Annotated in this window: 65 protein-coding genes (2 of these 65 only partly in view); 35 read left to right on the top strand and 30 right to left on the bottom strand. The window is 71.6% G+C overall.

What is annotated here, in order from left to right:
* Positions 1-364, top strand: the end of a protein-coding gene (locus ACFYE3_RS15190) for a pyridoxal phosphate-dependent aminotransferase (protein WP_387610482.1). 836 nt of this gene lie to the left of the window's left edge; the window shows 364 of its 1,200 coding nt (coding positions 837-1,200); its start codon lies off the left edge, out of view; it ends in the stop codon at positions 362-364.
* Positions 361-1,320, top strand: a complete 960-nt coding sequence (locus ACFYE3_RS15185) for a 2-hydroxyacid dehydrogenase (protein WP_387610480.1) — start codon at positions 361-363, stop codon at positions 1,318-1,320. The genes ACFYE3_RS15190 and ACFYE3_RS15185 overlap by 4 nt, the downstream gene beginning before the upstream one ends.
* Positions 1,321-1,413: 93 nt before the next feature.
* On the opposite strand, the gene ACFYE3_RS15180 is transcribed toward ACFYE3_RS15185, so the two are convergent.
* Entirely contained in the window at positions 1,414-2,196 is a 783-nt protein-coding gene (locus tag ACFYE3_RS15180) for an SDR family oxidoreductase (RefSeq protein WP_387610478.1), read from the bottom strand.
* A gap of 134 nt (positions 2,197-2,330) precedes the next feature.
* Here ACFYE3_RS15180 and ACFYE3_RS15175 point away from each other — a divergent pair, with 134 nt between their 5' ends.
* The 3 genes from ACFYE3_RS15175 to ACFYE3_RS15165 all read left to right on the top strand — a co-directional run bounded on the left by ACFYE3_RS15175 (position 2,331) and on the right by ACFYE3_RS15165 (position 4,190).
* The gene (locus tag ACFYE3_RS15175; protein ID WP_387610477.1) at positions 2,331-3,281 is read left to right on the top strand and encodes a helix-turn-helix domain-containing protein; all 951 of its coding nucleotides are present in this window, start codon (positions 2,331-2,333) and stop codon (positions 3,279-3,281) included.
* Between the two features lie 223 nt (positions 3,282-3,504).
* Positions 3,505-3,771, top strand: coding sequence for a hypothetical protein (locus ACFYE3_RS15170; protein WP_387610475.1), 267 nt, complete (start codon positions 3,505-3,507; stop codon positions 3,769-3,771).
* Positions 3,768-4,190 (top strand): YciI family protein, encoded by a 423-nt coding sequence (locus ACFYE3_RS15165; RefSeq protein WP_387610473.1) that lies wholly within the window; start codon positions 3,768-3,770, stop codon positions 4,188-4,190. Before ACFYE3_RS15170 ends, ACFYE3_RS15165 begins: the two co-directional genes overlap by 4 nt.
* Before the next feature lie 82 nt (positions 4,191-4,272).
* Here ACFYE3_RS15165 and ACFYE3_RS15160 read toward each other — a convergent pair whose 3' ends face one another.
* From ACFYE3_RS15160 to ACFYE3_RS15145, 4 genes are read right to left on the bottom strand one after another with little or no spacing between them, the layout of a single operon-like run.
* On the bottom strand, positions 4,273-5,604 hold the full coding sequence (locus tag ACFYE3_RS15160) for a short-chain fatty acid transporter (protein WP_387610471.1): 1,332 nt from the start codon (positions 5,602-5,604) through the stop codon (positions 4,273-4,275).
* 34 nt (positions 5,605-5,638) lie between these two features.
* Positions 5,639-6,589: a 3-hydroxyacyl-CoA dehydrogenase gene (locus tag ACFYE3_RS15155; RefSeq protein ID WP_387610469.1), complete on the bottom strand. Its 951-nt coding sequence runs from the start codon at positions 6,587-6,589 to the stop codon at positions 5,639-5,641.
* Between the two features lies 1 nt (position 6,590).
* Positions 6,591-7,301 carry an SDR family oxidoreductase gene (locus tag ACFYE3_RS15150; protein WP_387610467.1) on the bottom strand — a complete coding sequence of 237 codons (711 nt, stop codon included), beginning with the start codon at positions 7,299-7,301 and terminating at the stop codon, positions 6,591-6,593.
* Positions 7,301-8,368: a cyclase family protein gene (locus tag ACFYE3_RS15145; RefSeq protein WP_387610465.1), complete on the bottom strand. Its 1,068-nt coding sequence runs from the start codon at positions 8,366-8,368 to the stop codon at positions 7,301-7,303. Before ACFYE3_RS15145 ends, ACFYE3_RS15150 begins: the two co-directional genes overlap by 1 nt.
* A 101-nt stretch (positions 8,369-8,469) precedes the next feature.
* On the opposite strand from ACFYE3_RS15145, the gene ACFYE3_RS15140 reads away from it, so the two are divergent.
* Positions 8,470-9,180 carry a carbohydrate kinase family protein gene (locus tag ACFYE3_RS15140; protein ID WP_387610463.1) on the top strand — a complete coding sequence of 237 codons (711 nt, stop codon included), beginning with the start codon at positions 8,470-8,472 and terminating at the stop codon, positions 9,178-9,180.
* Positions 9,181-9,281: 101 nt separating this feature from the next.
* Positions 9,282-9,464, top strand: coding sequence for a hypothetical protein (locus ACFYE3_RS15135; protein WP_387610461.1), 183 nt, complete (start codon positions 9,282-9,284; stop codon positions 9,462-9,464).
* A 220-nt stretch (positions 9,465-9,684) separates the two neighbouring features.
* Here ACFYE3_RS15135 and ACFYE3_RS15130 read toward each other — a convergent pair whose 3' ends face one another.
* From ACFYE3_RS15130 to ACFYE3_RS15120, 3 genes are all read right to left on the bottom strand, one after another.
* On the bottom strand, positions 9,685-10,737 hold the full coding sequence (locus ACFYE3_RS15130; RefSeq protein ID WP_387610459.1) for a DUF2278 family protein: 1,053 nt from the start codon (positions 10,735-10,737) through the stop codon (positions 9,685-9,687).
* A 183-nt stretch (positions 10,738-10,920) separates the two neighbouring features.
* Complete coding sequence (locus ACFYE3_RS15125) at positions 10,921-11,190, bottom strand: hypothetical protein (RefSeq protein WP_368832262.1); 270 nt, start codon at positions 11,188-11,190, stop codon at positions 10,921-10,923.
* A 183-nt stretch (positions 11,191-11,373) separates the two neighbouring features.
* Entirely contained in the window at positions 11,374-12,138 is a 765-nt protein-coding gene (locus tag ACFYE3_RS15120; RefSeq protein ID WP_387610457.1) for a nuclease-related domain-containing protein, read from the bottom strand.
* A 384-nt stretch (positions 12,139-12,522) separates the two neighbouring features.
* Between ACFYE3_RS15120 and ACFYE3_RS15115 the strand changes: the two genes are divergently transcribed.
* Entirely contained in the window at positions 12,523-13,704 is a 1,182-nt protein-coding gene (locus ACFYE3_RS15115) for a thermonuclease family protein (protein WP_387610455.1), read from the top strand.
* A gap of 86 nt (positions 13,705-13,790) precedes the next feature.
* Here ACFYE3_RS15115 and ACFYE3_RS15110 read toward each other — a convergent pair whose 3' ends face one another.
* The gene (locus ACFYE3_RS15110; RefSeq protein WP_387610453.1) at positions 13,791-14,024 is read right to left on the bottom strand and encodes a hypothetical protein; all 234 of its coding nucleotides are present in this window, start codon (positions 14,022-14,024) and stop codon (positions 13,791-13,793) included.
* 284 nt (positions 14,025-14,308) lie between these two features.
* Between ACFYE3_RS15110 and ACFYE3_RS15105 the strand changes: the two genes are divergently transcribed.
* From ACFYE3_RS15105 to ACFYE3_RS15090, 4 genes are all read left to right on the top strand, one after another.
* Positions 14,309-15,583, top strand: coding sequence for a Fic family protein (locus ACFYE3_RS15105; RefSeq protein WP_387610451.1), 1,275 nt, complete (start codon positions 14,309-14,311; stop codon positions 15,581-15,583).
* A 168-nt stretch (positions 15,584-15,751) separates the two neighbouring features.
* Positions 15,752-16,180: a DUF1801 domain-containing protein gene (locus ACFYE3_RS15100; protein ID WP_387610449.1), complete on the top strand. Its 429-nt coding sequence runs from the start codon at positions 15,752-15,754 to the stop codon at positions 16,178-16,180.
* 141 nt (positions 16,181-16,321) lie between these two features.
* Positions 16,322-16,759 (top strand): YybH family protein, encoded by a 438-nt coding sequence (locus ACFYE3_RS15095; protein WP_387610448.1) that lies wholly within the window; start codon positions 16,322-16,324, stop codon positions 16,757-16,759.
* A gap of 69 nt (positions 16,760-16,828) precedes the next feature.
* The gene (locus tag ACFYE3_RS15090; protein ID WP_387610446.1) at positions 16,829-17,155 is read left to right on the top strand and encodes a GYD domain-containing protein; all 327 of its coding nucleotides are present in this window, start codon (positions 16,829-16,831) and stop codon (positions 17,153-17,155) included.
* Between the two features lie 50 nt (positions 17,156-17,205).
* Here the strand turns inward: ACFYE3_RS15090 and ACFYE3_RS15085 are convergent, their stop codons facing one another.
* Entirely contained in the window at positions 17,206-17,550 is a 345-nt protein-coding gene (locus ACFYE3_RS15085; protein WP_387610444.1) for a dioxygenase family protein, read from the bottom strand.
* A 136-nt stretch (positions 17,551-17,686) separates the two neighbouring features.
* Between ACFYE3_RS15085 and ACFYE3_RS15080 the strand changes: the two genes are divergently transcribed.
* Together ACFYE3_RS15080 and ACFYE3_RS15075 are read left to right on the top strand one after the other, a co-directional pair.
* Complete coding sequence (locus tag ACFYE3_RS15080) at positions 17,687-18,190, top strand: SRPBCC family protein (RefSeq protein WP_387610443.1); 504 nt, start codon at positions 17,687-17,689, stop codon at positions 18,188-18,190.
* Between the two features lie 285 nt (positions 18,191-18,475).
* Positions 18,476-19,573, top strand: a complete 1,098-nt coding sequence (locus tag ACFYE3_RS15075; protein WP_387610441.1) for a VIT1/CCC1 transporter family protein — start codon at positions 18,476-18,478, stop codon at positions 19,571-19,573.
* Positions 19,574-19,743: 170 nt separating this feature from the next.
* On the opposite strand, the gene ACFYE3_RS15070 is transcribed toward ACFYE3_RS15075, so the two are convergent.
* The gene (locus ACFYE3_RS15070) at positions 19,744-20,190 is read right to left on the bottom strand and encodes a hypothetical protein (protein WP_387610439.1); all 447 of its coding nucleotides are present in this window, start codon (positions 20,188-20,190) and stop codon (positions 19,744-19,746) included.
* 331 nt (positions 20,191-20,521) lie between these two features.
* Between ACFYE3_RS15070 and ACFYE3_RS15065 the strand changes: the two genes are divergently transcribed.
* Entirely contained in the window at positions 20,522-21,166 is a 645-nt protein-coding gene (locus tag ACFYE3_RS15065; protein ID WP_387610438.1) for an NAD(P)-dependent oxidoreductase, read from the top strand.
* A gap of 12 nt (positions 21,167-21,178) precedes the next feature.
* On the opposite strand, the gene ACFYE3_RS15060 is transcribed toward ACFYE3_RS15065, so the two are convergent.
* Entirely contained in the window at positions 21,179-22,207 is a 1,029-nt protein-coding gene (locus ACFYE3_RS15060) for an FAD-dependent oxidoreductase (protein WP_387610436.1), read from the bottom strand.
* A 101-nt stretch (positions 22,208-22,308) separates the two neighbouring features.
* Positions 22,309-22,923 carry a hypothetical protein gene (locus ACFYE3_RS15055; protein WP_387610434.1) on the bottom strand — a complete coding sequence of 205 codons (615 nt, stop codon included), beginning with the start codon at positions 22,921-22,923 and terminating at the stop codon, positions 22,309-22,311.
* A gap of 240 nt (positions 22,924-23,163) precedes the next feature.
* Between ACFYE3_RS15055 and ACFYE3_RS15050 the strand changes: the two genes are divergently transcribed.
* From ACFYE3_RS15050 to ACFYE3_RS15040, 3 genes are all read left to right on the top strand, one after another.
* The gene (locus ACFYE3_RS15050) at positions 23,164-23,331 is read left to right on the top strand and encodes a hypothetical protein (RefSeq protein ID WP_387610578.1); all 168 of its coding nucleotides are present in this window, start codon (positions 23,164-23,166) and stop codon (positions 23,329-23,331) included.
* Positions 23,331-23,600, top strand: a complete 270-nt coding sequence (locus ACFYE3_RS15045; RefSeq protein WP_387610433.1) for a hypothetical protein — start codon at positions 23,331-23,333, stop codon at positions 23,598-23,600. Before ACFYE3_RS15050 ends, ACFYE3_RS15045 begins: the two co-directional genes overlap by 1 nt.
* A 183-nt stretch (positions 23,601-23,783) precedes the next feature.
* A complete protein-coding gene (locus ACFYE3_RS15040) occupies positions 23,784-24,002 on the top strand; it encodes a hypothetical protein (RefSeq protein ID WP_387610431.1) in 219 nt (72 codons plus the stop codon).
* An 82-nt stretch (positions 24,003-24,084) separates the two neighbouring features.
* Here ACFYE3_RS15040 and ACFYE3_RS15035 read toward each other — a convergent pair whose 3' ends face one another.
* The gene (locus ACFYE3_RS15035) at positions 24,085-24,186 is read right to left on the bottom strand and encodes a hypothetical protein (protein WP_387610573.1); all 102 of its coding nucleotides are present in this window, start codon (positions 24,184-24,186) and stop codon (positions 24,085-24,087) included.
* An 81-nt stretch (positions 24,187-24,267) separates the two neighbouring features.
* Entirely contained in the window at positions 24,268-25,458 is a 1,191-nt protein-coding gene (locus ACFYE3_RS15030; RefSeq protein WP_387610429.1) for a cytochrome P450, read from the bottom strand.
* Between the two features lie 223 nt (positions 25,459-25,681).
* On the opposite strand from ACFYE3_RS15030, the gene ACFYE3_RS15025 reads away from it, so the two are divergent.
* A complete protein-coding gene (locus tag ACFYE3_RS15025) occupies positions 25,682-25,876 on the top strand; it encodes a ferredoxin (RefSeq protein ID WP_387610428.1) in 195 nt (64 codons plus the stop codon).
* A 249-nt stretch (positions 25,877-26,125) separates the two neighbouring features.
* Here ACFYE3_RS15025 and ACFYE3_RS15020 read toward each other — a convergent pair whose 3' ends face one another.
* Both ACFYE3_RS15020 and ACFYE3_RS15015 read right to left on the bottom strand, forming a co-directional pair.
* Positions 26,126-26,755 carry an RES family NAD+ phosphorylase gene (locus tag ACFYE3_RS15020; RefSeq protein WP_387610426.1) on the bottom strand — a complete coding sequence of 210 codons (630 nt, stop codon included), beginning with the start codon at positions 26,753-26,755 and terminating at the stop codon, positions 26,126-26,128.
* Entirely contained in the window at positions 26,755-27,315 is a 561-nt protein-coding gene (locus ACFYE3_RS15015; protein WP_387610424.1) for a hypothetical protein, read from the bottom strand. Before ACFYE3_RS15015 ends, ACFYE3_RS15020 begins: the two co-directional genes overlap by 1 nt.
* Before the next feature lie 566 nt (positions 27,316-27,881).
* Here ACFYE3_RS15015 and ACFYE3_RS15010 point away from each other — a divergent pair.
* The 5 genes from ACFYE3_RS15010 (at position 27,882) to ACFYE3_RS14990 (ending at position 29,815) form a co-directional block, all read left to right on the top strand.
* Entirely contained in the window at positions 27,882-28,124 is a 243-nt protein-coding gene (locus ACFYE3_RS15010; RefSeq protein WP_387610422.1) for a hypothetical protein, read from the top strand.
* A gap of 272 nt (positions 28,125-28,396) precedes the next feature.
* Positions 28,397-28,705: a hypothetical protein gene (locus ACFYE3_RS15005; RefSeq protein ID WP_387610420.1), complete on the top strand. Its 309-nt coding sequence runs from the start codon at positions 28,397-28,399 to the stop codon at positions 28,703-28,705.
* Between the two features lie 52 nt (positions 28,706-28,757).
* On the top strand, positions 28,758-29,075 hold the full coding sequence (locus ACFYE3_RS15000; RefSeq protein ID WP_387610419.1) for a VOC family protein: 318 nt from the start codon (positions 28,758-28,760) through the stop codon (positions 29,073-29,075).
* On the top strand, positions 29,002-29,373 hold the full coding sequence (locus ACFYE3_RS14995) for a VOC family protein (protein ID WP_387610417.1): 372 nt from the start codon (positions 29,002-29,004) through the stop codon (positions 29,371-29,373). The genes ACFYE3_RS15000 and ACFYE3_RS14995 overlap by 74 nt, the downstream gene beginning before the upstream one ends.
* A 76-nt stretch (positions 29,374-29,449) precedes the next feature.
* Entirely contained in the window at positions 29,450-29,815 is a 366-nt protein-coding gene (locus ACFYE3_RS14990) for a hypothetical protein (protein WP_387610415.1), read from the top strand.
* 74 nt (positions 29,816-29,889) lie between these two features.
* Here ACFYE3_RS14990 and ACFYE3_RS14985 read toward each other — a convergent pair whose 3' ends face one another.
* Both ACFYE3_RS14985 and ACFYE3_RS14980 read right to left on the bottom strand, forming a co-directional pair.
* Positions 29,890-30,453 (bottom strand): dihydrofolate reductase family protein, encoded by a 564-nt coding sequence (locus ACFYE3_RS14985; RefSeq protein ID WP_387610414.1) that lies wholly within the window; start codon positions 30,451-30,453, stop codon positions 29,890-29,892.
* Between the two features lie 285 nt (positions 30,454-30,738).
* Positions 30,739-31,596: a class I SAM-dependent methyltransferase gene (locus tag ACFYE3_RS14980; protein ID WP_387610412.1), complete on the bottom strand. Its 858-nt coding sequence runs from the start codon at positions 31,594-31,596 to the stop codon at positions 30,739-30,741.
* Between the two features lie 169 nt (positions 31,597-31,765).
* On the opposite strand from ACFYE3_RS14980, the gene ACFYE3_RS14975 reads away from it, so the two are divergent.
* From ACFYE3_RS14975 to ACFYE3_RS14965, 3 genes are read left to right on the top strand one after another with little or no spacing between them, the layout of a single operon-like run.
* The gene (locus ACFYE3_RS14975) at positions 31,766-33,001 is read left to right on the top strand and encodes a sensor histidine kinase (protein WP_387610411.1); all 1,236 of its coding nucleotides are present in this window, start codon (positions 31,766-31,768) and stop codon (positions 32,999-33,001) included.
* Positions 32,998-33,657: a response regulator gene (locus tag ACFYE3_RS14970; protein ID WP_387610409.1), complete on the top strand. Its 660-nt coding sequence runs from the start codon at positions 32,998-33,000 to the stop codon at positions 33,655-33,657. Before ACFYE3_RS14975 ends, ACFYE3_RS14970 begins: the two co-directional genes overlap by 4 nt.
* 15 nt (positions 33,658-33,672) lie before the next feature.
* Complete coding sequence (locus tag ACFYE3_RS14965) at positions 33,673-34,533, top strand: phosphotransferase family protein (protein ID WP_387610407.1); 861 nt, start codon at positions 33,673-33,675, stop codon at positions 34,531-34,533.
* A gap of 18 nt (positions 34,534-34,551) precedes the next feature.
* Here the strand turns inward: ACFYE3_RS14965 and ACFYE3_RS14960 are convergent, their stop codons facing one another.
* Positions 34,552-35,424 carry an NAD(P)H-binding protein gene (locus ACFYE3_RS14960; protein ID WP_387610406.1) on the bottom strand — a complete coding sequence of 291 codons (873 nt, stop codon included), beginning with the start codon at positions 35,422-35,424 and terminating at the stop codon, positions 34,552-34,554.
* 163 nt (positions 35,425-35,587) lie between these two features.
* On the opposite strand from ACFYE3_RS14960, the gene ACFYE3_RS14955 reads away from it, so the two are divergent.
* A complete protein-coding gene (locus ACFYE3_RS14955) occupies positions 35,588-36,178 on the top strand; it encodes a GNAT family N-acetyltransferase (RefSeq protein ID WP_387610404.1) in 591 nt (196 codons plus the stop codon).
* 16 nt (positions 36,179-36,194) lie between these two features.
* Here the strand turns inward: ACFYE3_RS14955 and ACFYE3_RS14950 are convergent, their stop codons facing one another.
* Entirely contained in the window at positions 36,195-36,566 is a 372-nt protein-coding gene (locus ACFYE3_RS14950) for a VOC family protein (protein ID WP_387610403.1), read from the bottom strand.
* 186 nt (positions 36,567-36,752) lie between these two features.
* Here ACFYE3_RS14950 and ACFYE3_RS14945 point away from each other — a divergent pair, with 186 nt between their 5' ends.
* The 5 genes from ACFYE3_RS14945 (at position 36,753) to ACFYE3_RS14925 (ending at position 41,192) form a co-directional block, all read left to right on the top strand.
* Complete coding sequence (locus tag ACFYE3_RS14945; protein WP_387610402.1) at positions 36,753-37,373, top strand: TetR/AcrR family transcriptional regulator; 621 nt, start codon at positions 36,753-36,755, stop codon at positions 37,371-37,373.
* Positions 37,374-37,383: 10 nt separating this feature from the next.
* Entirely contained in the window at positions 37,384-38,190 is an 807-nt protein-coding gene (locus ACFYE3_RS14940) for a VC0807 family protein (protein WP_387610401.1), read from the top strand.
* 147 nt (positions 38,191-38,337) lie between these two features.
* Positions 38,338-39,168, top strand: coding sequence for a hypothetical protein (locus ACFYE3_RS14935; RefSeq protein ID WP_387610400.1), 831 nt, complete (start codon positions 38,338-38,340; stop codon positions 39,166-39,168).
* A gap of 296 nt (positions 39,169-39,464) precedes the next feature.
* A complete protein-coding gene (locus tag ACFYE3_RS14930) occupies positions 39,465-39,629 on the top strand; it encodes a hypothetical protein (RefSeq protein WP_017834952.1) in 165 nt (54 codons plus the stop codon).
* A gap of 225 nt (positions 39,630-39,854) precedes the next feature.
* Complete coding sequence (locus tag ACFYE3_RS14925) at positions 39,855-41,192, top strand: HAAAP family serine/threonine permease (RefSeq protein ID WP_387610399.1); 1,338 nt, start codon at positions 39,855-39,857, stop codon at positions 41,190-41,192.
* A 47-nt stretch (positions 41,193-41,239) separates the two neighbouring features.
* Here ACFYE3_RS14925 and ACFYE3_RS14920 read toward each other — a convergent pair whose 3' ends face one another.
* The 8 genes from ACFYE3_RS14920 to ACFYE3_RS14885 form a co-directional block, all read right to left on the bottom strand.
* On the bottom strand, positions 41,240-41,857 hold the full coding sequence (locus tag ACFYE3_RS14920; RefSeq protein WP_387610397.1) for a maleylpyruvate isomerase family mycothiol-dependent enzyme: 618 nt from the start codon (positions 41,855-41,857) through the stop codon (positions 41,240-41,242).
* Positions 41,854-42,207, bottom strand: a complete 354-nt coding sequence (locus tag ACFYE3_RS14915) for a VOC family protein (RefSeq protein ID WP_387610395.1) — start codon at positions 42,205-42,207, stop codon at positions 41,854-41,856. Before ACFYE3_RS14915 ends, ACFYE3_RS14920 begins: the two co-directional genes overlap by 4 nt.
* 46 nt (positions 42,208-42,253) lie before the next feature.
* Complete coding sequence (locus ACFYE3_RS14910; RefSeq protein WP_387610394.1) at positions 42,254-43,507, bottom strand: sensor histidine kinase; 1,254 nt, start codon at positions 43,505-43,507, stop codon at positions 42,254-42,256.
* Positions 43,500-44,213 (bottom strand): response regulator transcription factor, encoded by a 714-nt coding sequence (locus tag ACFYE3_RS14905; RefSeq protein ID WP_387610392.1) that lies wholly within the window; start codon positions 44,211-44,213, stop codon positions 43,500-43,502. The genes ACFYE3_RS14910 and ACFYE3_RS14905 overlap by 8 nt, the downstream gene beginning before the upstream one ends.
* 19 nt (positions 44,214-44,232) lie before the next feature.
* Positions 44,233-44,613: a hypothetical protein gene (locus ACFYE3_RS14900; RefSeq protein ID WP_387610390.1), complete on the bottom strand. Its 381-nt coding sequence runs from the start codon at positions 44,611-44,613 to the stop codon at positions 44,233-44,235.
* Complete coding sequence (locus ACFYE3_RS14895; RefSeq protein WP_387610388.1) at positions 44,613-46,430, bottom strand: Ig-like domain-containing protein; 1,818 nt, start codon at positions 46,428-46,430, stop codon at positions 44,613-44,615. Before ACFYE3_RS14895 ends, ACFYE3_RS14900 begins: the two co-directional genes overlap by 1 nt.
* Positions 46,431-46,591: 161 nt before the next feature.
* A complete protein-coding gene (locus ACFYE3_RS14890) occupies positions 46,592-47,224 on the bottom strand; it encodes a signal peptidase I (protein WP_387610386.1) in 633 nt (210 codons plus the stop codon).
* 88 nt (positions 47,225-47,312) lie between these two features.
* Complete coding sequence (locus ACFYE3_RS14885; RefSeq protein ID WP_387610384.1) at positions 47,313-47,870, bottom strand: TasA family protein; 558 nt, start codon at positions 47,868-47,870, stop codon at positions 47,313-47,315.
* Positions 47,871-48,405: 535 nt separating this feature from the next.
* Between ACFYE3_RS14885 and ACFYE3_RS14880 the strand changes: the two genes are divergently transcribed.
* Both ACFYE3_RS14880 and ACFYE3_RS14875 read left to right on the top strand, forming a co-directional pair.
* Positions 48,406-49,323, top strand: a complete 918-nt coding sequence (locus ACFYE3_RS14880; RefSeq protein WP_387610382.1) for a peptidase — start codon at positions 48,406-48,408, stop codon at positions 49,321-49,323.
* A 158-nt stretch (positions 49,324-49,481) separates the two neighbouring features.
* Positions 49,482-51,740 carry an esterase-like activity of phytase family protein gene (locus tag ACFYE3_RS14875; protein ID WP_387610381.1) on the top strand — a complete coding sequence of 753 codons (2,259 nt, stop codon included), beginning with the start codon at positions 49,482-49,484 and terminating at the stop codon, positions 51,738-51,740.
* Between the two features lie 75 nt (positions 51,741-51,815).
* Here ACFYE3_RS14875 and ACFYE3_RS14870 read toward each other — a convergent pair whose 3' ends face one another.
* A protein-coding gene (locus ACFYE3_RS14870) for a Pr6Pr family membrane protein (RefSeq protein ID WP_387610379.1) crosses the window boundary here: on the bottom strand, positions 51,816-52,170 show its final stretch. 368 nt of this gene lie beyond the right edge of the window; 355 of the gene's 723 nt are visible here — the last part of the coding sequence; its start codon lies off the right edge, out of view; it ends in the stop codon at positions 51,816-51,818.

Raw genomic sequence — 52,170 nt, 5'->3', positions numbered from 1 at the left:
CGAAGCACTCCGCGGTACGCAAGAACCCGTGCAGCAGATGCTCGACGTCCTGCGCGAGCGCCGGGACGCCGCCTGTGAGCTCGTGAACGCCACTCCTGGCATGCACGTCGCCGTACCGCAGTCGACCTTCTACCTGTTCCCCGACGTCACCTCCGCCATGGAGCGCATGGGCTACACGGCAGTCGGCGACTTCGCCACGGCGGCCCTGCACGAGACCGGCGTCTCCTTCTGCACGCGGGAGCACTTCGGCCGACGCCAACTTGGTGAGGAGCAGCAGTACATCCGACTCGCCTACTCGGGCATCGACGTCGCCGACATCCGCGACGGCCTCGGTCGCCTGTGCCAGTGGATCGAGTCGGCATGAGCCGGGTCGTCGTCACGGGACGGGTGCCCGACGCCGCGGTCGAGAAGCTCCGCGCCGAGCACGAGGTCGATGCCTGGCCGGGTCCGGAGTCGATCGGCCGCGAGGAGCTCCTGCGTCGAGTGGCCGGCGCCGATGCCGTCGTGAGCCTGCTCACCGAACGCATCGACGCCGAGCTGCTCGACGCCGCCGGACCGCAGCTCAAAGTGGTCGCGAACGTCGCGGTCGGCTACGACAACATCGACGTGCCGGCCTGCACCGAGCGGAGCGTCGTGGCCACCAACACACCTGGTGTGCTCACGGAGGCGACTGCCGACATCGCGCTCGGCCTTATCCTGATGGCGACCCGCCGGCTCGGCGAGGCGGAACGGCTTATCCGCTCCGGCCAGGCCTGGAAGTGGGGCATGTTCTTCCTGCTCGGCAGCAGCCTGCAGGGCAAGACCCTCGGCGTCGTCGGCATGGGAGGCATCGGTCAGGCGACCGCGCGCCGGGCCAAGGCCTTCGGCATGGAGGTCGTCTACCAGTCGCGCAGCGAGATCGACCCCGGGATCGCCGCCGAGCTGGGCGCCCGGCGCGTCGATCTCGAGGAGCTGCTGGCCGTCTCCGACGTCGTGTCGCTGCACTGTCCCTACGGGTCCGCCACACATCACTTGATCGGCGCTGAGCAGCTGGCGGCGATGAAGGACTCGGCGTACCTCGTCAACACCGCGCGCGGACCGATCGTCGACGAAGCGGCCCTCGCGTCCGCGCTGCGCGAGGGCCGGGTCGCGGGTGCCGGACTGGACGTTTTCGAGCACGAGCCCCAGGTGCATCCCGAGCTGCTGGAGCTCGACAACGTGGTTCTGGTGCCGCATCTGGGTTCCGCCACAGTCGAGACGCGCACCGCGATGGCAGTGCTCGCCGCCGACAACGTGCTCGCCGTGCTCAGCGGGGAACGACCGCCGACACCGATCGGTTAGCTGCAGGACCGCCGGCTCCACCTCGAGCGGCGTGGGATTCCGGTGCCACGTCCCCGGCAGGACGGCCGCGGCGGTGACGCGGGCGACCATGCCTCACGAGGTGCCGCGGAGCCAGTCCTCGAACCGGGTCGGGGCGGTCGTGACGTCCCCCCGGGGCAGGAGGCCGCCGTTGCCGAGGGCGCTGAAGGGCACCGGCACCCGGAGGACCTTCCGGCCGCCACCTCGACGCTCGGCGACCGCACGGGCCAGCTCCGCCATGTCGCGGACTTCGGGCCCGGCGATGACGGCGTCGTCGGATGCCGCGGTGCCGGCGGGCTCCAGAGCGCGGTCGGTGACGAACGCGGCGGCCTCCTCGGCGGCCAGCGGCTGGGAACGCATCCCGGGCACGACGCAGAGTGGGCCGATGCGCATCTGCGACAGCAGGGTCTCGGCCAGTTCGTACCACTGCGCCGAGGCCACGAACGTGACCGGGACGGGTCCGGCACGGTAGGTCTGCTCCTGAGCGGCCTTGCCCGCGTAGTAGCCCAGCCACCGGTGCACCTCGGGGTCCCGGGCGTTGAGGATCGTGACGCACACGATCCGGGCCACCCCGCTCCGCTGTGCCGCCGCCAGCACATTGCGTGCGGTGGTGGTGAAGAAGTCGACGGCGCGCTCGCGGGACGGTGTCGGCAGGTGGAGGCAGTCCACCACGGTGGAGACCCCGTCGAACGCGGCGTCCAGCCCCTCACCGGAGTAGACGTCGACGCCCTGCCCGCGTGAGACCTCGACGACGTCGACTCCTCGCTCGCGCAGATGTGCCACCACTTGTGCGCCCAGCTGCCCGGTCGCGCCCAGAACCGCCACCTTCTGGCGCTCACCCCCGCCTGTGCTCTCCATTGCCCACCCTCCTCTTCCCGCCGTCAGCGACCCAATCCTGGTGGCACCGATTCTCCTCGCCGGCCGGTCCCGCCGCGAGTGTCACCTTTCCTACTGTCATCGACTTCCTGCCACATGGCTGGGAGCATGGACCCATGATCAGCAACGTGGCCGTCATCGTGTTCGACGAAGTCTCCCCCTTCGAGCTCGGGGTGGCCTGCGAGGCCTGGGCGATCGACCGCTCCGCCGACGGCCTGCCGGTCATGGACTTCGCCGTGTGCAGCCCCGACGGGGGCCCGGTCCGTACGATCGCCGGCTTCGACGTGGCGGTCCACCACGGCCTCGACCGGGTGGCGGAGGCGGATCTCGTGGTCCTCCCGGCGATGTCCCGGGACATCCCGGTCCCGGCAGAGGTGATCCACGCGCTGCGCGCGGCCCACGACCGTGGCGCCCGGCTCCTGTCCATCTGCTCGGGCGCCTTCGTCCTGGGGGCTGCCGGTCTGCTCGACGGCCGCCGCTGCACCACCCACTGGATGCACACCGCGGAGCTGGCCGAACGGTTCCTCGCCGCCCAGGTGGTGCCCGAGGTCCTCTACGTCGAGGACGGCACCATCCTCACCAGCGCCGGCACCGCGGCAGGTCTCGACGCCTGCCTGCACCTGTGGCGCCAGGAGTTCGGCTCGGCGGCCGCCAACACCGTGGCACGGCGCATGGTCGTGCCACCACAGCGCCAGGGCGGGCAGGCCCAGTTCATCAAGGACCCGGTCCCCGAGCACCGGGCCGAGACACTGGACCCGCTGCTCACCTGGATCGTGGGACACCTCGACGAGCCGCTCGACGTCGACTCCCTGGCCCGGCGCGCCGCCATGTCCCCGCGCACCTTCGCCCGCCGGTTCCGCGACGAGACGGGCACCACGCCCCACGCCTGGATCACCGCGCGGCGCCTGCACCGGGCCGAGCAGCTCCTGGAGGAGACCGACCTGCCCGTCGAGCGCATCGCCACGGACGTGGGCTTCGGCAACGCGGCCACGCTGCGCCACCACTTCACCCGCATCCGCCGGCTCAGCCCGCAGCAGTACCGCCGCCGCTTCGCGACCACCTCCTGAGCACCGCCACGCCCGCGACGACGCGGCCGAAGCGGTGCCCTCGGTGGCAGTCAGGGCCGAAGAACTGCCCCATAGCCACTCCGAAGTGAGGCACTGACGGAAATGGCAGAAAGTGAGCGACAGTAGTCGTTTCTGCCACTCGTGTGGGGAGTGCCGGTCGACCAGGCTTGTCAGCGTGAGAGTGAGCCGGATCGGCCGGCCCACGACGAGCAAGGAGCTCATCATGATCTCGTTCCTGTTCCTGCTGGCCGCCACAGCCGCCGTGCTGTCGCTGTACACGGTGATCGGCCGGCTCGCGATACCCCTGGAAGAGCGGGTGCCGTGGCGCGAACTCGGAGGCGACGGCTGGTTGCACACGCTGCGGCGCAGCCTGACCTTCCTGGGTGACTCCGCACCATCGGACGGCGCCCACTTCCGGCGGGGCCGTCGGCCATTGACCCATGCGGACGAGCACGCTGCCGAGGCGCACACCAGTCCGGAGAACGTGTGACCGCTGCCCGGCGCCGGCCGGTCGTGCGCCTGACGGCGGGCGCTCCCTCGACCGCCCTGCACCAAGGGACGCCGAGCGAGTGGCACGATGACCTCGTCGAACGAACAGCAGAGGAGACCGCCGTGCCCTACATGATCGAGACCTTCGACCGGGACAACGCCTACGACCGGCGCCTGGAGCTGCGGGACGAGCACCTGCAGTACCTCGAGACGGTCGCCGACCAGCTGCTGGCCTGTGGGGCGAAGCTCTCCGACGACGGGGAGACGGCCGACGGGGGCCTCTACCTCGTCGACGTCGACACCCGTGCGGAGGCCGAGGCCCTGATCGAGGGGGACCCGTTCTCCCGGGGCGGTCTCTTCCGCGAGGTGAAGATCCAGCGCTGGCGCAAGGCCTACCTGGATGGGAAGAGCTACCTCTGACGGCAGCCGGGCGATCAACATCTCCGGCCCACCGGACGCACGCTGAGCGTCCGGTGGGCCGGAGCGCTGCGGTGACCGGTACTCAGCCCATGAAGCCCCACAGGAGCACACCGGCGCCGAAGACGATGCCGATGAAGACGAGGATGAGCACCAGGTACCCCATGACCTCGCCGAGCTTCAGCTTGGAGATGGCCAGCACCGGCAGGATCCAGAACGGCTGCACCATGTTGGTCCACTGGTCGCCGATCTGCACACCCAGCGCGGTCTTGGCGTAGTCGGCGTCGAGCTGGGTGGCCGCCTCGATCATGACCGGGCCCTGCACGGCCCACTGGCCGCCGCCCGAGGGCGCCAGCAGGTTGATCACGCCGCCGCTGAGGAAGGACAGGAACGGCAGCGTCTCCGCGGAGGAGACGTCGCCGATCCACGAGGCGAAGGAGACCACCAGGCCGGAACCCATCAGGATGCCCATGATGCCCGCGTAGAAGGGGTACTGCACGACGATCCCGGCAGCCAGGCGGATGCCGTCGTTGAGCGTGTCCAGGAAGTAGATCGGACGGGTGAGGAACAGGATGCCCAGGAACAGCAGGGCGAAGTTCACCGTGTTGAGATCGAGTCCTCCACCCCTGGCGAAGTGCTGCACCAGGTAGATCAGGGCGAGGGCGCCGATGCCGATGCTGAACACGGGGCTGGCGTTCAGTCGCTCACCCACGGTGAGCCCTGACTTGTCGGCCTGCAGCTTCTCGGGAGCGGGCGCCACCGTCGTCGGATCGATCTCCTTGACGTCGGCCGGATCCTTCGGGTGGAGCGCGGCGTTGAACAGCGGCAGCCCGATCAGCAGGACCACCACCATGCCGAGGATGACCGGATCGAAGATGGTGCGCCCGAGGTCGATCAGACCCATCTGTTCCTCGAGGAAGTGCCCCGGCGTGGCGATGAGCAGGGGCACGGATCCGGACAGTCCGATGCCGTACAGCGCGAAGCCGCTGTAGCCGGCGGCGATGGCCAGGGGGTAGTGCAGACCCTTGACGTTGAGAGCCAGCTTCTGGGCAATGAGCCCACCGAGCACCAGGCCGAACCCCCAGTTGAGCCAGCTGCCGATGCCGCCGACCAGGGTGGCGACGATGATGGCCGTCCGGGGCGAGGAGACCCGATGGGCTATGGCGGTGAGGCCCCGGTCCACGAGGGGAGTCTTGGCGAGGATGTAGCCGGCGACGAGTATCACCGTCATCTGCATGGAGAAGGCCAGCAGGTCCCAGAAACCGTCGCCCCACTGAGTGGTGACCTCCAGGAACGAGTTCCCGCGGATCACCATGGCCAGGAGCATCGTGAAGGCGGTCAGGCCGATGGCGATCACCAGCGGATCCGGCATGTACTTGTTCGTCAGGTTGGTGAACAGCTTGGCTGCGGTTTTCATGGGGTCCTTGTCTTGATCGGGCGGCGTGCAGGAATCACGCGCGGTGGGGTGGTCGGTGGAACAGCTGCGTGAGCCGCATCAACTGCTCGTCGCGCCACAGGACGCGCACTTCCCACTCCTCGAGGGGCAGGAGGTGCCGTCGCTGGGCGCTCACGGTCCCCACGACGTCGTCGGTCCAGGGGTCGTCCTGACCACGCTCCCGGCCCATGCGGTAGTAGGCGGGGCCCATCTTCTCGGCGTGCGAGACGATGCCGCCGCGGGTGTTGAGATCAACGGTCTCGAACGGGCCCATGAACGCCCAGCCGCGGCCGAGTCCCTCCCGGACGACCCGATCGACCGCTTCGACGGAGGCCACGCCGTCCCGGACCAGGCAGTAGGCCTCGCGCAGCAGAGCACCCTGGAGCCGGTTGAAGACGAAACCTTCGACCTCGCGCTCCACGAGCACCGGGCTGAGCCCAGCGTGCTCGTAGACGGACCGTGCGCGGTCCACGCTCGAGGACGCGGTGAACGGAGCGGGAACGAGCTCGATGACCGGCAACAGATACGGCGGGTTGCCGGGATGGGCCACCAGGCAACGGGCGCGGCCGCCGAGATCGGTCGCGAAGGACGAGGTAGTCAGGGCCGAGGACGACGACGCCAGCACTGTCCCCGCGCCGGCAAGCCGGTCGAGGGCGGCGAAGAGCTTCGCCTTCAGGTCGAGCCGCTCCGGGGCGCAATCCTGGACCAGGACGGCGCCTCGGACGGCCTCGGCGAGAACATCCACGGTCCGGATCCGTGCGAGGACGTCCTCGGCAGGCTCTTGGAGAAGGTCGTGCTCCCGGAGGCCTTCCAGCCGGGAGCGGATCTCCTCCGGAGCCTGCTCCAGCCGGTGCGGGTCCGGGTCCTGCAGGTGCACTGCGAATCCGGCGCGGGCGAAGACGAGGGCGAAGGCAACGCCGATGCTGCCGGCGCCGACGACGGCCAGAGGACTTTCCTGAGGCGCCATCTCAGATCGCCACCGATCCGACCGTCATCCCGCCGCACACGTACAGCGTCTGCCCGGTGACGAATCCTGAGCGTTCGTCGAGGAAGTAGGACGCGGCGTGCGCGACGTCCTCGGGCTTCCCCATGCGCTGGACGGGAATGGCCTCCACGATCGCCCGGGTACGGGGACTGTCCGCCGGATTTGCCTCCTCGAACAACGGAGTGGCGATCGGCCCCGGGCCGACGGCGTTCGCGGTCACCCCGTAGCGCCCGAGTTCGAGGGCCCAGACACGGGTCAGCCCGATCAGCCCCGCCTTGGTGGCGGCATAGGCGGAGCGCAGCTCCTTGCCGAGTGCGGCACGGGAGGAGATGGTGACGATCCTGCCGAATCCGGCGTCCTTCATGGACGGGATCAGCGCCTGCGTGCACTGCATGGCGCTGCGAAGGTTCAGCGACCACGCCGCTTCCAGCTCGTCGAGGGTCTGCTTCTCGGCGGATCCGGGGAAGACGGCGCCCACGTTGTTGACGACGCTGGTGATGGACCCGGCCGCGAGCGCCGCTTCGAGGGCGGCGGCAGTCGAGTCAGCGTCCGACAGGTCGGCACGGATCCCGTCGCCCGCACGGTCGATGACCACCACATCCAGGCCGTCGGCACGGCAACGGTCGGCGATGGCCGCGCCGATGCCGGAGGCGCCCCCGGTGACGAGGACGCGGCGGGGCGGGTGGTCATTCATCAGACGGTTCCGATCGGTGTTACGGGCGAGGCTGTGGCCCCGGGGAGGTTCAAGGGCGGGGCGGTGAGGAGGAAACGACTGCGCCCACGGGCCCGGAGATGCTCCGCCAGCGGCGTGAGCCGCCAGAGCTCCCCGAGGTGGACGCCGAGCTTGAACAGGCAGTGCTCGTGCAGGGGCAGGATGGCGCACGGCGGTTCGGCGGGGGTCGCGGGGAAGGCCTCCACGGCGTAGTTGTCCGCGGCCAGGGCAACCAGCCCGGAATCGGTGATCCACCGGAGCATGGCGGGATCGCGCCCGTCGAGGACGGCGCCCGAGCCGTGCAGCAGTTCCGGGTCGGGGTTCCCCTCCATGGCCAGGACCTTCTCGCTCCAGCCGGTGTGCAGGCACACGATGTCACCCTCCTCGACCACCACCCGGTCCGCGGCCATGACCGCCTCCAGCTGGTCGAAGTCCACCAGCACTCGGTCGTCCCCCAGGTGGGCGTGCAGGTCGACCATCACCGCACGGCCCTGGACACCGGTCCGCGCCATGCCGTCGATGCCGAGCGGACCGGCCGAGGAGGTGGTCGATCCGTGCCGGGACTCGAGGCCGGAGTCCTCCAGCGACGACGGTCCCACCACGTCGGTGCCGGCGCGGAAGCCGTTGTAGTACACCGGCTCGGGCACGCCGTCGCCGTCGGCGTCGAACATGGATCCCGCGTGCGCCAGCGAGTCCCACTGCGTGGAGTACTGCAGGTGGAGGACGGCGAGATCGTCGCTGAGCACGTCGGTGGCACCGGGGAAGAGCTCGTCCATCCGGCAGTTGTAGTTGACCCGGCCCTGTCGCCGGTTCGGCCGGACCACCGGGGGCAGCCGGTTGGGGTTCAGGGCCGTGCCTCCCGGGAGTGTCAGCGGCAGGCTCAGCGCGAAGGAGACCCCTTCCTCGACCTCGGCGACGCCCTGTCGGACCTTCTCGGGGGTCAGCAGATTGAGGCGCCCGAGCGCGTCGTCGGGACCGAAGTCGCCCCACGTGGAGCCTTCCGGACGCCGAACCCACCGAGGAGATCTCCCGAGCGATTTCTTCGACATGTTCGTCCTCCACCCGGACCGTTGACCGACTGTGGCTCAGCACACTTCTACGTGTGACAGCGACCACGGTTCAAGATGCCAGCAGAAGTTATTGGTGTCCAATGAACAATCCTTCGGTCGAAAGGGGCAGGCGGTGTCCGGTCGGAGCACCCGGGGACGCAGGGGTCAGGTGGCAGGCCGGAGGAGGAGGTCGTGCATGCCGCTGTCCATGCGCAGATGGTGCCGGTGGTCGAGCCGTTGGCGGGATCGGCCAGGAAGAGGATGGAGGCGGCGGCCTCCTCCGCCGAGACGAGCCGGTCGGCCGAGGGCGTGGACGCCCGCGTCACCATCGACCCCGCCGCGCCCACCGGTCTGATGATCAAGGAGAGCCGTACGCCATCGGTCCACGCGTCACCTACTACTTCTACCGGGACATCCTCGCCCAGGCCGACATCGTCTTTGCCGGTGACAATGAAGCTGCCATCGCCGTCGGGGCCGGCACCGATCCGGCAGATCTCGCCGAGGGGATCGCCGCCTACGGACCCCGGCAGGTCATCATCGAGCTGGTTGGCGAGGGCGCTGTGGCCCTGATCGACGGCGAACTGTTCCACCAGGCGGCCGTGCCGATCGACGCGCTGGACACGGTCGGCGCCGGCGACGCCTTCGTGGCCGGGTACCTCGCCGAACTGGTCCTGGGCCGCCTGCCCGGTGAGAGGCTCGAGACGGCCGGGAGGACGGGAGCATTCGCCTGTCTCGTCCCCGGCGGCTGGGAGGGATTTCCTCGCCGGCACGAATTGGGGATCCTCGACGCCCGGGAATCCGTCATCCGCTGACCCACGGACGCGGCCCGCACCATGAACCCGACCGCGTGCCGAGCACGCGGCAGCTCGACAGGCTGCCTGACGCACCACGCCGACCAGGAGAACACGACCCGATGAAGACCCTGATTCCCGACACCACCGACATCGGCCCGGTCGACCTCATCGACCACGAGGTGATCCGCTGCCCGGCCGAGGAACCCGTCCCGGTGGAGCATGTGGACGCGGAAGCCGTCGTCGTCCGGGGCACCCCTTTCGACGTCATGCAGGAGTCGGCTTCGGCGGAATCCCGCAGGTGATCGACGCAGTCGCTGGATGCGAGCAACGCTCGAGCAGGCGCTGCAGCACCCGGCTGTAGAGCACCGTGGGCAGCGGGGTGAATCCTCCGGGGAGCCACCAAGAGCCGGCCCTCCTCTTCCGCATTTCCGACGACGACGGACAGACCGCGGCGCCCCCGGACCCTCCCCCTTGGAGCTCGGGGTGGCCTGCGAGCCCTGGGAGATCGACCGTTCCGCCGCGTCAGAAGGCGATCGAGAACCCCGGGAGCGACGCTTCCACCTGCGTGTACGCGACGCCGTCGACGCGCAGTCCATCAGCGTTGAGAAGCGTGATCTGGCCTCCCTTGTTCGACAGGACGACGGGCGCTTCCAGGGTGATCCGGAGGGTGTCGCCCGCGGCGACCGAACCGGACAGCGCCATGGCGTTCTTGTCGCGATCCAGCAGCCGCCAACCGGCCAGGTCCACGGTCCCGTCCGTGACGTTGAGCAGGGTCACCGTCTCGATCTCGGGAGAGCCGACGGGGTTCGCCAAGGCTGCGACGATGCGCACGGCTCCGTCCGGCGCCTCCGGCGTCGGGAGACCGCCAAGCTCGAACGGTCGCAGTGCGATGCCCGCGTCCGAGGGCGGCCCGCTGACCTCCGGGCGGATCCGGTGCCCCGTCACGTCGTCCGTGTGCCACGACTGGGACTGGAACTTGAGGAACACCCCTACCCACTGGGCCTGCTCGGGGAAGTGCAGCAGCAGGGCACCGTCCTGATAGACGCCGTCGTCGTCGACGAACCGGCCGACGTTCCCCTGGTTCATGTGGATGTCGTGGACCCCGTTGCCCGGCAGGAACCCGAAGATCTTGTCCTTCTTGCCCTGCTCCGGTCCCCAGCGCTCGCCGAATGCGTACACGATCGCCGACTCGTCGGCCATCGCACGCTGGATGTAGTGGTCGATCCTCTCGTTCAGGTCGTTGTCGGGGCCGGGGATGTCGAACGGCAGCGGCACCATCTGGCGCGGGTCGAACAGATTGGACCGGATGTAGTCCAGGGCAGGACCGCCCGGTTTCGAGGCGAGGTCGTGCCAGCCCAGCTCCAGCGCTTCCAGGTGCGGAAGGACAGGATGCGTGAACCTCGGGTCGACGAGGTACTCGACCTCCGAGGGGCTCAGCGCTGACCGGACGTTGACCGCGATGCGGTAGTCGGTGTCGTCGTCGACGACATGGATCTGGTAGTGGGGATTGCGCCCACTGCCCAGTGCGCGATTGATGGCACTTCCTTTGAGGACTCCGTAGTTCTTCAAGGGCATGTCGGGTTCCACCTCTGTGCGGGCCTACGGCAGGTAGGAGCCATTCTGAAGGAGACGAAGGGCCATCTCAATCACCGCACCGGCAATCGGCGTCGATCAGCCCGGTGCGGGACTCCTCGAAGTGGTGCTGCCCCACGTCCTGCGGAACCCACGGCTCGAAAGCAGGTCGGGGGATGCCGGGTATCAGGGGGTCCAGCCGAGGACCGCCTCCCCGAGCGTCATGATGCCGAACCACGTCGCGACGGCCACGACGGGAACCAGCAGCACCAGGTAGGACCGGCGCTGCACCAGCCGCACCCCGACGTACGTGAGGAGCACCCACCACACGCCCAGGAGCACGATGGCCCACAGTGGAGCCATCAGACCGCTGGCCATGTAGAAGAACCCGGCCACCAGCTGGGCCAGGGCCGCGATCACCACGGCCACCACGAACAACGGCGTCGTCGTCCTCATGCACACACTGTGCGCTTCAGTGACAGGCACGGGCAAGGGGCTTCACATTCCCCGCGAAATCGCCGACACCTGATGTGGTGGGGCCCAGGTTGAGGGGACGAACCATGGCAGCACGCACGCAGGCTGAAGGGACGCTTCTTCGCCCGCGCCGTGCTGCGCTTCTGACCCCGGTACTTCCGTCGCTCAGGACAGCCCGATGTGGAGCAGTGCCGCCAGGAGGTCCGAGCCGTAGCTGACAATGGCTGCACCACCCCCGACAATCAACCCGAGCCCCCACACTCCGCGCCGGCGTTGCGCGCGCCCCACGGAGGACCGGAGCTCGGCGAAGCGCTCCTGCAGCGCGTCCGGGTCCTCGGACGGCGCGGGATTGTTGTGCCAGGTCTTCGGAACCACGGCTGCGGCAGCGATCCGCGCGATCCGCTCGGGAGCCGGGACCGGACGACGGCGCTTCAACCAGCGCAGCAGCTCACGATCGGTGACGACCTTGACGTCGGGGGGACGCTGTTTGATCGTCAACTGCTTCGGCTTGATCAGCACCAGCACCGGGGTGACCGGTACCGGCTCCCCCACGGCCGCACTCAACCGCTTGCCGGCACGCGCCGCCTCGTGCCGGGCGTGGGGCAGGTAGTGCTGCTTGTGCCCGCCCACCAGGATCGCGCGGCGACCGACCCATACCTCTCTGCCCGTGTGGTTCTTCGTGTTCAGCGTGAACACCCCTGCCGGGCCGATCAGCACGTGGTCGATGTCCGAGACCCCGGCGCCGACCGGAACGGCGTGGAGGACCGTCCACTCCGGGCCCAGGCGGCCGAGGATCTGCCCGACCGCGATCTCCCCCAGCGCCCCCTGGAACCAGGGCCGGCTGTCGGCGCTGAGCGGACTGGCTCCGACCAGACGCCTCCACCACGACCGGGGCGGATCTCCGTCATGGATCCGCAGCGTCTCGGCCATCACCGCCTGCCCGGCTCGTCGGTTCGCCAGACTGGATCCATGCCTCGGGGTTTCGGGGTCCGCCGGCGGCCCGAGGAGCCGGAAGGCGGCGAATCCCATGGTGCGGATGGGCGCAGGGGGTGGGAGCGCAGGGTCGGCGGAGGGCGTCATGGCGGTCATCTTTCGGGCAGAACGAGAATGTCTTCCAGAATCCCATGTGTTTGCATTAGTACACGCAAGCGGAAGCACCCTCGTTCCGTCGTATGACGCTGTCAGCGCACAAAGACCCGTCCTGGCCTCCGGTACGCGCAGCGGCACCCCGGAACTGGGGACAACAGCCTCCCCGGTGATTGCTTCCGCACCCCTAGGCTGAAGGTGAACTGATGACTTCCTGACAGGACTCCCGTGGCGCCTCCCCCCACCTCTCTTCGCCTGGGCGCCTCCGCGCTCGTCCTCCTGCTCCTGACCGGCTGTGGAGGGACGGCCGCTTCGAGCGACACGACGTCGTCGTCGAACGCCTCCTCGACCGAGGCGTCCGCCACCCCGGAGCTGCGCGGCGAGCGCGCCGTGGTGGAGCGCGTGATCGACGGCGACACCGTCGACGTCCAGCGGGGCGGCGAGGTGGTGCGCGTGCGGCTGCTCAACATCGACACCCCGGAGACCAAGGACCCGAACGAGGTCGTCGAGTGCCTCGGCCCGGAGGCGACCGCGCTGCTGGAGGAGCTCCTGCCGCCGGGCACCGTGGTGGGCCTGGAGTACGACCAGGAGCGCACCGACTCCTACGACCGCACCCTGGCCGGAGTCTTCCTGCAGGACGGCACCCTGGTCAACGCGGAGATCGCCCGTCAAGGCCTGGGCACGCCGCTCTACATCGCGCCCAACGGCCGCTTCCTGCCGCCGGTCGAGGAGGCCTTCGCCGAGGCCGAGGAGCAGCAGGCCGGCCTGCTCGACCCCGCCCACGGCTGCACCATCCCGGCGCAGGTCCAGCAGGCGACGAGCGCGCTCGCCGACGCCGCGCCGGCGGATCTCGCCGACGCGGCCGGAGAGGTCGCGGCCGCCGCCGCGTTCCTCGCGGCCCTCGACGCGATCGACGGCGACGCGCACCCGCACGTCCGCCATCTGGTCGGACTGCCGTCGCTGAAGAGCGGGATCTCGGGAGTCCGCCAGGGCGTCGCCGCCCTCCGGGAGAGCGCCGCGGAGCAACGCCGCGCGGCCGAGGCCGCACAGCGCGCGAAGGCCGAGAACCAGCGCCGCCAGGCGGAGGCCGACGCAGCACGTCAGGCGGAGGCCGACGCAGCACGTCAGGCGGAGTCCGCCCGGCAGGCCGAGCTGGCCCGCCAGGCGGAGGCGGCACGACAGGCGGCGGCCGATGCCGCCCGCCGAGCGGTCGTGCCCGCACCAAACCCGGCACCCGTTCCCGCTCCCGCCCCCAGACCCGCGCCGGCTCCTGCTCCGGCACCGAAGCCCGCCCCGAACCCGGGCGCCAACATCGTCAACCAGGCCCCTCCCGGCTACTCCGCGGACATCCCCGGCTACACCGGGCCGCGCTGCTACGCGCCCGGCGGGAAGTTCTTCAAGCCCTGCTGAGCACGAGGACGGAGGCAGGGTCCTTCATCGCCGGCGCCACCGACGTGCATCACCCTGCGATCGCTGCTCCGTGCGCACCCGATGCATCAGCAGCACCGGCACGTGTCGCCCCAGCGGTCATCGGCGGTGCGCGCCAAGTGCCACTGGACATTGCGGTCCCGGTCCCGGGCGACCAGCGCCGCGTAGGTGGTGGCGGCGACGGCGGCCAGTGCCCAACCAGCGGTCGACCGCCGGGACGCGGGCGGGGCCTTGATACCCAGCACCATGCCGAGCAGGACGGCCAGCACATGGAGGGGGCGGGCCTCGGGAATGATGTCCACGGGAGTTCTCCTGACGTGGGGAAATGGACGGTGGACTCAGCATCGTCCCACGTCAGAAGCTCATTCCTCTGCGGAACTTGCTCGTCAGAGCGTCCCCTCATGCATGGACAGGGACTCAGCTCGGGGCCCGGACGAGGACGACCTGGCCGTCGGGGTGGAACCCACGTCACCAACGGCGGCAGGGGACCCGATCGGGGCGAGGAGCCGATTCCCTGCACTCGTAGCCAGAGACTTTCGGGCCGCATGTATAACTTTATAATTATAGGGTTGTATAAGATAAGAGGGTGACCAACGTTCCCGCCGACCCCCGCTCCCCTACGGCCGATCGCGAGCCCGCCGGGTTCGCGGTGGGCTGGGAACAGCTCGAGCGGTCCGGCCATGCCGCTCTTGCCGGGGCGATGTCCCACCGGGCCCAGAAGAAGGCCGGAGGACCCTACCGCGCCGCGGTTCCGGCCCGCATCGCCGCAACACCCCTGAGCCTTCCGGCCGCCGTGACCGCGGCCGCCGAGGACGCCCTGATGGAGATCACCCGGTTCGACGCCGAGCTGACCACCGCCCTGCCCGCTGCGGACATGGACAAGGACGGGGAGACCGCAGGGGAGCTGGCCCCCCTGGCGGCGGTGCTGCTGCGCACGGAATCGGCCTCGTCCTCCCAGATCGAGAACGTCACGGCCGGGGCCAAGGCGCTGGCCCTCGCCACCGTGGGCGAGCGGACCGGGCCGAACGCCCAGATGGTCGCCGCCAATGTCACCGCCATGCAGGCCGCAGCCGCGATGGCCGAACAGCTGAGCCTCGACTCGATCCGGGTTGCCCACGCCGCGCTCATGGCCGGTCAGGACCGCCTGACCCCGGGCAGGTTCCGCACCTCCGCGGTCTGGATCGGCGCCGGGGCCCCGACCCCGCACACCGCCTCCTTCGTCCCTCCGCACGCGGAACGGGTGCCCGGCGCGATGGAGGACCTGCTCGCCTACTGCGCCCGGACCGATGTGCCCGTCCTGCCCCACGTAGCGATCGCCCACGCCCAGTTCGAGACCATCCACCCCTTCGCGGACGGCAACGGGCGCACCGGCCGGGTCCTGGTCCACGCCCTGCTGCGCGCCGCCGGGGCGACGCGGCGGATGACCGTGCCGGTCTCCGCCGGCCTGCTCACGGACACCGCCTCCTACTTCGAGGCGCTGACGGCCTACCGGCACGGGAACCCCGTGCCGATCGTGGACCGCTTCACCGACGCCGCCCTGACCGGGGTGGTTCACGGCCGGGCGCTGGCCTCGGAGCTGACCGGTGCCTACGCCCGGTGGCAGGACGCGGTCACGGCCCGGCGGGACGCGGCGGTCTGGCGGGTGCTGCCGATGCTGGTCCGGCAACCGGCGATCACCGTGCGCTGGGTCCAGGACCACGCCGGCGTGTCCCAACCAGCCGCGCAGCGCGCCGTCGACCAGCTCCTGGTGGCCGGCATCGTCACCCCGTCCAGCGCCAACCGGCGCCACCGCGTGTGGATCGCCCAGGACGTCATCACCGCCCTGGACGACTTCGCCGCACGCCTCGGACGCCATGCCTGAGCCGGCGGTGACCGGCCGGCGTCGTCGTCCCGGATCCGTGCGGACTCCGCACCACGGTGGCCCAGGGCGTGGACCGATACGCACACAGGCCTCGGACTGCCGTGTCGGACGGGCCGGGGACCCTGGTGCCTGAGACGATCGTCTCCCAGCGAGCCCGAGGAGCCCACCGTGGAGAAGACAGGTCAGCCGGTCGAGGAGTACCTTGCCGGCGTCACGCCGAAGAGGCGGCGGGAGGACGCCGAGCGGCTCGTTCCGTGGTTCGCACGGATCACCGGGCAGCCGGCTGAGATGTGGGGCACCATCGTGGGCTTCGGCCAGTACCACTACCAGTACGCGAGCGGGCACGAGGGCGACGCCCCCGCGGCCGGCTTCGCCGCCCGGAAGGCTGCGACGACGATCTACGTGTACGACGGCGTCGACGCCCACCAGGAGAACCTGGCGCGGCTGGGGCCCCACACCACCGGGGTGGGCTGCATCTACCTCAAGGACCTCGACGCGGTGGACCTGACCGTCCTCGAGCAGATCGTGACCGCGTCCTACGCCAAGCTCGGCGACGACCCGTGGACGGACCGCGCCCGCGACGGCGCCCCGGACTGAACGGACGCCGCCGCCTCCGACACGGAGGCGACATGAGTCACGGGCCGGCGACGATCCGTCCGATTCTCTTGGGCCGGCCCTTGCCGGGGCCTACGGTCAGCACCACCGTGATCGAGAATCCCGGGCACCCAGGAGGACACCATGATCCCCGCAGAGCTGACCCAGGCCATGGAGGCTGACCACCAGGCACTCAATGCCCTGGTGCGCGGCGATCCGGAACCGAAGCTCGAGTTGTTCTCCCGGGCCGAGGACGTCACCCTGGCCAATCCGCTGGGCCCACCGGTGCGCGGCTTCGACCAGGTCGTCGCGGCCACGCGACGGGCCGTGGCTCAGCTGCGGGAGGGCGAGCCCGTGCGCTTCGAGCGCATCTCCCAGGTCATCACCGCGGACCTCGCCTACGTCGTGGAGATCGAACGCTCCCGGGCCAAGCTCGGCGGAGCCGATGAGCTGATCCCCTTCGCGCTGCGGGCCACCACCGTCTTCCGCCGCGAGGAGGACGGCGTGTGGCGGATCTGCCACCGCCACGCCGACCCCATCACCACGCCCCGCCCCATCGAGTCCCTCGCCGAGCAGGACTGAACCGGGGCCGGACCGGACCTCGACGGGGCGCCCAGGAGGTCGCCCCTCAGGACATGAAAGGACGAGACGATGCCGCTCTACCTGTCGAAATTCAGCTACACGCCGGAGACCTGGGCCCGGCTGGTCTCCCATCCGGAGGACCGTCGCAAGGCCGCCCAGGACTACATCGAATCGGTCGGCGGGAAGCTGCACGGCTTCTGGTACGCCTTCGGCGAGCACGACGGCTACAACCTCTGGGAGGCACCCGACAACGTGTCCATGGCCGCGGTGGCCCTGGCGATCAGCGGAGGCGGCGCCCTGAGCTCCTTCGAGACCACGGTGCTCATGAGCGTCGAGGACACGCTGGAGGCCCTGCACCAGGCCGAGCAGATCAGGTACCGGCCTCCCGGGACCTGATCCGATCCGGACCACCGGTCCGCGGGGAGACGGTCTGACGGGCTGTTCCCTCAGCGGGACGGGGGCGGCCCGGCCGGGGCGCCGACCATGCCGCCACCGGTCGGCGTGGTGGTGGAGTCGGTGATGGACGCCTGGTCCGGGTAGACCTCGAAGTGGATGTGCGGCCACCGCCCGGTGCAGCAGGCCGGGAAGATGCTGGTGAAGCGCACCCTCCCGTCGTCGTCGGCGATCTGCACCCCGCGCAGGTAGTTCTGGGCGGTGACCCCCTCGCTGTACATGGAGTAGCGGCCCTCCCGGTCGCAGTGCCGGACGTAGACGGCCACCCCCGCGAACGGCACCCCGCCGTTGGCGAGGTCGCCGCTCGGCCCGGACCGCTCGGGGGTCGACGACGACACGCAACCGTGCCGAGCAACGATCCGGTCTCCCCCCGAGGGCCCAGCAGAGCGAGGTTCTACCGTGGAAGCACCCGGCCCGTCGTGCACCCGTGGTGCCCGGGGCCCGCGCCACTCGGACACAGCACGGAGGACCACCATGCAGACCCTGGGCCGCGCCGAGGACTCCATCCACGTCGAGGCGCCGCCGCAGACGGTCTACGACCTCGTCGCCGACGTCACCCGCACCCCGGAGTACAGTCCCGAGGTGGACGAGGTCGTCTGGCTCGACGACGGCGCACCCCGCGTCGGCGCTCGCTTCCGGGCCCGCAACCGGGTGCCGGCCGACTCCAGGTTCTCGTGGCACAACAAGCCGATCGTCATGGCCGCCGAGCCCGGCCGGGAGTTCGCCTTCGCCCGCACCGAGCCCTTTGCCGGGACCCTCGTGTGGCGCTACCGGTTCGAGCCCGAGGGCACCGGCACCCGGGTGACGGAGTCCTACGAGGTCGCCCGCCCGGTGGGGCGCATCGGCTGGTTCATCATCGGCACCCTGGGCCGGGACCCGGAGCGGATGACCACGATGCGCGAGGGACTCCATGAGAGCCTGCAGCGGCTCAAGCGCGTCGCCGAGGCCGACGCCGCGTCGTCGTCCCCCGCACCCTGACGGACGGAGCGAAGCACTTTCTTCGTGCACCACCGTTTCGGTCCACCGAAACCGGCTGAACGAGGAACTGGATACGGTGAGGAGGTCGAAGGGGAGTAGTTCCCGCCACCTCCTGGGTGGTTGCAGAGGCGTGTCGACATGCTGGTCTCCCCGGATGGGGGACCCGGCGCGCCACTCGTGCACCTGAGTGCGCGAGCGAACGAGACCTTCGGCCGGACACCGCTCCGGCCGACGTCCCCCTGCTCCTGGGGTGCTCGGGCCGTGGCCCTGCCTCGAAGGACGACCATGACGGCCCCATCCGACACCCCAGCGCCTCACGCCCCGACCCCGGCGGAGGTTCGCCGCTGGCGCCGCTATCTGGCCGATGAGCGCGCCGAAGCCGCCGTCTACCGCGACCTGGCCGCCCGGCGCACCGGGGAGGAGCGCGAGATCCTGCTGGGCCTGGCCGAGGCCGAGGCCCGCCACGAACAGCACTGGATCGCCCTCCTCGGCCACCAGGTGGGACATCCGCGCCGAGGGTCCCTGCGGTCCCGCCTCCTGGGCTTCCTCGCCCGCCACTTCGGGTCCGTGTTCGTCCTGGCCCTGATGCAACGAGCGGAGTCCCGCTCCCCGTACGAGGCCGACCTCCACGCCACGGACGCGATGGCCGCCGACGAGCAGATCCACGAGGAGGTCGTCCGGGCCCTGGCCTCGCGGGGGCGCAACCGGATGGCCGGCAGCTTCCGGGCAGCCGTGTTCGGGGCCAACGACGGGCTGGTCTCCAACCTGGCCCTGGTGATGGGCATCAGCGCCAGCGGGGTCTCCAACGCCATGGTGCTGCTCACCGGCATCTCCGGTCTGCTCGCGGGGGCCCTGTCCATGGGGGCCGGCGAGTACGTCTCCGTCCGGTCCCAGCGCGAGCTGCTGGAGGCCTCCACCCCCAATCCGGACACGCACCAGAAGGTGCCGATGCTCGATGCCGAGGCCAACGAACTGGCCCTGTTCTACCGCGCCCGCGGCATGGACCCGGAGGCGGCCGAGGCCAAGGCCGCCCGCGTCCTGCAGACGCCCCACACCGATTCCACCGGCCCGGTCCCGGTGGTGGGGACCGACGAGCACGAGGCCGTCGGCACCGGCCTGGGCGCGGCCGCGTCCAGCTTCTGCTTCTTCGCCTCCGGGGCGATCCTGCCCGTGCTGCCCTATCTCTTCGGCCTGGGCGGGACGCCCGCCGTGGTCGTCTCTGCCGTCGTCGTGGGACTGGCACTGCTGGCCACCGGCACCGTGGTGGCCCTGCTCTCCGGCGGATCCCCGCTGAGGATGGCGCTGCGGCAGCTGGCCATCGGCTTCGGCGCCGCAGGCGCCACCTACGCCCTGGGCCTGCTCTTCGGCACCAGCATCGCGTGATGCGTCATGCCTCAGGACGGCTGCCGGGCCGGTGGGGCCCGCGGCTCGGGGCGGGGTCCTCGATGTCGGGACGGATGCACACCCGTCCACCGGGGACCGGGACGGCCGGTCCCCGCCGGGTCGGCAGCAGTGCCCGGCCGGCGACGACCGGCGTCCACCGGCACGGCATCTCAGCCCTGGGGGGCGCTCAGGTGCCCGAGGTGGTCGGCCTTGAGCTTGCGGTAGTGGGGCATGAGGTCGGCCGGGGTGTAGGTGGCGGTGGCGGTCACCGGTGTCCCGGGGTGGCCGTGCTCGGCGAGAATCCGGAGCAGCGCGTCTTCGTGCTGGGCGAGGACCGTCTGGTTGAAGTAGCCGTGGTGCAGCAGGGCGGCGATCCCCCCGGCATAGGCCCAGGTCGGGGAGCCTTCGTCCATCGGCGCGCGGGGGTCGTCCCAGTCGGCGGGTCCGCCGGTGGAGGCCAGCTCGGAGGTCAGGACGTTCTCGAGCACTTCGTCGTGGAAGGACAGGGAGAGCTCGGCGACCTCGTCGACGATCTCGAACCGGTCCACGCGCACCCCGGCCGGGGGCGGGGTCTGCACCAGGTCCCTGACGGCTTGCAGGATCTCGGGGGTGGTCATCGTCGTCTCGCTTCCTGGAGGTGGGGAACGCCCAGTCGATGCGTTGTCATCAGCGTACTGGCTACCCGGGAGTCACAATTTGGCCGCTCTGTCCCCAAAAGGGTCTACGCGCCTGCACGCCGTCGATGGCGGGGAACGCCGCGCCGATCTGGTCCCGCCCCTGGCGAGACGGGCCCTCAGCGTTCCGGGCAGCCGGACCTGTCCTTGCCGGCCACGGACCAGCACCGCCCCATCCGCGGATGTCACACGCACTCCATGGCATTTCATTTGGAAACCGGGTGATCTACGGTGCGGGAAACACGTCCGTGCAACTGCATCCGTTGGGGGACAGATGAAGGTCACCGTGTTCGGGGCTGTCAGTGCCATCGGCCAGGAGCTCGTCGAGGATCTGCTGTTCCGCGGCTATGAGGTCGTCGCCTTCGTGGCCGACCCCTCGGAGGCGCCGACCGCCTGGGGGCCGGCCGTGCAGGTGGTCACCGGGCAGATCACCGACCCCGCCGCCATTGACGCCGCGCTGGAGGGCTCGGGGGCGGTGATCAACACCTTGGATCCGCGCCTGCGGCCCCGTTCCCGCCGGCCGAGCCTGGTCGAGGGCACCGGCCACATCGTGGCCGGCATGCACCGCCACGGGATCCGCCGCTACATCGGCCACGGCACCCCGGTGGTCACCCTGTGCCCCAAGGAGAGGCCCACCACCCGCATCAAGGTCCACCGCTACCTGGCCCGCCACCTCGATCCGCACGCCTACCGGCAGATGGCGGGGATGCTGCAGGTGGTCGCCGGCTCCGGGCTGGACTGGACGATCGTGCGGTTCATGCACGTCACCGGAGGAAGCGCCCGGGGGCTGAAGTTCGTGGGGTTCTTCGGTCCCGGGGCGGTGGGATCCTCGGCCACCGCCGCCGACATCGCCCGGTTCACCGCCACCCAGGTCCTGGAGACCGCCTACATCCGTGACGCCCCGGCCGTCAGCAACTGAACCCTGTCCGAGCTAGCTCAGGCGTGCCGCAGCGGCGACGACGGCGTTGCGCACGGGCAGCCCGTGACGAGCTGTGCTCACGCTGTTCGCCAGACGGGCCAGGCGCACCGTGCGGGTGGTCGGCCGGCGCCGTGCGATGTCGTACCGGCGGAGGGCGCCGGGCACGTCGGATCCCCCGGTCAGCGCGTCGACGAGGGCCGCGGCGTCGATGAGGGCCTCACAGGCGCCCCGGCCGAGATTGGGCGCCATGCCGTGGGCGGCGTCGCCGAGGAGCACGGTGCGCCCCTGGACGTAGGACGGCAGCGGGGGGACGTCGAGCAGCGTGCGCCGGTCGATCGGGTGGTCCCCGAGGGCGTCCAGGACGCGCCGCACGTCCGGGTGCCAGTCGCCGTAGAGCCGGCGGAGGGTCTCTGGGTCGTCGCGCCCGGCCCCCGCGGAGTCGAGCACGTCGGCGCGGACGCTGGCGAACCAGTTGGTGCGCTCGGCGTCGTGCGGGGTGATCCCGAAGAGCCGTGCCGGTCCCCAGGTCTCCGTGACCCCGTCCGCCGGTCCCGGGACGGTGCCGCGGAGGGCGACGGTGCCCAGCGGCCGCGGGGCGACGCCGAAGAGCGCGGCGCGGACGGGGCTGTGGACGCCGTCCGCGGCGACGACGACGTCGGCCGCGGGCAGGGCGCCGTGGTCGGCCACCGGAGCGTTCCACGCGACGACGTCCGGGGGCAGGCCCTCGGCCAGCGCCGCCAGGAGTGCGGGCCGGGGGACCAGTCGGCCGGAGCGCTCGGGTCCGACGCGGGCGATCTCGGTGCCGTCCGGCCGGAGGAGCCGTGCTCCCCGCTGTTCGACGGAGGCGGCCCGGACCCGCTCGTCCACCCCCAGCTGGGCCAGGGCCCGCATCGCCTCGGGCCACATGCCCAGTGCCGTGCCGGTGCCCGGCAGGCCCGGCGAGCGCTCGAGCACGTGGACGGTCCAGCCCGCCCCGAGCAGACCGCGGGCGGTGGCCAGGCCGGCGATGCCGGCCCCGACGATGACGGCTGATCCGCGCACGGCGCCTCCTGGAGTCGGTGGTTCCCCGCCCGGACGCGTGCCGGGCCGGGAGACCCTGTGGGCAGGACGGTGGGCGTCCTCGGACGTCCCGCTCCCAGTGTCTACGCTCGGGCCGCCGCTGTCCGGGGAGGGCGCTCACCGGCGGCTCCGAGGGCGAGGAGCCGGTGACGGTGGGCCTGCACGAAAGCGGTGAAGGCGGCCACGGCCGCGACCGTGTTGAAGACCATCCGGGAGCGGCCGTGCCAGGTCACGAACTCGCCGGCGACCTGGCGCAGGTGCTCGGCGGAGTGCACGGCCGGGCCCTCGACGAACATGATCTCGTTGCGCGGCCAGAAGTACAGCATCGAGACCACCCCCTCCGCCATGAACATGGCCAGGCTCAGCAGCACCCACCAGCGCACCGTGGGCATCCGCCGGCACAGTGCCAGCGACGCCGCCCCCAGCACCCAGGTCGCGAAGCCCAGGGGCGGGAAGAAGTCGGAGGGGCCGCTGACGGCGAGGAACTCCATCCCCAGCTCCAGGGACGCCGGCGGGTCGGCGAAGACGTTGGGGTAGACCATGAAGGTCTCCAGCACGATGGCGCCGAACAGGGTCATCGTGACCCACAGGTAGGCCGTCAGGACCGGGAGGGCCAGGCGACGTGCGACGTGCGTGGCGGGCTGTGCGCGCGATCCACCGGCGGGACGGGTCGCAGGCGATTCGTGGGTGCTCTTCATGCCGTCGACGCTACGGAGCGGCACCCGGCCCCGGCATCGGACCGGAGGCGTCTGTCCGGTCGCCGGAGCGGGACGGACCCGGTCGCCCGGCGGTGACCCTGTCGGTCGCCCGGAGCGGACGGCCGCTCACGAGCGCCCAGGTCGGAAGGCCGTTGCGGCTCCGGCGGAGCGTCCGCCCGAGCCGTGATACCTAGGGCGTGTCTGACAAATGAGTCGGTGACGCGCCGAAAGTCTGAGGGCATGTCGCGGTTTCAGATGCTCTCGGATGCCCAGTGGTCGTTGATCGAGTCGATGCTGCCGGCCCCGACGGGTCGCAAGGGGCGCCCGTTGGAGCAGATCTTCATCCGGGTCTACGGCGCCGACAGCATCCGGGACGCCGACGCGGAGATGGCGGGGGTGGGGGCCTGATGGCGCAGCACAACCTCTCTACCGTCGTCGGGTTCGAGTTCCTGCGGACCGTGCGCAAGCGAGGTTTCTGGATCGCAGTCCTGGCGGTGCCGATGATCATCGCGATCGTCTTCGCGCTGTCGTCTACGTCCAACTCCCCGATCAGCGACAGCTCGGAGGCCCAGGCCGAGGCCGAGCTCGCCTTCGCCTACACGGACGCCCCGGAACGATCCCGGAAGAGTTGGCCGCCGCCTACGGCGGGCAACCCGTCACCGACTCCACTGCGGTGATCGAGGCAGTGATGCCGGGAAGCTGGACGCCTGCTTCGCCTACCGCGAGAATCCGGCCGTGCAGCCGATCGAGGTGACCGGCGCGGACCGGGGGCTCGTCGACAACGGGGCCTACGAGGCGGTGGCCGAGAGTCCCTGCTGACGACCTCCGCCCTGGAGGAGAAGGAGAACCGGGTCACCGAGATGATCCTCACCACCGTGAACCCCACCACGCTGGTGATGGGCGAGATCCTGGCGGTGTTCGCCGTGGGGGCGGTGCAGATCCTGGTGCTGCGGGTGGCGGTGCAGCTGTTCCGCTACGGCTCCATCGCCTACACCGACAAGCTCAACCCCCGGGGCGTCCTGGGGCGCCGACGCCCCGGCCACGGTGAAGGACTGACCTCCACCGGCCGCCTCCCCTGATGAGCGGTACGGCAACACCTGAGGTCCCCACGCACAGTGCGCCGGGGCCTCAGGTGTGCCGGGCGTCCATGGCCGGCGGGACTCAGCCCTCGCAGTCGGTGCAGTACGACACCGCGCCTGCCTGGTGGGCGAGCTGGGAGCGGTGCCGGGCCCGGAAACTGGAGCAGCAGGTGCACTCGGCGATGTGCTCCGGGGCCCGAGGAACAGAGGAGATGGCCCAGGTACCCGGAAGTCCCGCTCATCGGCTGTGCCCGGCCGACGGTGGTCACCAGGTGACGGGCAGCTCGTGGAGGCCGTAGATGTCGGAGTCGTTCTTGGAGGGCAACTCGTCGACGGGCACGGCGCACCGGAGGCCGGGGATGCGCCGGAACAAGGTGTCGAGGACGATCTGCAGCTCCAGGCGGGCGAGGTTCTGGCCCAGGCACTGGTGCGGGCCGTAGCCGAAGGCGAGGTGATGGTGTGCGCCGCGGTCGATGTCGAAGGCCTCCGGGTCGGTGAACACCTCCGGATCGCGGTTGGCGGTGTTGGACAGCCCGAGGACTCCTTCCCCCGCGCGGATGAGCACCCCGCCGATCTCCACGTCTTCCAGAGCCACCCGCGAGGTCCCGAGTTCGGCGATCGTGAACCAGCGCAGCAGCTCCTCCACGACACCGGGGGTCCTGCTGGGATCCTGGCGGATCACGGCCAGATCCTCGGGGTGCTCGATCAGTGCCAGAACGCCCAGGGAGATCATGTTCGCGGTGGTCTCATGACCGGCCACCAGCAGCAGGAAGGCCAGGCTGACCAGCGCCTCATGGTCCACCGTGCCCTTCTCCTGCTGTCTGCGGATCTGACGGCCCAGCAGATCGTCGGTGGGATCCTGCTGCTTCGCGGTGATCAGCCGGTCGATGTAGGTCAGCAGTTCGCCCAGCGCCTGCTGGATCTGGTGCACCGCCACACTGCGGGAGAGCAGGGTGGCCGAGCGGGTCTGGAAGAAGTCGTGGTCGGCGTAGGGCACCCCGAGCAGCTCACAGGTCACCAGTGAGGGCACCGGCAGTGACAGTGCCTGCACCAGGTCCACCGGGCGGGGTCCGGCCAGCAGGGCATCGATGCGGTCGTCCACGATCTGCTGGATGCGCGGGCCGAGCGCGGTGATCCGTTTGAGCGTGAACTCTCCCATCACCGCCCGGCGGGCCGGCCCGTGCTCGGGCGGGTCCATGCCGAGCAGGCTCAAGGACACCGGGATCGTCTCGTGGGTGAAGGCCGGGAACCCGGGATGATTGCGGTCGGAGCTGAACCGCGGATCGGCCAGCATCGCCCGGATGTCCTCGTGGCGGGTCAGGGCCCACACCGTCATCCCGGAGGGCAGGGTGACCCGGGAAATGGGCGCCTCATCGCGCAACCTCAGGTGCTCGGGCGGTGGGGCGTCGGGGCACTGCCGAGTGAGTGGCAGGGCGACGGGTTCGGTGGAGGTCATGGTGCACCCCAGTCCTGGTAACCGTACGGCGCAGCTTCTTCCGTGGTGGTCCACGCTACCGAGCCGCTGGAAACCCGTCCAGATGCGTCATGACCAGCGACGATAGATGTCCGAAGGAAGAGCGCCCCAACCGCCGCTGTTACCTCCAGCAGGGCAAGGATCTATTCACCCGCGACACGGTGCCGACGCTTTCCCGGGGTCGGCCGGGGATGAGGAGACGGACATGCGGATCAGCGTGGACCAGACGAAATGCTGCAGTTCCGGGCAGTGTGCCGCCCTGGCATCGGAGGTGTTCGACCAGCGCGACGACGACGGCGTCGTGATTCTGCTCGATGCAGCACCACCAGAGGCCGTGCACGACGCGGTCCGAGAGGCCGCGCTGGTTTGCCCGGCCGCCGCGATCCTGCTCGGCCCATGACGTGTGCTCGGTGCCCGTCGGCAGAGCCGCCTCCATGACCGGCAGCGGATTCGGCCCAGCCTCTGGCCCCGACTGAGGGGCCGGCACGTGACGGGGAGAGAATCCCGTCGTGCCTTTTCTGGGACAAGCGGATGCTGACTGCACACCAGAAATCTCATCGGCGTTCAGTCAGCACAAGGGGAACCAGCTGAGACTGCTCCTGCCGCCCTGGAGATGTGGGCTTGGCCGCCCCGCACCTGGGGCATCGGCTCATAGACCGGTGATAGTCACGTTGAGTGGGGCGAGCAAGCGGGACAGCCAATCCAGATCCTTGGTGAAGGCGAACGCACGCACCATGGCGGGATCGGAATGCACGGCGAAGTCGCCGCGATCACCGGCGCGCCCGAAGAAGACGTAGGCCTTGCTCGTGTCGTGGTGCCGGCTCATCCACACGATCCCGTCGAATCCGGCCGCATGCGCAACTTTCGCCCACGGGACGGTTTGCCTGTACCGGCTGGGGGCAGTACGGGTCACTTGCTCAGCGGTGACGCCGATCCGGCGGAACCCGTGCCCGTGCAGGGACAACAGCCGCAGGTCCCGAGTGCTGAGAACCTGGGACAGGATCTTGGACTGGACCAGGTCCACGTCGATGCGCCCACCGTCGACGGGCACATCGTGCAGGATCGTCTCCGAGATGGCCGCCTCCGCGGTGGCTGCGGCGTAGAGCACCGGCACCGGTGGTGAACCGAAGAGGGCGAACCGGGTCACCGGGGCTGCCGGCGGCCTCCCTGGGTTGTAATCGGCGGGCCCGAACCGGTGGGAATGGACCCGGAACAGCACCGACCCGGCCGCCAGGACTTCTGCTGCTGGATCGACCTGGCGGTGATCCGGGGTGTCCATCACCATTCGGTGCCGTAGTGCACTTCGAAGGCGCGCACGACCTCCTCCGGCTCCTGGAGGTGGTCCACCGGGCGGGAGTCCTCACCCCACCAGGTGGTCGGGGCGGTCAGCCACAGCAGGACCGACTCTTCTCCCACTTCCAGGCGCTGGGCGGTTTGGTGCAGGTGGCGGATGACCAGCAGGGGCCCGGTATGGGTGAGCTGGAATCCCGGGTAGAGCAGTTTGTTCATCCGCTTCACGGCCAGCAACCGCCCAGCCTTGCGGGCGTCAGTGGCGTAGGACTTGGCACTCTTCGCCGTGGAACCGACGACCTGGGCGACCTCGGCGGCGCTGAACAGACCGTACTCCCGCTCGATCGCACGCCAGGCGTTCTCGGTGGTCTGCGCCCGATAGGCCTGCTCGGGTGAGACGTCCCCGGTCAACGCGGACAGGCTGCGCCGGAGGGCGGCTGCGGTGCGCGCTTGGTGGTGGAGCTGCCGGACGAGGTGAGCGGCCTGCCCGTCGTTCTGGACCGCCTCGAGCTCTCTCACCAGATCGTCGTGGTGCGGCGCCGGCGACATGACCCCTCCGTCCGTCGTTTCCCACTCACCATGGTAGGTGAAAGAAACGTAGGATCACCAGATGGTGCGCCACCACGGTGGACCCCTACCCGGGGCGCCTCTCCCCCGGCGCACTGTTCCGCCGAATGGCCTCCCGACAGGAAGATGCCCTGATGCGGCAGCGGCTGCCCTTCACATGACGTGACCCCCATTCGAGGCCAGGCCGTCGCACTGGTGCGGGACGGCAACCGTGGGGTGCGCGAGGTCGCTCGGGAACCGGGCCTCCATCACGGGACGCCGCCGGACGGGGTGACCCCCGGGGCGGGCGGGGCTCGGGACGGTACGGTCGCGGCTCTTGTCACCGCAGGTCAGACCGGGGTAGGAACGACAGCAGGGATGATCCCCGGTGATCGTCCTGAAGGGAAGGATCCACGGTCCTCCCCGCCCAGATCGGCGATCCACACCCGTCCCGGTGGCCACGTCACCGCACGGCGGTGCCCCACCACCGGGAAACCTCTGGGGCTTGGGTCTGCCGTGGGGCCCCAGCGAGGAGACGTGGATCTGCCACTCGAGACGAAAGGCCACCGATGAACTCCACCCCCAATGACCCCCACCCGGACACATCCGAAGACGAAAACCCGACGGAACGACCCAACGCAGCCGCGGACACGTCCGACGGGCTGGCCGACCCGGAAACCGCCGAACAGTTCCATCAAGCCGTCGAGCACCGCTTGAGCGAGTCGACACCTGCCGATCCCGACGTCGAGGAGCAGGGGCTCAAAGCAGAGCCGGATGAAGACAACCCGGTAACCGTGGACAATCCGGAGTGAAGCCTCCGGGTCGACCGCCCCAGCGCCGCCCACCCCTGATCCGCAGAGCCCGGTGAGCACACTCCCAGGTCGATTGGGGCCCCGTATGGGAGTGCATCCCAGTCGTCGGCGGCATTCATGAACTCACGGAGGAGGACACCAAGATCCTTGGCAACGATGTCCTGGGTCGCGATCTCCGCTGATCCCACCCTCTTGGTTACGTTTCGGTAACTCATGCGCCAGGCGGTGAGCCCCGGGGGCATCGCGGGCTAGACTTTTGTCCAGTACATGACATGTCATGTTCTTTGTGCATCCGGGTCGCCCCCACGGTCGACCCCTCCACCCCTGGAAGGCTGGCCGACATGAAGTACCGGATCGCCGAGATCACCCTCAGGACGGGGGCACTGTTGCTCCTGGGATCCTTGGTCTGCATGGTCATGGCGATGACAGCGGGGCAGGTGCCCCACTGGCCCTTGGTGGCCACCGCGATGGGCGCCGTCCTGACGGGGTGGGGAGTGTTCACCAGTCTCGACATCGAGGAAACCCCCGGCGTGCCGTTGGACGTTGCCCTGGAGCGGATCCGCTTGCTGCGCCACTCCTGACCGGTACCCCGGAGGATCGGCTCGCACTCACCAGGAGGATGCCATCCGGAAGATGGCCACCTGTTTGATGTTCGCCTGCGATCAGCACGGTCGGGCCGAGGAGGCCATGACGCTCTGCACCTCCGTGTTCGGGGACTCGTGGGTGCTGTCCGTGTACCGACACGGCTCGGGGGAGGAAGAAGCTGAAGGAACCGTCCGTGCCGCATGGTTCGTCCTGGCCGGTCGGGCGTTTCCAGCCATGGACAGCGGCCGACCTCACCCCTTCGGGTTCACTCCGGCGAGGTCCTCGGTCGTCGATGCTCACCCATGCCAAGGCCTACAGCGGGCTGGCCGTCCACGATCTGCAAGAGGCCAAGCGGTTCTACAGTGAGACGCTGGGCCTGAGGACCTCCCAGGAGTACGGCCTGATGTGGCTCCACCTCGCCGGCGGGCGAGACACCCTGGTCTACGAACAACCCGAGGCCGTCCCGGCCGGTTTCACGATCCTCAGCTTCGAAGTGGACGACATCGACGCCACCGTTCACGCCCTGAGCGCACGAGGTGTGCGCTTCGAGCGCTATGAGGGCATGTCCCAGGACGAGCACGGCATCTTCCGAGAAGAGGGACCCTACATCGCCTGGTTCCACGACCCCTCCGGGAACGTGCTCTCTGTTCTGCAGGAGAAGTAGCTGCACACCACAGCGCATCTGGGGCTTCAAACCGCGCAACAGCTTGGCTTTGGCAGACCTCGCCACCCGCAGCGGCATGTCCAAGACCCGGATCCCCGCCGCCCTCCACGAACTGGAAACCCGTGGCCATCTCATGCGATGGGCCCGGATCACCCCGCACCTGAGTGCAGCGCTGCCCGATGACCACCCGCCGGGAACCGACCGCAGGCCCTTCCACCCTTGGGGCGTATCGAGCGGCCTGCTGGTGGCCGTCGAGGATCGCCAGGTCGTTGGCGTGCAGCAGGATCCGGACCTGCCCGCCGATCAGCCGGACCGGCACCGAGCCCCGCCGGATCGCAGCGAACAGCTCGACCTTGCTCCCGGGGCATGCTGCCGCCTTCTTGGACGAGCAGTACACACCGCATCATCCTCGGACGATCGTGGTGGGTCCGGAACTTCCTGAAACCCATTCCGTGATCAAGCCCGTGGGGCCATCACCGCCCTCGTCGCCTCCTCGGCCGCGTGGAGGAAACGCGCTCAGCGCCTCGTCTCGTACCTGGTCAGCACCACCCCGCCGGGAAACGTCCGCGTCTCCACCAGGTTCAGGTTCACCCAGCTGTCCAGCGCGGTGAAGAACGGCGTGCCGCCGCCCACCAGGACCGGATGGGTCACGATCGTGTACTCGTCGATCAGCCCGACCCGCATGGCCGCCCCGGCAAGCGCTGCACCACCGACCCTCATCGGCTCGCCGTCCTCAGCCTTGAGCCGGGTGATCTCCGCGACCGCGTCGCCGGTGACCAGACGGGTGTTCCAGTCGACCTTCTCCAGCACCGAGGAGAACACCACCTTCGGCGTGTCCCGCCAGTTCCGCGCGAACTCGATCTGCGCCGGGGTGGCATCGGGCTGCTGGTCGCCGGTCGGCCAGTAGGAACTCATGGTCTCCCAGAGCTTGCGCCCATACAGCAGAAGGCCGATCGCCCGCTCCTGATCGAGCCACCACTGAAACAGCTCGTCGCTCGGCGCGCTCCACCCGAGGTCGTCGCCGGGCGCGGCGACGTAGCCGTCCAGTGTCAGGTTCATGCCGTAGATCAGTGTCCGCATCGCGCCATGCCTTCCGTCAGCCGGTCTCGGCAGTGTAGGCCGGTCCGGCGCACGAAACTGATCGGTGCGCGGTCCGGCTCGCAGGTAGTCCTCGCACTCGGGGCACAGCGTCGCCTACGCGGACCGATCACCACCAGACGAACTTCCCTCGGATGCTCTGGGGCATCGGTGACATGCGGCGCTTCACCGACCCGGAAGCCTGCAACGACATGTCCCGGCCGTGGTCGTGATCGGTGACGAAACGCGGTGCGAAGCACCCGGTGAGACCGGTCTGCCCGACCGAACCTAGCGACCAGGGCGCCTGGCGGCCCAGACGGTCCGACTCGCCCGAAAGGTCAGGTCCTGGCGGTGCAGCAGGGCGCCGGGGTGGTCCGGGGTCAGGAGGTGGTCCAGGACGACGAGGTCGTCCGCGGCCAGCCGATCCTCGAGGGCCGGGCGCATGTGGGAGAGCCAGGCCTGGGCGTACCGAGCGGTGGCCGACGGCTCCTGGGGCGCGGCGGTGCTGACGGTGTGCGGGCCGTGGACCTCGAACCCGGTCCGCTCCAGCAGGGGCCGCCAGTCCGGGTGGGCGTTCCACCCGGCGTCGGCCAGGGCCTGGTGGCACCGGGGCTCCAGCCCGGGGCGGCCGATCCCGAGGTCGTCCGGCAGGAAGCGGGGCAGACCGTCCATCTCGACGACCACCAGCAGCCCACCGGGCCGCAGGCCGGCACGGACCTTTTCCAGCAGCGCGCCGGGGTCGGCGACCTCGTGCAGGAACGAGGAGGCCCACACCAGGTCCGCCGCACCGACCGCAGGCCAGGCGGCCTCCAGGTCCGCACACACCACCTGCATCCGGCCGTCCAGGCCGTGAGCGCGGGCCGCGGCCCGCAGGCGGTCGAGCATCACCGGGGACCGGTCGACCGCCACCACCTCCGCGGCGGGAAAGCGCCGGGCCAGCGCGAGGGCGCCGACGCCCGTGCCGGCCCCCAGGTCGACGATCCGCTCCGGACGGCCCACGGCGTCCTGCGTGGCCCACGTGGTCACGTCCTCCCAGGAGGCGCCGGACATCGCGGCGTCCAGGTCGAGCAGCCGCGCCAGACCCTCCTCGCGCGGGTGTCCGTGGTCGTGCTCGAGGGAGGGGGCGTGGTGTGTGTGCTCGTTCATGACCCTCACGGTAGCCGGACAATGCCTTATAAGCATGCAGTCTTGCTGACAAGGCAAGAAGACGTCGGGGAGTTCTGCGAGGCCTCGGACCTCCGGGTCACCTGGGCAGGACCCGGGCTGTCGCCTCGGGACGGACGCCGGTGGCGGGCGGTCTGGCTACCCTGGAAGCATGCCCAGCACCGTGGCGGCCCGCCCCGTGCGCCGAGCGGCCGAGGAGACCGACCCCCGGCTGGTCGACGCCGTGCTGGCCGCCGCGATGGCCGCGCTCGTGTCCGTCGTCGCGGCCGCGGACCTGGAGGGCACCGGCCGCGCCGGTGCCCTCGCCCACCTCTTCGCGGCCGGCTTCGGAGCCCTGCTGCTGGCCCGGCGGCACGCGCCCCGGCTGGTGCTGGTGCTGACCGTGCTCGGCATCTTCGTCTACTACGTCTTCCAGCTGCCGCCGATCGGCATCGCCCTGCCGGCCGTGGCCGCCCTGTTCTCGGCCGCCGAGGCGGACCGCACCCGCTCGGCGGCCGCCGCCGGGGCGGTGCTGGTGTCCGTGGCCGCCTACTTCCGCGTGGACGAGGGCCTGCCGGCCACCTACCTCGTCAGCTACGACCTGCTCACCGACATCGCCCTGGTCGCGGCGGCCGTCGCGCTCGGGGTGAGCGTGCGCTCCCGCCGGGAGCTCCGCGCCCACCAGGAGCGGCTGCGCGCGCTCGCCGCCGCCGAGGAGCGCCACGAGGCCGCCCGCCGCCTGCAGGCCGAGAAGGCCGGCATCGCCCGGGACCTGCACGACACCGTCGGGCACACGATGGCGGTGATCGCCGTGCACAGCAGCGTGGCCACCGAGGCCGTCGGGCACGACGACGAGGCCGCGGCCCGGGCGCTCGAGCAGATCCGCTCGGCCGCCTCCGCCACCCTGCGGGAGCTGCGGAGCACCGTGAAGCTGCTGCGCTCCCCCGGGGCCGACCCGACGGAGCGCAGCAGCATCGGTCTCGCCGGAATCCCGCAGCTGATGGCCGCGGCCCGGGACGCCGGCGTGGAGGTGACGGCACGGATCGACGTGGACCCGCACGAGCTGGACACCACCATCGACGCGGCCGCCTACCGGATCGTCCAGGAGTCCCTCACCAACGTCCTGCGCCACTCCGGCGCCCGGCACGCCGCGGTGGACGCCCGGCTGCGGAACGGCACGCTGGAGCTGCGGATCGCCGACGACGGGCGCGGCGCACCCACCGGCGCACCTCCCGGCGCAGGCGCTGCTGCGGCGCCCGGTGCGGCACACGGTGCCGCGGGCGGCGGCCGCGGCCTGCAGGGGATGGCCGAGCGCGCCGGCCTGCTCGGCGGCACCCTCACCGCCGGTGACCGGGACGGCGGCGGCTTCGAGGTCCGCGCCACGCTGCCGAGGAGGCTGGGGTCGTGATCGACGTCGTCGTCGTCGACGACCAGGAACTGGTGCGCACCGGGCTCCGGGCCCTGGCCGAGCGGGACGGGGACATCGCCGTGGTCGGGGAGGCCGCCACCGGCCGGAGCGGGCTGTCCCGGGTGCGCGAGCTGCACCCGGACGTGGTGCTCATGGACATCCGGATGCCCGAGCTGGACGGCCTCGAGGCCACCCGCCGGATCGTGGCCGACCCGGCGCTGCACGACGTCCGGGTGCTGGTGCTGACCACCTTCGACGAGGACGAGCACGTCTTCGAGGCGATCCGCGCGGGAGCCGCCGGCTATCTGCTCAAGGACGTCGCCCCCGCCGACCTGCGCCGGGCGATCCGCGTGGTCGCCGCCGGGGAGGCCCTGCTCTCGCCCTCGGTGACCCGCACCGTCCTCGGCTCCATCGCGGCGCGGCCGGAGACCGTGCTCGACGACGCCCCGCTGCGGGCGCTGAGCGACCGCGAGCGCGAGGTGCTCGAACAGGTGGGGCGGGGGCTGTCCAACGCCGAGATCGCCCAGGCCCTGTTCCTCTCCCCCGCCACCGCGCGCACCTACGTGTCCCGGCTGCTGGCGAAGCTCGGCGCCCGCGACCGGTCGCAGCTGGTGGTGCTCGCCTACGAGACCGGGCTGATCACCCCGGGCCGCTGAGAACGGAGGACCGGAATGGACGAGCTGGAGCGGATCGCCGCGACCTTCCCCGACCTGACGTGGTCGGAGGCGCGGCGGATCACGGAGGGCTGGGACCACGTCGTCGTCGTCCTGGACGACGCCCTGGTGTTCCGCTTCCCGCAGGAGCCGCCGTACACGGAGGCGCTCGCACGGGAGGTGGAGGTCCTGGACCACCTGGCCCCGAGGCTGCCCGTGCGGATCCCGCGCTACGACCGCGTGCCGCCCGACGGCTCGTTCGCCGGATACCCCCTGCTGCCGGGCCGCACGCTCCGCCCGGAGGTGCTGGCCTCCCTGGACGGGGCGGCGCGCGACGCGCTCGTGGACCAGCTCGCCGGTTTCCTCTCCGCCCTGCACACCGCGCCCGTCCCCGGCACCCCGCTGGAGCAGGTGCCGGCGTCCTTCCTGGCCGAGGACCAGGACGACGTCCGCCGTGCGGCCGCCGCGCACCTGCCGGCCGTGCTGGGCCCGGAGGAGCTCGCCGAGGTGGAGCGGATCCTCGCCGACGTCGACGCGCTCCTCGCCGCGGAGCTGCCCGAGGTGGTCGTCCACAACGACGTCTACAGCCGCCACCTGCTCTGGGACGACGACGCCGACCGGCTCGGCGTCATCGACTTCAGCGACATGTGCTTCGGGGACCCGGCCGTGGACTTCGCGGAGCTGTACGAGTACGGCGAGGCCTTCGTCCGCGCGGTGCACGAGCGCTACACCGGGCCGGACGACCCCGGACTCCTCGACCGGGCGTGGACCTACCAGCGCTGGATCGCGGTGTACATGCTCACCGACCACTTCGACGTCGGCAAGACCTCGTGGGGAGTCGCCCGGGAGACCTTCGACCGAGTCCGGCGCGGTCGCTGACCCGGGCGCCGGTGCGGCTCAGGCGGCGAGCGCGGGCCGGAGCACGGCGTGGGCCCAGGCCCCCAGAGGCGTGGGGGTCGTGGTGAGCAGCTCCCGCGGGTTCTCCGGCGTGAAGCCGCGCTGTCCCCGGGACATCCCCAGCACTCCCTCGACCTGCGCGTCGGTGAAGCCGACCGAGCGCAGGGCCGCGGCGACCTCGGCCTCCGGCACCTGGACGGCGGTGAGCGGGCGCCCGACCGCCGCCCCCACGATCCGGGCGACCCCGGCAAAGGAGAGGTCCTCCGGTCCGTGCACGCCCCGCGTGTGCCGGCCGGTCCGGTCGCCGGCCAGGAGCCGGACGGCGGCGACGTCCCCGATGTCCCGGGGGTCCACCCAGGGCATCCGGTGGTCGACCGGCAGGGTGGTGCTCAGCACCCCGGACCGCACCGCCTCGAGGTCCAGCAGCAGGTTCGTGAAGAAGTAGCCGCAGCGCAGGTGGGTGACGTGCGCACCCGTGGCGTCGAGCAGCTCCTCCGTGCGGGCCAGGCCGTCGATCTCCCCGAACCCGTGGCGGGCCTCGGCCCCGACGCTGCTCTGGAAGACCACCCTCGGCACGGCGTTCTCGGCCACCGCCGCGGCGGCGACCTCCCCCATCCGGGCGTGGCCGGCGACGGGGTCGTCGTCGTCCGTCGGTGGGTTCACCCAGTACAGGGCGTCGGCCCCGGCGGTCGCCCCGGCCACGGTGGTGAGCTCGCCCTGGTCGCCCTCGACCACCTCGCACCGGGCCCGCAGGTCCGGGTCCAGCCGGGACGCGCGGCGCACGAGCACCGTGGGCCGCAGCCCCGCCTGCACCAGCAGCCGCACGACCCGGGAACCGACGTGCCCCGTGGGCGTGGTGACGACGATCTTCATGACAGGTACTCCTCTGCCTCGGGTAGGCCGGTGCACCCACCACGCTACGACTCCACGCCGTTCGGCGCACCGGGTCGCACGGAGTTTCGGCCCCGCCGGAGGGTGGTCCGCGCGGCGGGTTCTCCCTAGGGTGAGAGGCACCGCCCAGCACCGAGGAACCACCATGACTCCCACCCCGTTCACGACCCGACCGGCGACGAGCGAGAGGTTCGACGACGTCGCCACCATCCTGGGCCCCCGGAACCCCGACTCGGCGGTCTGCTGGTGCCTCACCTACCGGCTCCCGTCCAAGCAGAACCGCGCGCTGAGCGGCCGGGAACGGGCGCAGACCGCCCGGGAGCTGTGCGCCCGGCCGATCCCGCCGGGCGTCCTCGCCTACGACGACGAGACCGTGGTCGGCTGGTGCGGCGTCGCCCCGCGTGCCGAGCTGCACGCCTTCACCCACGGGAGGACGATCCCCCACGTCGACGACCTCCCGGTCTGGAGCGTGTGGTGCTTCCGGGTGCGCGGCGGCCACCGGGGCCGGGGAGTGGCCCAGGCGCTGCTCGAGGGCGCCGTGGAGCACGCCCGCGGCCACGGCGCACCGGTGCTCGAGGGCTACCCCGTCGACAACGGGGACCGGAAGGTCGACACCACGATGGCCTACGTCGGCACCCGCGCCATGTTCGAGCGCGCCGGCTTCACCAAGGCCGCCGACACCACCTCGACGCTCAACAGGTTCCCGCGGGTCCTCATGCGGCTGCCGCTGCGCTGAGCGGGGCCCGCGGCCGTCAGCGGTCCGGACGTTCGTGGAACTGCAGCCGGTGTCCGTCCGGCGCGTCGACCGTGGCGTACCTCCCCCACGGCTCGCTGATCGGGTCGGACACCGTGGCGCCCCTCGAACGCAGCTCCGCCACGGTCGCCGCGACGTCGTCGGCGGTGAAGGTCAGGTAGGCGCCCTCACCGGGGGCCTTGCCGAAGGCCGCGGCCGCCGACAGGACGATCGACGTCCGGGCGCCACGGGGCCTGACCTCGATCCAGCGTGCGCCCCCGCCCATGTCGGCGTCCGTCACGACGTCGAACCCGAGGATGTCCCGGTAGAACGCCAGAGCCTCCTCCTGGTCGCCCACGTACAGCACCGCCGCCGCCACGTTCGTGATCATGAGCTCCTCCTGTGCCGGCTCTTCACCCCGGCCGCGTGAGGCCGGTCGGCCGCACGCCTCCATCATGACCGTGCCGGCACGTGAGCACCCCCCCTGCCGGGGTGTGACGAGCCGCCGGCACGGACAGGGTCCGTCACACTCCGCGCTCCCCTTCCCAGCATTGACCGACTGGCCTATCTTTTGACCATGCGGTCAAAAGAGGTGCCGAGCGGCCCTCCCACCTTCACGGAGACGGCCCGCCGGGCCCAGATCCTGAGGTGCGCGATCGAGGCCATCGCCGAGTCCGGGTACGGGCGGGCCTCCCTGGCCGAGATCGCCCGCCGTGCCGGCGTGAGCAAGGGCGTGGTCTCCTACTACTTCGCCTCGAAGGACGAGCTGCTGGCCCAGGTGGTGGCCGACGTCTACCTCCGCGCGGGGGCCGCCATCGCGGCCCGCACGGACGCCGAGACCGATCCGCCGGCGGTGCTGACCGGGTACGTGGAGGCGAACCTGGCCTTCCTGGGCGAGCATCCGGCCGACATCCGGGCGGTCACCGAGATCGTGATGAACCTGCGGGCCCCGGACGGCGCCCCCCGGTTCGCCCCGTCCGGGGCCGACCCGGTGCTGGCCCACCTGGAGCACCTGCTGCGCGACGGGCAGGAGGCCGGGACGTTCCGGGACTTCGACGCCCATGCCCTGGCGATCCTCGTCCGCGGGGCGATCGACACCGCCTCCGGGCGGCTGGTCACCGACGCGGACTTCGACCTGGACACCTACACCCGTGAGCTCGTCGCCCTGGTCGGGCTCGCGACCCGGAAGCCACCCTGAGGAGACCGCTGTGAGCGTCCCGGATCCCACTCCACCGCTGGCCGTTCCGCCCGCCGGGAAGCCGCCGGACAGGAGCCCGGCTCCGCCGCAGGTCCCGGCCGGCGGCACGGCGCCGGGCGCACGGCGGACGAGCTGCCGGCGTCATCCGCTGGCGGGACTGCTGGGCGCGGGCCTCGTCCTGCCCTTCGCCCTGTACTACGGGCTGCGGCTGGCCGGGGCGGATCCCTGGGTGGCGCTGGTGCTCGGCGGGCTCGCCCCGCTGCTGCGCGTGCTCGTCGCCGCGGCCCGCGCTCGCCGGCTGGACCGGCTCGGGGCCTTCACCCTGTCCGTGCTGGTCCTCAACACCACCGTGGGACTGATCACGGCCGACGCCCGGCTGCTGATGGCCCTGGGCGGCTGGCTCACCGCGCTGCTGGGCACGTGGTTGTTGGTGGGCCTCGCCGGAGGCCGGTCCGTGCTGTTCGACGCCACCGTGGCCCTGATGCCCGTCGAGGCCGCCGAGCGGTGGAAGCACGACTGGCAGCACAGCCCGGGGTTCCGCCGGATCTTCCGGGCGATGACCGCGGGCTGGGGGGCAGCCTTCCTGATCGGGGCCGTCGCCCGGGCCGGGATGGCCTACACCCTGCCCGTCGACGCGGTCCCGGTCGCCAGCGCCGGACTGCTGCTGGTGCTCCTGGTCGCCGTCGTCCAGGCCGGCAAGGCGTACGGGCGGCGGCACCTGGGCCCGATCACGACGACGGCCACCGCGCGGCGCTCCCCGCAGACGCCCGGCGGACCGGGCCCACGAGGCGAACCGGGCGCTGACCTGCTCCTTTGACCGCACGTTGCGCCCCGCGGGACCGCACGATGTGAGAGTTCCCACTCGGCCTGGGCTTTCCCCGGTCAGTCCGGATAATGGGAAGGGCTGGCCCGAGCATCGCCGCGGGGACCAGCACCCCCTTCCCCGCCATCGGAACAGGACAGCATGACCCTGGAAAAACCACGCACCGACGCCCCCACGCCCGACGACCATCCCCGGACCGAGGAGCAGACCGAGAAGAAGAGCCCGGCCCTCAACATCCCGGGCCTGCTCGCCGGCGCCGCCACCGCCGCGACCATGTCCGTGATCGGCGGTCACCTCAGCGTCGTCGGCACCGTTCTCGGCGCCGCGCTGACCAGCATCGTGTCCGGTGTCGCCATCGTCCTCTACTCGACCTCCCTCGAGAAGAGCCGCCGCGGCCTGAAGAAGGTGCACTCCACCGTGGCCCAGCGCGTGCTCGCGCGCCCCGGGATGGACGCCTCCGAGTCCGACGGCAGCACCGCGCTGGCCGACGGCGGCCGCTGGAGCACCCTGCGCCCCCGGCTGAAGCCCATCCTGGTCAGCACCGGCGCCGTCCTCGGCCTCGCGGTCGGGGCCGTCTTCGGGATCCAGGCACTCACCGGCACGGAGCTCTCCGGCGGCACGGGCACGATCCAGCGCACCGTGACCGGCAGCGAGTCGGTGTCCGTGCGCAGCGACGTCACCCCCGTCCCGGTCGAGGACCCGGCCGCCGGCACCGGCGAGGTCGCCCCCGCCGAGGGAACCGCCCCGACCGCGGAGGTCACCGTGCCCCCCGGTGGGGTCGCTCCGGGCGAGGGCGCCCCCACGAGCGGAGCGGTGACCGAGGACGGCACCACGTCCGGCGGTACGCTCCCGGACACGGGCGGCCAGCAGTCGGACACCGGCCAGACCGACACCGGCCAGGCGGGCGCCGGCGCGGCCGCCCAGCAGGGTGTCACCGGCGCCGACGCCGGGGCGGCCCCCGCGGCGCCGTAGCCGGGAGCGCGCACCTCGAGGACCCAGGGGCGGGGACGTGGACACCACGTTCCCGCCCCTTCTCCTGTCGGCGCTCTCCCCCCGGGGGCGGGCCGCGCCATCTTTCGTCATGTTCGCCTGTCGACCCTGACCAGGACCGATGTTTGCGGAGCCTCCCGCGAGGTCTGGACTTAAGTCGACTGACATATGTCCCTGACGGCACCTAACTTGGCCTCATCCCGGTTGCGGTCGCAGACGGGAGGGGATCGACGAAGGGGATGACAGTGGCAGGGGTTCGAGAAGTTCGCGGAAATCAGGTGGCACAGTGGCTGACGGTCGCGGCCGTCATGCTGTTCGTCGCCAACGGCGCCGTCCTGGCCCTCGGGTCCCAGGCGTACGGGTGGGCCACGCTGCTGTTCGCGGCGGCCGCGTACTTCGCAGTTTCCACCGGGATCGTGGGACGCCCCCTGCGACAGCACTGACATCCGTACGAGCAACCACCGGCGCAGCGACGGCCCGGCACGTCACTCGTGCCGGGCCGTCGCTGCGCCGTCGTCCTGGCGAGGGTTCTGCGGCACGCGCGCTCCCCGGGGGTGACGGCGGCGCCCGTGTCGCGCTCCGCGCGTGCACCGGTGGCCCGGAGGGACGCGGTCCGGCTGGTATCGTCCCCGTGGTCCACCCCACACGCGCACCCATCGAGGACCACCATGTCGCGCTCCCCTGCCCCGCGGACGATCTCCGCCGACGCAGAACCCGCCCACTTCCCGACGACCACGAACCCCGCCCAGGACCGTCCGTCCGCGGCACCCGGCCCCCGGAGGGGGCCCTCCGGGGTCGACACCGGCTGGATGCTCGGCCTGTTCGGCACCGCGATCGGCGCGGGCATCCTCTTCCTCCCGATCAACGCGGGCGCCGGCGGCCTGTGGCCGCTGCTCGTCGTGACGCTCCTCATCGGACCGATGACCTACCTGTCCCACCGGGCCCTCGCGCGCTTCGTGTGCGCCTCGCCGCGGAAGGGCGAGGACATCACGGTCGTGGCCCGCGACTACTTCGGGGAGGGCGCCGGGCGGGTCATCACCGTCCTGTACTTCCTCGCGATCTACCCCATCGTCCTGATCTACGGGGTGGGCATCACCAACACGGTCGAGAGCTTGATGGTCAACCAGCTGGGCCTGCCCCAGGTGCCCCGCGTGCTGCTCTCCGGGGTGCTGATCGCCCTGATGATGCTGGTCATGGTCGCCGGTCAGCGCCTCATGCTCGCCGTGACCCGGTGGCTCGTCTATCCGCTGATCCTCGCCCTGCTGGGGGTGACGATCCACCTCGTCCCCACCTGGCAGGTCGGCGACCTCGCCGTGGTGCCGTCCGCCGGCGAGCTCACCCTGTCGGTCTGGCTGATCATCCCGGTGCTGGTGTTCGCGTTCAACCACTCCCCGGCCATCTCCCAGTTCTCCCTGGCGATGCAGCGCGAGCACGGGACGCACGCGCCCGAGGCCGCGTCCCGGGTGCTCCGCCGCACCACGGTCCTGCTGGTGCTGTTCACCATGGCGTTCGTCTGGTCCTGCGTCCTGTCCCTGGGCACCACCGGGCTGCAGGAGGCCCGTGAGGCCAACCTCCCCGTGCTCTCCCACCTGGCCAACATGCACGGCAATCCCCTGATCGGCTACCTCGGCCCCGCCGTGGCGATCGTGGCGATCGTCTCCTCGTTCTTCGGCCACTACCTGGGCGCCAGTGAGGGCGCGGCCGGCATCGTGCGCAGCATGCTGCCCGCGCGGGTCCGGCAGCCCCAGGAGCGGACGCTGCGCCGCGGGATCGCGGTCTTCGTCTTCCTCACCACGTGGGCGGCCGCGGTGCTCAACCCGAGCATCCTGTCGTTGATCGAGTCCCTGGCCGGGCCCGTCATCGCCGTGATCCTGTACCTCATGCCGATGTACGCCGTGCGCCGGGTCCCGGCGCTGGCGCCCTACCGCGGTCAGTTGTCGAACGTGTTCGTGACCGTCGCCGGGCTCGTGGCCATCAGCGGCATCCTCTTCACCCTCGTCCGCTGAGCCCGGGGCGCTGAGCGCCGGCGACGTCGGCGCTCAGCGCTCAGCGCTCAGCGCGCGAGTGCTGCCGCTCCCGGGCCGGTGAGCTCCTCCGGGCCGACCGGGCGCCCGGACACCGCCAGCAGCAGCGCGAGGGCGCGGCCGTGCACCTCCGGGCCCGTCCCGGTGTCGAGGTCGGCGTCGGTGGCCACGAGCCGCAGTCCCGCGGCCCGCTCCCTGCCGCCGCCGAGCGTCACGCCGGTCCTCAGTTGATGCCGCAGGGCCTCGGCGACCGGCCCGGCCGGACAGACGTGGGTGAGCGAGAGCGGGCGCCGGATGTCCTCCCCGTGCACGAACGCCTCCACCAGTCGGGTGGCCGGGGGCGCCGGCGCGCTCGTCGTGCGGCCGCTCGCCGCGCGGAACGCGGCGAGCGTCTCCCGGGGATTCGCTCGGCGCTCCCGTGCGATCCCCCGGGCGTTGCAGCGGTCGAAGTCGAAGCCGGCGGCCGCGAGGCGGCGGAGGAAGCCCAGGCGCGTGGTCCTCGCGTCGTCGACGAGGTGGGCCAGGACGTCGTGGACGTCCCAGCCGGGGCACAGCGACGGAGTCGCCCACTGCTGCGCCGGCAGGTCCCCCAGGTCCCGGATCAGCGCCTGGCGCTCGGCGTGGACCACGGGCCAGATCTTGGTCATGCTGCCGGCGCTCCGCCGAACCAGATCTCGTTGCCCTCCGGGTCCCGGAACAGCGCTTCCCGCATTCCGTCGGGGTAGTCCTCCCACTCGGCGGGATCGAGCCCCCGGTCGGCGATCCGGGCGACCCAGGCCTCCAGCTCGGGGACGTCGCCGACGAAGATCGTGTGCCGCGAGTGACCGGCGTGCTCGGGCCGGTGCACGATGAACACGGAGCGGTGCTCGGCCAGGTCCCACACCGCTTCGGTGGGGCCTGCGAGCAGGTCGGGCGGTGCGCCCAGGAGGCGTTCGTACCAGTCCAGGGCGCGCGCGTAGTCACCGACGGAGATGCCTGCGTAGAGGTCCAGGGCCATGCTCGAACGCTACCGAGGTGAGCGCGTCCTGGGAACGGCTCGGTGCTCACGCGGTGGCCGCCGCCGGTCTCGCGTGCTGGGGCAGCCGCAGCAGGAACGTGGTGGTCGGGGTGGACTCCAGGGTCAGGCTGCCGCCGAGGGACTCCGCCAGTTCGGCGGCCACGGTCAGCCCGATGCCCTCGCCGTCGTCGCGGGTGCTGACGTGGCGGTCGAAGATGCGCTGGTCGGCGGGCCGGGGACCGTCGTCCTGGACCGTGATCGCCCAGTGGGTGCGCGCGTCCCTGGCCCGCACACGGACGGCGCCGCGGCCGTGCCGCAGGGCGTTGTGGACGAGCACGTCCAGGATCTGCTGCAGCTGGCCCGGGTGGGTGCGGGTGCGGGCGGGACGGGGAGCCATGGCGGTGACGGTGCGGCCCTCGGCACCGGCCTGCCGGTCCCACCGCTCGGCGGTCTCGGCGGTGAGCAGGGCCAGGTCCACGGGCACCGGACGCTCCAGGCGGCGGCCGCGGGAGTGCTCCAGCAGCTCGGTCACCGTCCCGCTGAGCCGGTCCAGCTCCCGCAGCGCCCGGTGGAGCTGGTCGGACACCGCGGGGGCGGTCTCGGGCCAGTAGGTGAGGTCCTCCAGCTCCAGGCGGAGGGCGGTGAGCGGGGTCCGCAGCTGGTGGGAGGCGTTGGCCGCGAACTGCCGCTCGCGGTGCAGCAGGGTCTCGAGCTGCCGCGAGCTGGCCTGCAGGGCGGCGCCGATGGCCCGGGCCTCGGGCAGCGAGGAGTCCAGCGGCGGCAGGGTGAAGGTCCCGTGCCCCAGCCGGCGGGCGGCCTCGGCCAGGCGCTGGAAGGGCTGCGCCAGCCGGCGGGCCAGCAGGACGGCGGCCACGGCGGCGAGGACCACCAGGACCAGGCCGATGACCACGAGCGGCATCACCGCCTCGGAGATGCGCTCGCTCACGGACGCGCCGGTGCGGGTCAGCTCCACGGTGGTGCCGTCCGGCAGGGGTCGGATCTCGACGATGTCCGCGGCGTGCGCCCCGGCGGTCCCCGTCGTGGCGAGCATCCCGCCGACGGCGTCGCGGTGGACCAGCAGCTCACCGTCCCCCGTGAGCTCCACCAGGTCCTCGTCGTCGATCGTGCCGGTGCGCGAGCGCTCCGTGAGCACGGCGGCCACGAGGTCGGCGGAGTGCTCCGTCTGCTGTGCCGCGCTGGTCTGCACACGGTCGGCCAGCATGTAGACGCGGGGCACCGCGTACAGGACGATCACGGTGAGCGTCAGCCCGACGAGCACCGTGATCAGCCGGTCACGCATCCGGCGGGCCGTCCTCGAGCCGGAAGCCGATCCCGCGCACGGTGACGATCTGGGCGGGCGCGCCGGAGTCCACCAGCTTGTGCCGCAGGCGGGCGACGGTGACGTCGAGGGTCTTGGTGGAGCCGAACCAGTTCTCGTCCCACACCCGGTCCATGAGGTGCTCCCGCGTGACCACGTTCCCGCGGACGCCGTCGAGCTCCGCCAGGACGTCGAACTCCTTGGCGGTCACCGGCAGGACGGTGTCCGCCACGAAGGCCTGCCGGGACTGCGGGTCCACGCGCAGTCCCTGGGCGGGCTGCGGCACGGGCGCGGTGTGCGGGCCGGGGTCGGTGTGCGGGCCGGCCTGCCGGCGCAGCAGCGCCCGGACGCGGGCCAGCAGCTCGGCCAGGCTGAAGGGCTTCGCCATGTAGTCGTCGGCGCCCACGTCGAGGCCGACCACCCGGTCGATCTCCGAGCCGCGGGCGGTGAGGATGAGCACGGCCCCGGTGTAGCCGTCCTCCCGGGCCTGCCGGCACACGTCCAGTCCGTCCCCGTCCGGCAGCCCGAGGTCGAGGACGACCAGGGGGAACCGCCCGGTGGCGGCGCTCGCGAGGGCGGCCCGACCGGTGCTCACCCGTTCCACGGCGTACTGCTCCCGCTCGAGGGCGCGGGTCAGGGGGAGGGCGATGCCGTCGTCGTCCTCCACCAGGAGGATGCTGGGGGCCATTGCAAAAACATATCCATTCTCATGGTCCGACCCGGTGTCCTGCGTCATGTTGCGACCGCAGGCCGCGCAGGACGACGACGGCGCCCAGCACCGCAGCGGCTCCCGTCGCGGTGAGGCCGGTCCGGGCGGCCGCACGACCGAGCCCGGGCAGGCCGAGCGCCACCAGCAGCCCCTCCCCGAGCAGCGTCAGCGCCGACACGAGCACCAGGGTGAAGCGGGCCGTGAAGCAGCCGCGGAGCCGGAGGCACACGGAGGCCGCGGCACCCAGGACGGCCCCGGCGAGGAGCAGCACGCTCAGGTACGCGGCCTCGTCCCTGATCAGCACGGCCTGGGCGGCCAGGACCGCGGCGAGCGACGCCGCGGCCACGGCGGTGACCCGGCGGGGGGCGGACCCGGCCATCAGAACTCCCGGTCCAGGGCGCCGGTCTCGGTCACCGGGCTCGTCGAGCTGGGCTTGCCGGCCAGATCGACGACCGCCGCCGAGGGCGTCCACACCATGGCGGCCCCCGTGGAGACGGTGCGCAGGCTGCCGCTGCCGCTGATGGCCGCCCCCAGCGTGACGGTGACCGCGCTGCGGGTGACCCCGTTGACGACCACGGTGCTCTTGGTCATCGTGGCGTTGAACGTGGCGGTCCGGCCGCTGCGGATGTAGGTCTGCCGCAGGTTCACCGAGCCGAGGTTCACAGCGCTGCCGGTGCGGCCCACGGTGAGGACGGAGCCCGTGCTGGTGCCGTTGAGCGTCACGACCACCGGGACGGCCTGGGTGCCGTCCCAGCCCGGCGTGACCGAGGCCGGGGCGACCTGTCCCGAGTACGTGTAGGTGATGCTGTCCCGGGCGTCGAGTCGGCCGGCCGTGGTGCCGCCGTTGGCGGTCTGCACGTCGGCCCCGCGCAGCGGGGCGTTGTCGACCTGCCGGGCGGTGACCAGGGCGGAGAGGGTCTCCCTGCCCTGCGCGTCCTTGAGCACGGCGCGCAGGTCGTAGGCGCCGTCGGCCACGCCGGTCGTGCCCCAGTCGCAGCTGTAGGGGGCCGTGGTGTCGGTGCAGATGGTGGTGAAGGTGCTGCCCTTGGCCGGCGCGTACTGGATCTGCACGGAACTGATGCCGGCGGTGGAGTTGGCGACGGCCGTCAGCGTCTCGACACCGCTGAGGAAGGCCCCCGGGTCCTCGAGCGAGACGGAGGAGAGGGTGTTGTCGACCGCGCGGTGGGTCACCGCGGCCGACGTCGTGGTGTTCCCGGCGGCGTCGGTGGCGACCGCCCGGAAGCTGTACGTGCCGTTGTCCAGTCGCATGGTGTCGAAGCGGCAGCTGTAGGGCTCTTCGGTGACCACGCACAGCTGCTGGTAGCTGGTGCTGCCGCTCGGGGCGTACTGCAGGACGACCTGATCGATCCCGGAGTGCGCGTCCGTGGCGGCGGCGGCGAAGGTGCGGGTGCCGCTGAGCGGTGAGCCGGGGTCGGCCATGGTGACCGTCGGGGCGGTGTTGTCGACGAGGATGTCCGCTCGGGTCGCCGAGTAGCTGGTCGTGGCGCTGTTCCCCGAGCCGGACACGGCCACCGCCCGCAGGTCGTAGTCGCCGCTGGACACGGTCGTGGAGCCCCACGAGCAGGAGTACTGCCCGGCGGGCGCGGTGCACGCCGTGGTCCACTTGGCGCCGGTCACCCCGGTCGCGAAGTGCTCGAAGCGCACGGCGGGAGCGGTGCTGCCGGAGTGGACGACCGTGGCGGTGAGCTGCACCGAGCCGCGCAGCACATCCCCGGGGTCGGCGAGGAACACGCTCGAGGTGTTGGCCACGAGCGTGCTCGCGCTGCTCGAGGTGGCGCTGTAGCCGGCCTTGTCCGTGGCCACCGCCCGCAGCGCGTAGGAGCCGTCCGCCACGGTGCTGGTGGTCCAGGCGCAGCTGTAGGGCGACGCGGTGACGGAGCAGACGGTTTCCCAGGTCCCGCCGGCGGAGGGCTGGTACTGGATCTCCACTCCGGCGATCCCGGACTCGGCGTCAGTGGCCGTGGCACTCAGTGTGACCGTTCCGGTCACCGTCGACGCGGGGGCGGTCAGCGCGACCTTCGGGGGCGTCCAGTCGGCGGCGGCCCGGACGGTGCTCTGCGGGTTGGCCGAGCGGCTCGTGAAGGACGCGGCGGAGAACTGGGTGGTGCCGGTGAGCCCCAGGAGCAGACCGAGCACGACGACGAGAGCAGCAGTCGCAGCGGTTCGTGCGGTCATGGCGATCAGTGGCTCCCGGGGCGTGGGTCGAGGTCGGCGTGGGCGAGATCCGGACGGGCAGTTCCCACGCTAGAGAGCGGGTGGCAACAGGCCGGCGACAAAGGACGCCCGCAGCCCCACAGTTCGGCAACACCTCCCCGGAGAGACGTGTGCGGCCCCGGTCAGGCCAGCGCCGCGGCCTTCCGGCCGGGAGCTCCACTCCCCTGCGGGCTCTCAGCGCGTTCCCGCGGAGTGCCGTCGCGTTCCGGCGAAGTCCCGGTCCGGGACCGGGGGCGGCGCAGGACCTGGACGACCTCCACCGCGCAGCGGAGGGCGATGAGCCCGGCCGGCACGCCGATGACGAGCTGCCGGACCTGCGGGTCGGACAGGGCGATGAACGCCCATCCCAGGTGCGGAACGGCGTGGTCCAGACGGGCCTGGGTGGGCCCGGGCAGCTGGAAGGTCCACGGGTCGGGATCGGCGTTGGCGTCCCCCTGGGTCCGGAAGACGGGACCGGCCTCGGAGGCCTCGACGGAGAGGATGCGGTGGGTGACCAGCTCGGTGAGCCCGGAGTCCGGCGGCGGCAGATAGGTGATGACGTCGCCGACCGCGAGGTCCGCCACCGGTACTGCGCTCTCGATGGCCAGGGTGCCCTTCTCGAAGGTCCCGGACATCGAGGCGCCGGTGATGACGTAGCGCTCGTAGCCCAGCGCGCCGGGCACGAGCATGGCCAGCGCCAGGGCCAGCACCACGAGGGCGGCCAGGTTCAGCGCCACCCGGGAGACGGCCCGGGCCACGGTCCGCGCAGCACGCACGGTGTCCTCCTGCTGCGGGCGCACGCCCGCGGTCGTTCCGAGCAGAGACGGCGGGGCCGGTCCGTCAGGACCGGCCCCGCCGGATGGATCACTGGTCGGTGGTGGTGCCCGCAGCCTGGACCGCGTCCCAGTTGTAGGTGGCGGTGGCGGTCTTGCCCTGCTCCGTGTTGTCGGCGGACTGGGCCAGCGTGACGCTGAAGACGAAGGTCTTGGAGGTCTTCGGGTCCCAGCTGCCGAGGTCCAGGGGCTTGCCGGTGAGCTCGCCGAAGGTGCCGGTCCACACCGGGGTGGTCGAAGCGGACTCGGTGATCGTGAGCTTGAGGTTGGACTTGGTGGTGAAGCCGTTGGTCGCGGTCTCGGTGAGCTTGAAGCCGGCCGCCAGGGTGCCGGAGTTGGTGATGGTCACCGAGCCGTTGACCGTGTCGCCGGGCTTCATGTTGTCCAGGTCGAACACCGCGCTGTTGGTCTTGGAGTTCGTCTGGGTCAGCGTGCCGGTGGTGAAGGCGTTGGCGGAGTTCACCGAGTTGGAGGTGAAGTCCGCGCCGGAGCCCACCGCGAGCGCGGCGGCGGCGGCGAGGCCGGCCAGGGGGACGAGGACGCGGTAGCGGCGGGGACGGGTGACGGTGGCGGCGGCGATGGCGGTCATGGGAGGAGCCCTTCGTTCGATGGTGCACGGCGGCGATCTGTTGTTTCCCAAGCTACGGAGCGCCGTTCCACCGTCAGGCCACAGATCTGCCTCGGGGAAGCCGCAGTTCCACCACGCCCTCCGCCGGGTGCGGCCCGTTCCTACATCCTGGTAACAAGACAGTGCACGGAGCATCTTCTTCTGTGGGGGCCTCGGGGGACGGCGGTCGTCGTCGGCTGCCGGACGTGGTTTCCGGGGAGGCCGACCGCGCACGCCCGGGCCGCGGCCGCGGCGTCGGGCCGATGGAGGCAGGGATGTCGGCAGGAGTGTGGACGACGGATCTCCCGTCACAGAGGGGACGGACGGTGATCAGCCGTGTTTGCTTTCGTACACTTCAGTACGACCTGCGCGACCGCCCGATCCAGCACAGAAGCCAGGAATTATGCACCAGCCCGGTGGCACCACGCCGCACCGGGGAGCGTCGCCCCCGACTCGCGACGAGCACACCGCCGCCCCGCGCCTCAGGAGGTCCCCGAGCGGACGGACTCCGCAGTGGGTGCTCGACGACGCGCTGGAGCAGCAGCGGCAGGCCCTGCTGAGCCCGGGCGGACGACGGCGCCGGGCCCGGCGTGCCGCCCGGACCACCCGGGGGTCCGCCCACCGCTGGGCGACGGTGCCCCGGAGGCGCTGCAGGGCGTGGGGGGCGACGCCGGCCGTGGGCGTCGTGGTGCTGCTCGTGCTGTGGTTCACGCCCGGGCTCCTCCAGGACTACGCGCTGCCGGTCATCCGCCCCTATCTGCCGAACGCGTCGGCACCGCCGCCCGGGGCCGGGTCCGCCCCGGCGCCGCTCGGCACGCCCCCGGAGGTCGAGGACGCCGGCGGCTACCGCTTCATGGACTCTCCGGATCCCGCCCAGCCGATGGTCGCCTACGACCCGTGCCGGGCGGTGCACTACGTCGTGCGCCCGGACGGCGCCCCGCCGGGCGGCGGGCAGCTCGTCGAGGAGGCCGTCGCCGAGATCTCCGCGGCCACGGGACTGCGGTTCGTCCCCGCCGGGACCACGACGGAGGCGCCCGCCGAGCAGCGGGCGCCCTATCAGCCGGACCGGTACGGCCGGCAGTGGGCGCCCGTGCTCGTCGCGTGGTCCGACGAGACCGAGGTGCCGGGTCTGGCCGGGAACGTCGTGGGCCTCGGGGGCAGCACGGCCCGGCAGGCGCCCGGGCGGCCGTTCGTCTACGTCACCGGTCAGGTCGCCCTCGACGCCCCGGACCTGGCGCAGGTGCTGGACCACCCGGACGGAGCGGCCCACGTCCGCGCGACCATCGTCCACGAGCTGGCGCACGTGGTGGGGCTCGCCCACGTCGAGGATCCCGCGCAGATGATGCACCCGGCGGGCGGGGCCACAGTGCTCTCCGCCGGGGACCGGGCCGGCCTGGCGGAGCTGGGCTCCGGGGAGTGCGTGCCGCAGCTCTGACCTCGCCCACCCCGCACCGGCGTCCCTCCCGCCGCACCCCGACCCCGGCACGGCGCCGCAGGTCACAGCCCGGTCGGTGAACGTCCGGCGCGGCGTCGTTCGCCGTCATGTTCCCCGGACGCCACCGGCCGGCCACGCCCGGGACCTACGCTCGGCGCATGCGCAGAGTCTCAGCAGCCGCCGCGCTGGCCGCGGCCATCCTCTTCACGACCACGCCGGGGGCGGTGGCCCACACCGGTGACCCGGGCCGAGGGCCCGCCGGCGCGCCCGTGCTCGAGCAGCGCGCCACCCTCTCCGCCGACTTCCTCGCCGAGGGCCCGCCGTCCGGAGCGGACGCCACACCGGCGAACGGCCGCACCGGGCCCTTCGACGGCCAGGTGATCCCCGGGTTCTCCGCCATGGTCGACAACGGTGACGGCACCTTCTGGGCCATGCCGGACAACGGCTTCGGCAACCAGGAGAACTCCGGCGACTTCCTGCTGCGGCTCTACCGCATCGCCCCGCAGTGGGAGACCGCCGAGGGCGGGGACGGGGACATCGAGGTCCAGGACTTCGTGTCGCTGCGCGATCCGCACCACCGGATCCCCTTCGCCCTGGTGCACGAGGACACCGAGGAGCGGCTCCTGACCGGCAACGACTTCGACGTCGAGTCCGTGGTCCGCCAGCCGGACGGCACCTTCTGGATCGGCGAGGAGTTCGGCCCCTTCCTGCTGCACGTGGACGCCGAGGGCGTGGTGCTCGAGGAGCCCGTCCCGCTCGCCGACGTCCGTGACGGCGGGGAGGGGACGATCCGGTCGCCGCAGAACCCCGACCTCGAGGACGGGGAGCAGCCCGCCGTCGGCGCCAGCAAGGGCTTCGAGGCCATGGCGGGCTCGAAGAACGGCCGCTACCTCTACCCGATCCTGGAGGGCGCCCTCGCCGACGACGACGATCCGCGCCGCCGGCTGGTCCTCGAGTTCGACACGAGGACGCGGGAGTACACCGGCCGCTCGTGGGACTACGAGACGGACACCGACGCCAACCTCGTGGGCGACGCGTTCCTGACGGGTCAGAACCGGCTCCTGGTCCTCGAGCGCGACGACTTCGACGGCGCCGCGGCGGTCACCAAGCGCGTCTACGCCGTCGACCTCCGCCGCACGGAGGACTCCGGGCACCTCGAGAAGGAGCTGGTCGCCGACCTGCTGGCCATCGACAACCCGGCCGGCATCGGCACCGTGGCCTCCCCCGGCGCCTACGGCGTGGGCGAGCAGTTCTCCCTCCCCCAGCAGTCGGTCGAGGTGCTCCTGCAGCTGCGGGACGGCCGCCTGCTGGTCGGCACCGACAACAACTACCCGGGCAACGACGCCCGCTACCCCGGCACCCCGGACGACACCGAGCTCATCGTGCTGGACCGCGAGCGCCTCGAGCCCGGGGCCGGGACGGGCACCGAGGTGATCGGTCACCGCGGCGCCTCCGGGTACCGGCCCGAGCACACGCTGGCCTCCTATCAGCTGGCCATGACGCAGTGCGCCGACCACATCGAGCCCGACCTCGTCCCCACCAAGGACGGTGAGCTCGTGGCGCGGCACGAGAACGAGATCGGCGGCACCACCGACGTCGAGGACCGCCCGGAGTTCGCCGAGCGGCGCACCACCAAGGTGATCGACGGCGCCGAGGTCACCGGCTGGTTCACCGAGGACTTCACGCTGGCCGAGCTGCGCACCCTGCGCGCGGAGGAGCGCATCCCGGAGCTGCGGCCGGGCAGCACCGTGTTCGACGGCCTGTACCCGGTCCCGACCTTCGAGGAGGTCGTGGACCTGGCCCGCCGCTCGCGCACGTGCGACGGCGAGCCGATGGGGATCGCGCCCGAGCTCAAGCACCCCACGTACTTCGACTCGATCGGCCTGTCCCTGGAGGAGAGGGCGGTCGAGGTGCTCGAGGCCAACGGGTACGGCGACGAGGGCGACCCGGTCGTCCTGCAGAGCTTCGAGACGGCCAACCTGCGCGAGCTCGACGGGACGACCGACGTGCGCCTCGCCCAGCTGGTCAACTGCTCGGGCGCGCCGTTCGACCTCGTCGCCGCCGGTGACCCGAGCACGTACGCGGACCTCACCACGGCGGAGGGCCTGCAGGAGATCGCGTCCTACGCCGACATCCTCGGCGCCTGCAAGGACGTCATGATCCCGCGGGAGGCCGACGACACCCTCGGCGAGCCGACGGCCGTCATCGCCGACGCCCACGCCGCGGGCCTGGAGGTCCACGGCTGGACGTTCCGGGCGGAGAACTTCTTCCTGCCGGCCGAGCACCGTGTCGGCGCCGATCCCCGGGAGCACGGCGATCTGGCCGGCGAGATCAGGGCCTTCGTCGAGGCCGGCATGGACGGGCTGTTCTCCGACCACCCGGATCTCGCGGTCGCGGCCGTGGACGACGTGTCCTGACGGCCCGTTCCGACGACGCGCTGCGACCAGCCGCCCCCGGGACCGCCGGGACCGCCGGGCGGGCGGCCCGGCCCGTCAGCGGCTGAGCTCGCCCCCGTCGGCGTCGTCGTCGGCGTCGTTGTCGTCGGAAGACCCCGGTCCTCGCCGGGAGATCCCGACGAGGACCGCGGCCGTCGCCGTGATCGCCACCGCGAGCACCGCGACCCAGGCCGCCACGGACCCGTATCCGCCGGCCGACTCGTGGGGGTCCAGGAACGGGTAGGGATACCACCAGGGGTTGCCGGTGCCCTCGTCCAGCACGAACGGCGCCCGCGCCAGCGTGCAGCCCGCCCAGAGCACCGGATAGACCACGATGCCCCCGACCGCCCGCCACCGGACCCGGCTCCGCCCCGGGGCGAGCAGCCAGTCCAGCAGCGCACAGACCGGGACG

Origin of the sequence: Kocuria arenosa (assembly GCF_042879215.1) — a bacterium.
Classification (GTDB): domain Bacteria; phylum Actinomycetota; class Actinomycetes; order Actinomycetales; family Micrococcaceae; genus Kocuria; species Kocuria arenosa.
The sequence above is the reverse complement of the archived record's forward strand: the minus strand, read 5'-3'. Positions and strand labels throughout refer to the sequence as shown.

Bases quoted from the DNA above. Each gene is read 5' to 3' on its own strand.
- ACFYE3_RS15185 (WP_387610480.1), top strand. From the start codon at position 361: ATGAGCCGGGTCGTCGTCACGGGACGGGTGCCCGACGCCGCGGTCGAG.
- ACFYE3_RS15180 (WP_387610478.1), bottom strand. From the start codon at position 2,196: ATGGAGAGCACAGGCGGGGGTGAGCGCCAGAAGGTGGCGGTTCTGGGC.
- ACFYE3_RS15175 (WP_387610477.1), top strand. From the start codon at position 2,331: ATGATCAGCAACGTGGCCGTCATCGTGTTCGACGAAGTCTCCCCCTTC.
- ACFYE3_RS15170 (WP_387610475.1), top strand. From the start codon at position 3,505: ATGATCTCGTTCCTGTTCCTGCTGGCCGCCACAGCCGCCGTGCTGTCG.
- ACFYE3_RS15160 (WP_387610471.1), bottom strand. From the start codon at position 5,604: ATGAAAACCGCAGCCAAGCTGTTCACCAACCTGACGAACAAGTACATG.
- ACFYE3_RS15155 (WP_387610469.1), bottom strand. From the start codon at position 6,589: ATGGCGCCTCAGGAAAGTCCTCTGGCCGTCGTCGGCGCCGGCAGCATC.
- ACFYE3_RS15150 (WP_387610467.1), bottom strand. From the start codon at position 7,301: ATGAATGACCACCCGCCCCGCCGCGTCCTCGTCACCGGGGGCGCCTCC.
- ACFYE3_RS15145 (WP_387610465.1), bottom strand. From the start codon at position 8,368: ATGTCGAAGAAATCGCTCGGGAGATCTCCTCGGTGGGTTCGGCGTCCG.
- ACFYE3_RS15140 (WP_387610463.1), top strand. From the start codon at position 8,470: ATGAACAATCCTTCGGTCGAAAGGGGCAGGCGGTGTCCGGTCGGAGCA.
- ACFYE3_RS15135 (WP_387610461.1), top strand. From the start codon at position 9,282: ATGAAGACCCTGATTCCCGACACCACCGACATCGGCCCGGTCGACCTC.
- ACFYE3_RS15130 (WP_387610459.1), bottom strand. From the start codon at position 10,737: ATGCCCTTGAAGAACTACGGAGTCCTCAAAGGAAGTGCCATCAATCGC.
- ACFYE3_RS15125 (WP_368832262.1), bottom strand. From the start codon at position 11,190: ATGAGGACGACGACGCCGTTGTTCGTGGTGGCCGTGGTGATCGCGGCC.
- ACFYE3_RS15120 (WP_387610457.1), bottom strand. From the start codon at position 12,138: ATGGCCGAGACGCTGCGGATCCATGACGGAGATCCGCCCCGGTCGTGG.
- ACFYE3_RS15095 (WP_387610448.1), top strand. From the start codon at position 16,322: ATGATCCCCGCAGAGCTGACCCAGGCCATGGAGGCTGACCACCAGGCA.
- ACFYE3_RS15090 (WP_387610446.1), top strand. From the start codon at position 16,829: ATGCCGCTCTACCTGTCGAAATTCAGCTACACGCCGGAGACCTGGGCC.
- ACFYE3_RS15080 (WP_387610443.1), top strand. From the start codon at position 17,687: ATGCAGACCCTGGGCCGCGCCGAGGACTCCATCCACGTCGAGGCGCCG.
- ACFYE3_RS15075 (WP_387610441.1), top strand. From the start codon at position 18,476: ATGACGGCCCCATCCGACACCCCAGCGCCTCACGCCCCGACCCCGGCG.
- ACFYE3_RS15070 (WP_387610439.1), bottom strand. From the start codon at position 20,190: ATGACCACCCCCGAGATCCTGCAAGCCGTCAGGGACCTGGTGCAGACC.
- ACFYE3_RS15065 (WP_387610438.1), top strand. From the start codon at position 20,522: ATGAAGGTCACCGTGTTCGGGGCTGTCAGTGCCATCGGCCAGGAGCTC.
- ACFYE3_RS15055 (WP_387610434.1), bottom strand. From the start codon at position 22,923: ATGAAGAGCACCCACGAATCGCCTGCGACCCGTCCCGCCGGTGGATCG.
- ACFYE3_RS15050 (WP_387610578.1), top strand. From the start codon at position 23,164: ATGTCGCGGTTTCAGATGCTCTCGGATGCCCAGTGGTCGTTGATCGAG.
- ACFYE3_RS15045 (WP_387610433.1), top strand. From the start codon at position 23,331: ATGGCGCAGCACAACCTCTCTACCGTCGTCGGGTTCGAGTTCCTGCGG.
- ACFYE3_RS15040 (WP_387610431.1), top strand. From the start codon at position 23,784: ATGATCCTCACCACCGTGAACCCCACCACGCTGGTGATGGGCGAGATC.
- ACFYE3_RS15030 (WP_387610429.1), bottom strand. From the start codon at position 25,458: ATGACCTCCACCGAACCCGTCGCCCTGCCACTCACTCGGCAGTGCCCC.
- ACFYE3_RS15025 (WP_387610428.1), top strand. From the start codon at position 25,682: ATGCGGATCAGCGTGGACCAGACGAAATGCTGCAGTTCCGGGCAGTGT.
- ACFYE3_RS15020 (WP_387610426.1), bottom strand. From the start codon at position 26,755: ATGGACACCCCGGATCACCGCCAGGTCGATCCAGCAGCAGAAGTCCTG.
- ACFYE3_RS15015 (WP_387610424.1), bottom strand. From the start codon at position 27,315: ATGTCGCCGGCGCCGCACCACGACGATCTGGTGAGAGAGCTCGAGGCG.
- ACFYE3_RS15010 (WP_387610422.1), top strand. From the start codon at position 27,882: ATGAACTCCACCCCCAATGACCCCCACCCGGACACATCCGAAGACGAA.
- ACFYE3_RS15005 (WP_387610420.1), top strand. From the start codon at position 28,397: ATGTCATGTTCTTTGTGCATCCGGGTCGCCCCCACGGTCGACCCCTCC.
- ACFYE3_RS15000 (WP_387610419.1), top strand. From the start codon at position 28,758: ATGGCCACCTGTTTGATGTTCGCCTGCGATCAGCACGGTCGGGCCGAG.
- ACFYE3_RS14995 (WP_387610417.1), top strand. From the start codon at position 29,002: ATGCTCACCCATGCCAAGGCCTACAGCGGGCTGGCCGTCCACGATCTG.
- ACFYE3_RS14990 (WP_387610415.1), top strand. From the start codon at position 29,450: ATGTCCAAGACCCGGATCCCCGCCGCCCTCCACGAACTGGAAACCCGT.
- ACFYE3_RS14985 (WP_387610414.1), bottom strand. From the start codon at position 30,453: ATGCGGACACTGATCTACGGCATGAACCTGACACTGGACGGCTACGTC.
- ACFYE3_RS14980 (WP_387610412.1), bottom strand. From the start codon at position 31,596: ATGAACGAGCACACACACCACGCCCCCTCCCTCGAGCACGACCACGGA.
- ACFYE3_RS14975 (WP_387610411.1), top strand. From the start codon at position 31,766: ATGCCCAGCACCGTGGCGGCCCGCCCCGTGCGCCGAGCGGCCGAGGAG.
- ACFYE3_RS14965 (WP_387610407.1), top strand. From the start codon at position 33,673: ATGGACGAGCTGGAGCGGATCGCCGCGACCTTCCCCGACCTGACGTGG.
- ACFYE3_RS14960 (WP_387610406.1), bottom strand. From the start codon at position 35,424: ATGAAGATCGTCGTCACCACGCCCACGGGGCACGTCGGTTCCCGGGTC.
- ACFYE3_RS14955 (WP_387610404.1), top strand. From the start codon at position 35,588: ATGACTCCCACCCCGTTCACGACCCGACCGGCGACGAGCGAGAGGTTC.
- ACFYE3_RS14950 (WP_387610403.1), bottom strand. From the start codon at position 36,566: ATGATCACGAACGTGGCGGCGGCGGTGCTGTACGTGGGCGACCAGGAG.
- ACFYE3_RS14945 (WP_387610402.1), top strand. From the start codon at position 36,753: ATGCGGTCAAAAGAGGTGCCGAGCGGCCCTCCCACCTTCACGGAGACG.
- ACFYE3_RS14935 (WP_387610400.1), top strand. From the start codon at position 38,338: ATGACCCTGGAAAAACCACGCACCGACGCCCCCACGCCCGACGACCAT.
- ACFYE3_RS14925 (WP_387610399.1), top strand. From the start codon at position 39,855: ATGTCGCGCTCCCCTGCCCCGCGGACGATCTCCGCCGACGCAGAACCC.
- ACFYE3_RS14920 (WP_387610397.1), bottom strand. From the start codon at position 41,857: ATGACCAAGATCTGGCCCGTGGTCCACGCCGAGCGCCAGGCGCTGATC.
- ACFYE3_RS14915 (WP_387610395.1), bottom strand. From the start codon at position 42,207: ATGGCCCTGGACCTCTACGCAGGCATCTCCGTCGGTGACTACGCGCGC.
- ACFYE3_RS14910 (WP_387610394.1), bottom strand. From the start codon at position 43,507: ATGCGTGACCGGCTGATCACGGTGCTCGTCGGGCTGACGCTCACCGTG.
- ACFYE3_RS14905 (WP_387610392.1), bottom strand. From the start codon at position 44,213: ATGGCCCCCAGCATCCTCCTGGTGGAGGACGACGACGGCATCGCCCTC.
- ACFYE3_RS14900 (WP_387610390.1), bottom strand. From the start codon at position 44,613: ATGGCCGGGTCCGCCCCCCGCCGGGTCACCGCCGTGGCCGCGGCGTCG.
- ACFYE3_RS14895 (WP_387610388.1), bottom strand. From the start codon at position 46,430: ATGACCGCACGAACCGCTGCGACTGCTGCTCTCGTCGTCGTGCTCGGT.
- ACFYE3_RS14885 (WP_387610384.1), bottom strand. From the start codon at position 47,870: ATGACCGCCATCGCCGCCGCCACCGTCACCCGTCCCCGCCGCTACCGC.
- ACFYE3_RS14875 (WP_387610381.1), top strand. From the start codon at position 49,482: ATGCGCAGAGTCTCAGCAGCCGCCGCGCTGGCCGCGGCCATCCTCTTC.